Here is a 57671-nt window from a genome sequence, read left to right on the forward strand (position 1 = left end):
GTGCTGCAGAGCTACGTGGACACCCTGATCGCAGGAGTACGCCAGGCCCTGCGCTCGACCACGGACAATCGGCAGCGCGTTCGTGCTGCGGTGCTGGCGTTCTACGACTTCGTCGACACCGACACTCAGGGATTCCGCCTGGTCTTCGAGTCCGATCTGATGGGCGACCCGCAGGTCAACTCTCGCGTCGAGCAGGCAACCGAAGCGTGTGTCGACGCCGTCTTCGACCTGGTTGCCCACGACTCCGGACTCGATCCCTACCGGGCCCGCGTGCTGGCCGTCGGTCTGGTCGGTGCAAGCCAGTTCACCGCTCGGTACTGGCTCGAGGCCGACCGGCCGATTTCCAAGGAAGACGCCGTCGACACCACGGTGTCACTGGCCTGGGGCGGTCTGTCACACGTGCCCCTGCAGTCACCGTAGATACCGACCCACGAACGCAACACGCCCCTCACTCGATTCGAGTGAGGGGCGTGTCGTGCGTACCGAGCAGTCTCAGGCGGTCGCGAATCCGACCTTCCGAGCATCGGACGGACCGATCTCGACGTACGACACCTTGGAAGCCTGGATCAAGAACTTGCGTCCCTTCTCGTCCTCCAACGACAGCACTCCGTCCTTACCGGCGAAGGCGGTCGATACGAGCGCTTCGACCTCGGCCGGGGACTGCGTGCTGTTCACGACGAGCTCACGGGAACTCTCCGAAACACCGATCTTGACCTCCACGGTCAACCTCCGAACTCTCGACAACTCTGCTCACGCCAGGCTAGTGCAGCGGCGTCGAACCAGACGCCCGACGCCCTGTGCTGTCAGCGAACACCGCCCTGTGCTGCCGGCGAACACCGGCCACAGCGGTCAGTCCAGTCCGAGTGAGGACATCCGTTCCGCGTGCTGTTCCTGCATGCGGTCGAACAGTGCGACGACACCGTTGAGGTCTCCCGACGCGGTGATGACGAGATCGGTCAGTGACTCGCGGCGCGCGAGCACGAACTGCGCCTGGGTGATGGCCTCGCCGAGCAGACGACGACCCCACAGCATCAGGCGCGCCTTCTCCTGCGAGCTCGCGCGAACCCGGTCTGACACCTCGTGCACCACGAACTCCGAGTGCCCGGTCTCGGCAAGCACGTCGCGAACGATCTCGGCCACGTCGGGGTCGAGACTGTGCGCGATCTGCCGGTAGAAATCGGCCGCGATGCCGTCTCCCACGTATGCCTTGACCAGTGACTCCAACCACGTCGACGGAGTCGTCGACTCGTGGTACTCGTCCAGGGCGCGAACGAACGGATCCATCGAGGCGTAGACGTCGAGACCGCGGTCCGACAAGGCCTTCTGCAAGGTCTCGAAGTGGCTCATCTCTGCAGCCGCCATGCTCGCGAGCGCGACACGCCCCTCCATGGACGGAGCCATCCGAGCGTCGTCCGCCAGGCGATAGAACGCAGATATCTCGCCGTATGCGAGCACCGCGAACAGATCCGGGATACCGGGGTGATCGTGCGCGATCGCCGGCTCGACTCGGTCCGACTCGATGAGCGTGGTGGGTGAAACAGAGGACGACGGCTCCGACGAATGGGCTCCCATGCGGCAATCGTAGTCCCGTGCCCGACGCCTCGTCTCGGCGCGCGCCGGACCCGCCGTGACCTGCCGACAATGGAGAAATCCGTTCGGCAAGCTACCATGGTGCTCGATCGTCGCTCGCGGACCGATGAAACGGACCGAAGAATCACGCGACGGTCATCGATAATGTGTGCGCACCTGATCCGGGTCGCCTCGACAGCTTCGCCGCAGCGGACATCGCAGTTCGCGGCCGCGCTGAGGCTGACGGCGACATCACATCGGATCGAGGGCATCGACTTCGGCCGGCAATAGGCCTATGCCCTTCCTCGTGCGCACGTTCGACCACGAGGAAGGCCAGTCCCCTGAGCAAGATAGTCATCGACCAAGAGTCCGACACCGGCGACACCACGCTGTCGGCGCAGCTGGACGACACGCACGTACCCCCCACTTTCGCCGAGCTGAACGTGGATCCCTCCATCGTTCGCGCGCTCTCCGAGATGGGAATCGAGCGCACGTTCGCCATCCAGGAGTTGACGCTGCCACTCGCCATCGCGGGCGACGACCTCATCGGTCAGGCACGCACCGGAATGGGCAAGACGTTCGGCTTCGGTGTTCCCCTGCTGCACCGACTCGCCACGGACAACTCCGGCACCTCCCCGCTCGACGGCACCCCCCGCGCCCTGGTGATCGTGCCGACCCGTGAACTGTGCGTTCAGGTCAGCTCCGACCTCGAGAACGCGTCCAAGTACCTCAGCGGCGCGAACGGCCCCGTCAAGGTGCTCTCCATCTACGGTGGCCGTCCGTACGAGGCGCAGATCAGCGCGCTGCAGAACGGCGTCGACGTCGTCGTCGGTACCCCGGGCCGTCTGCTCGACCTCGCCAAGCAGAACCACCTGATCCTCGGCAAGGTCGGGGTCCTGGTTCTCGACGAGGCCGACGAGATGCTCGACCTCGGGTTCCTCCCCGACATCGAACGCATCCTCGGCATGGTGCCCGACAAGCGTCAGACGATGCTCTTCTCGGCCACGATGCCGGGTCCGATCATCACCCTCGCCCGGACGTTCCTGACGCAGCCGACGCACATCCGCGCCGAAGAGGCCGAGTCCTCGGCCGTCCACGACCGCACCGCCCAGCACGTCTACCGGGCCCACGCCCTGGACAAGGTCGAGATGGTCGCCAAGGTCCTCAAGGCCGAGGGTCGCGGCGCGACGATGGTGTTCACCCGCACCAAGCGCACCGCCCAGAAGGTCGCCGACGAATTGGCCGAGCGCGGATATTCGGTCGGTGCCGTGCACGGTGACCTCGGCCAGGTCCAGCGTGAGAAAGCCCTCAAGTCGTTCCGAACGGGCAAGATCGACGTTCTGGTGGCGACCGACGTCGCAGCACGCGGTATCGACATCGACGACGTCACCCACGTCATCAACTACCAGTGCCCCGAGGACGAGAAGACCTACGTGCACCGCATCGGCCGCACCGGCCGTGCAGGACGCACCGGCATCGCGGTCACTCTGGTCGACTGGGACGACATCCCCCGTTGGCAGCTGATCGACAAGGCTCTCGATCTCGGCATGCCGGATCCTGTCGAGACCTACTCGAGCTCACCGCATCTGTTCACCGACCTCGGTATCGCCACCGACGCCACCGGCACCGTACGCAAGGCACCCTCGCGCGCCCCGGAGAAGACGGACGAAGACGGCGAGGCGACAGCAGCGCCTGCGGCCGACGCGTCGACGGCGACCAAGCCGCGCCGCTCGCGCAGTCGCCGTCGCACCCGCGCAGGTCAGGACGGCGACAACGCAGCCGCCACCTCCGTCGCATCGGCCGATTCCGCACCAGCCGCGAATTCGGTTGCCGAGCAATCGGATACGTCGGATGCGGGGTCCACAGGCACGGTGACGAAGACTGCTCCGCGCCGCCGCAGGCGTCGTCGCCCCAGTGGATCGTCCGCCGATGCCGGACCGTCGACTGCGAGCGCATCGGAGTAATCTCCCGCCGTGCTGGCTCCAGAACGTCGGACGAGAACCGACCTCGTCGTCGCCGCCGTCATCGCAGTGGTCGTGGTGGTTGCCGCGAGCATCGCGTGGTTCACCGGTGATGCTCGCGGAACTACATCGATGCCGGCCGACGAGCCACTGCCTCAGGCCGAACCCGCAGCCGCGGTGCCTACGGCGTTCACCGAATTGTGGCGCGCGCCGAGCGCAGCAACGGATTCGACGCGAACCCCGCTTCCTGTCGTCACCGGATCCACGGTGGTGACTGCGGACGGGGGCTCCGTCCTCGGCCGCGATCCACGGTCCGGTGAGCAATCCTGGTCGTACACACGCGATCTCCCGCTCTGCTCGGTGGTCGCGTCGTGGAACACCGCAGTCGCGGTCTACCGCGACGACCGCGGCTGCTCTCAGGTGACCGAACTCGACGGAGCAACCGGAGAACGCAAGGCACAACGCACATCCGACGCCGACGATGCGATCCGACTGTCCTCCGATGGCACGTACGTGACGTCGAGGGGCGACACCCGCATGGAGCTGTGGCGGTCGGACATGGTTCGCACCCTCGAATACGGTCGCGTCGATGCCCCGGTCAATCCGGGCAGTCAGCCCAGAACCGGGTGCACGCTGCTGTCCTCGGCGTCCACGAACGCACGGACGGCCGTACTGGAACAGTGCCCGGGAGAGACTGCTGCCCGATTGTCACTGATCAATCCAGCACCCAAGGACGCGAGCGAACCCGAGGAGTACGGGTCGACGGTGGTACCGGAACTCGTTCCCGGACCCGACGCGCCGACTGCCGGGCGGATCATCGCGATCACGGGCAACATCGTCGCGCTGTACATCCCAGCGGAGAACGGCGCGCCCGACCGGGTGGGACTCTACGACGACACGGCCGCGAAGATATCCGAATTCATTCTCCCGGTCGTCTCCTCCCCTACCCGAGACTCTCCGAATGTGCCTGCGACGAAGGCAGGTTCGGTGCTCACCTGGTTCACCGGTGCCGGGGTCCAGGCGTTCGATGCCAACGGTCTCGGTCCTCTGTGGACCGTCCCCGGAGCGCTCGGAAGTGGAGCGGTCATGGCCGGCCGACTCCTCGTACCCGTGCCCGACGGCATCTCGGTGGTCGATCTCGCCACCGGCGCCTCGACGGCCCACATTCCGGTCGACCGAGGCGACTACGACGGACCGATACAGATGTCGGTGATCGGTGATGTGGTCGTCGAGCAACGCGGTTCCGACGTGGTCGCTCTCGGCTGACACGCCGGCACGGGCCTCGGTCTACTCCGCCGGATCGTAGGTCTTGAGATCGGCTCCGCCGTCCCAGTACGCCAACAGATTCTCGGCGAGTTCTCGATAGGCCTGCGCGCCCTTGTTCTTTCGGCCCGAGAGTACCGTCGCGCCCGATGCACTGGCCTCGGCGAAGCGTACGGTTCGCGGAATCGACGGCGCGAGAACCGGCATCGAATAGCGGTCCGAGACATCGCCGAGCACATCCCTGCTGTGCGTGGTGCGGGCGTCGAACAGTGTGGGAAGGGCACCGAGCAACGCCAGATCGGGGTTGGTGATCTGTTGTACCTCGGACACCGTTCGCAACAGCTGCCCGACCCCGCGATGCGCGAGAGTCTCGCATTGCAGAGGCACGAGCACCGACTGTGCGGCGGTGAGGCCGTTGAGGGTCAGCACTCCCAGCGACGGCGGACAATCGATGACGACGACATCGAAATCCTCGAGGATCGGTGCGAGCGCCCGCTTGAGTGCGAATTCGCGACCCGCACGCATCAGCAGCAACGCTTCCGCGCCGGCGAGATCGATCGTCGCCGGCAGCAGCACGATTCCTTCCGCGGTCTCGATCAGTACGTCCTCGACCTTGGCATCCCCGGTCAGCACTTCGTGGACCGAGGAATCGAGCTTGTCCGGGTTGTGTCCGAGCGAGAACGTCAGACAGCCCTGCGGATCGAGGTCGACCACCAGGACTCGTCGATCGAGAGCATGCAGCGCAGCCGCGAGCGAAGCCACCGTGGTGGTCTTGGCGACGCCGCCCTTCTGATTCGCTACCGCGAGAATTGTCGTCACGGCCCTGATCCTTGCCTACATCGAGCCGATGAGCGAGGGTTCGGCATCTCTCGGGCGCGTCAGTGCAGCGCGATCGGTGCCGCGGACCGCTCGGTCACGTGCTTCGTTCGGGGCAGGAAGAAGGCGGGAACGAACGTGAGGACGATCAGAACCAACGCAACCATGAAGGTGGTGCCGAAGGCCCTCGCCGAGATGTCGAAGGCCTCGACCTGGCTGGTCGCGGTCAGTGCGGGCTTTTGCTGAGCGGTCAGCACCACCGACATCAGCGCAGTACCGATCGACCCGGCTGCTTGCTGGACGATGTTCATCAACGTCGAGCCGCGTGCAACCGTCTCGTCGGTCAACGTCTGCAGAGCAGCCGTCATGATGGGCATCATCGTCGAACCGAGGCCCAGTCCCATGACGAACAGTGCGCCGATGAGCAGTGAGTAGGAGGTGTCGGTGCCGACCTGCGTGAACACCGCCATTCCTGCGGTGATGAACACCATGCCCACCAGCACGATCCTGCCGGGACCGAACTTGTCGGCGATCACTCCGGCGATCGGCATCGCGATCATCGCGCCGATGCCCTGTGGTGCGAGCAGCAGCCCGGCGGTCAACGTCGTTTCGCCGCGAAGCAGGAAATAGCTCGGGAACAGCAGACCCGCGCCCATGAAGGCGACCATGAAGAGCGTCGTGGTGATCACGGCCACGGTGAGCGATCTGTTCCCGAACAGCCGTAGATCGATCAGGGGATGCTGCACGCGCAGGGCATGGAATACGAACAGGACGATCAGCACGAGCCCGACGATGACCGGGACCAGCACCTTGACCGCGAGAACGGTTTCGGTTTCGACGACCGAGGACGCGCCGTAGAGGAACAGCGCCAGGCCTGGCGAGAGCATCAGCATGCCGCGAAAATCGAAGGACTCGGACGGAGTCGGGTTGTCCTTGGGGAAGATCATCACGGCCGCGATCAGGGCGAGGATGCCGATCGGCAGGTTGATGAGGAAGATCCAGTGCCAGCTCGCTGCCTCGATCAGCCAGCCGCCCAGGATGGGCCCTGCGATCGGCCCGATGAGCATCGGTACACCCAGCACGGCCATCACGCGCCCGATCCGCTCCGGGCCGGCGGCGCGCGTCATGATCGTCATGCCCAGTGGCATCAACATGCCACCGCCGAGTCCCTGCAGCACTCGGAAGACGATGAGCGACGTGATGTCCCAGGCGAAGCTGCACAGCACCGAACCGAGAACGAACAGCACCAACGCAGTGATGTAGAGGCGCTTGGTTCCGAACCGATCGGCAGCCCACCCGGTCAGCGGTATGACGGTGGCCAGGGCGAGCGTGTAGCCCGTCATCGTCCATGCGGCGTTGGCGTAGGTGGTGTCGAAGACGTCGGTGAACGTTCGGAGCGCGACGCTGACGACGGTCACGTCGAGTATGGACATGATGGCCCCGAGCACAACCACCCCGGCGATCTTCAACAATGCGCCGTCGAGCTTCTCCGGTGCATCGGACGACGCGGGCTTCTGCAGGTCGGTCATGGTTCTCCAGGTCGATGAGAAGGAGCTGTGAGGTAGGCCGGGGCGCACGACGGGCAGTGCTGCGTCGCCCGAGAGGGGGAAGATTCGAGACGAATGTAACCGGCCGGTAGGTCTGTACTCAATCGACAAATCGGACACATCCGCAGACCACCTATGACAAGGGCCACATCCGTACGGCAGGCATGATCGTTGGATGACCACACACGGCGGCGTCGAGGCAGGCAGAGTCGTTCTACTCCGACACGGCGAGACCGAATGGGCGCTGGCCGGTAAGCACACCGGCAACACCGACGTTCCTCTCACGAGTACCGGCGAGCAACAGGCCGTCGAGGCCGGATCGCTCCTCCGACTACTGAACCTGCGCGATCCCTTGGTGATCACCAGTCCGCGCGAGCGCGCCCGTCGAACAGCCGAGCTCGCGGGCCTGCAGGTCGATCGAACGTGGGATTCGTTGTCGGAGTGGGACTACGGCGACTACGAGGGCATCACGTCGACGCAGATCCACGAGACGGTGCCGCATTGGACCGTCTGGACTCATCCGTGTCCGGGTGGTGAGTCCATCGGCGACATCGCCGTGCGCGTCGAACTGGTGCTCTCGGTCGTCCTGCCGTTGTTGAGCGGCCGCGACGTCGTACTGGTCGGCCACGGCCACTTCTCGCGTGCACTGATCGCCGGCTGGACCGAGGCCCCCATCACCGAGGGCAAGCGCTTCGCCCTCTCGCCCGCCGCGTACTCGTTGCTGGGATTCGAGCATTCGTTTCGCCAGCTCGTCGCGCACAACGTGCACCCTTCGATTCTCACCGCTGCCACGGCACCGAAAGGAAATCCACGATGATTCGCCGCGCCACCGAGGCCGATGTTCCCGCCATCACCGCTCTCGTGCACGAGCTCGCCGCCTACGAGAAGTCGTCCTCGCTGTGCACCGTCCGAGACGAGCAGCTTCGCTCTGCGCTGTTCGGAGCTCAGCCGTCCGTGTTCGCGCACGTCGCCGAGCACGAGAGGACGGTGGTGGGGTGCGCGCTGTGGTTCTTGAACTTCTCCACGTGGGACGGAGTCAACGGAATCTATCTGGAGGATCTCTACGTGCAGCCCGCTGCGCGAGGAGGAGGCTTCGGAACCGCCCTGCTCGCCGCGTTGGCCGCCGAGTGCGTCGATCGGGGGTACACGCGGTTGGCCTGGTCGGTTCTGGACTGGAACACTCCGTCGATCGGCTTCTACCGATCGCTCGGGGCAGAGCCACAGGACGAGTGGACCACGTTCCGCCTGACCGAGGATGCATTGGCCGACCTGGCGATTCAGGCGCGTTGAACGACTACGTCACCGGAGGTCGTCGTCGACGTCGCTGTACTCGGCGGCCATCCACCGGGAGGACGGCGGACTGAACAGCAACACGAGCACGCCGACGACCACGACTCCGAGGGCGACGCCGTAGACGGTCTGATGCGATCCGGTCAACAGCGACCACACGACGGGCAGCAGCAGGAGCTGTACGACGGTGGCGATGGATCGTCCCCAGCGTTTTCCGAGGAAGAGGGCCACGCCTGCCGCCCCGACTCCGATGCCCAGGACGCCGAACCACCCCGCGGTGCCGTACCCGTTGGCCACGGCGTTGTCCCCTTCTCCGGAGAACGCTCGGACGAGCAGGACGATCGCGGCCACCAACGACGCCGCGCCCTGCGCTGCGACGAGCGCCCCGGCGGATCGAAACGTGGCCGGCGGGGTGAGGTTCTCGGGTGAGGTGGACACGCGACCAGCCTAGGCAACCGGGAGTGAAGCCCGCGGAACGACCCTGGGCCGGGAGTGAAGCCTGCGGAACGACCCAGGTGACCGGAGTGGAGCCTGCGGAACGACCCGGTTAGTGTCAGTCCTCGTGCGTGCGCTGCTGATCGTCAATCCCAATGCGACTTCTACGACGGCTGCGGCTCGGGATCTGTTGGCTCATGCGTTGTCGAGCCGGGTGCGGGTGACCGTTGCGCAGACGACCCATCGTGATCATGCGTCGGAGCTTGCTCGGGGTGCCCGTGAGGACGGGATGGGCCTGGTGATCGTTCACGGTGGTGACGGGACGGTCAACGAGGTGATCAACGGTTTGCTCGGGGTGCCGTTGCCGACCTCGATGCAGGCTGTGACGATCGGTGCGATTCCGCCGATCGCGGTCGTTCCCGGCGGTAGTGCGAATGTGTTCGCTCGTTCGCTCGGTATCGAGGCGGATCCGGTGGCGGCGACGAATCAGTTGATCGGGCTGCTCGATGCGCGGGCGCGACGGACGATCGGGTTGGGGCACTGCGACAATCGTTGGTTCACGTTCAATGCGGGCATGGGTCTGGATGCCGACGTGTGTCGGGCGATCGATGCCAGTCGTAAGGATGGCAAGCCGGTGTCCGCGACGCGCTATCTGCGGTCGGCGGTGCAGGAGTTCTTCAAACACAAGCGGCGGCCGGCTCGGTTGACGGTAGAGGTTCCGGGTCAGGATCCGTTCGAGGGTGTGCATTATGCGTTCGTGTCGAATTCGAGTCCGTGGACGTATTTGAACGCCAGGCCGGTGCACACCAATCCGGGTACCGGTTTCGATTCGGGTCTGGGAGTGTTCGGCATGCGCTCGACTGCGTTGTTCCCTACCTTGCGGGTGTCTCGCCAGTTGCTTGCGAAGGGTGCAGAACCGAAGTCTCGCAAGCTGATTCGAATCGACGATGTGCCGAGTGTCAGAATCTCCTCGACAGAGCCGGTCGGCCTGCAGATGGACGGGGACTACTTGGGCGAACGCACCGAGGCCGAGTTCTTCTCCACTCCCGACGCTCTGGAAGTGGTTGCGCCGAGCATGTGAGGGTGGCAGACATAGAGCCCCTACTGCGACGCAGAGCGCACTTTCTGTGAAATCACGAGCGAAATCTGCTCACTCGGGGTACAAAGGAGCGCAGAAGGCTAAAGCGAGCCTAACAGAGTGAGCTTGACCACGGTCACGCGCGTACCCCTTGACTTCACCTGAGTTCGTGAAAGCATTCACAAGCAACAGTGCGGAAACATTGGTTACCCACTCGTGAACAGAAGAGAAACGAAACGGCGCTTCGGCGCCCGGTAAGGAGCAGAGGATGGACTGGCGCCACAAGGCTATTTGTCGCGATGAAGATCCGGAACTATTTTTCCCGGTGGGAAACAGTGGTCCGGCGCTCGCGCAGATCGCCGATGCCAAAGTCGTCTGTACTCGGTGCCCCGTCACCGCTGAATGCCTGTCCTGGGCACTCGAATCCGGCCAGGATGCAGGAGTATGGGGCGCAATGAGTGAAGACGAGCGCCGTGCACTCAAGCGACGCAACGCACGTACGCGCGCACGCAGCTCCGTCTAGGACGCTTACGCAGCAATCAGCAGGGCCCGGTATCCACCAGCGGATACCGGGCCTTCTGCGTTCCTCGGACCTTCTACGTTCCGCGGGCCGTCGCCGAGCGCGTTACGCACTGTTCACAGAACGTGCATCAAGGCCTCGGCACACGCCGTCCCAGAGGAACCCTCAACATCGCGTCGGTTCCACCACCCGCCGACGGATGCAGACCGAGCGATCCGTTCAGTTCCACCGACACGAGCGTGCGCACGATCTGCAGCCCGAGACCCTCCGAGCGTTCCAAGGAGAACCCTGGGGGCAACCCACGCCCGTCGTCGTGGATGACCACGTCCAGCCACTTCGCGGACCGGTCGGCTCCGATTCGGACGACACCGGCCGACCCGGCGTCGAATCCATGCTCCATCGCGTTCTGCACCAGCTCGGTGAGGACCATCACCAAGGGCGTCGCCCGTTCGGCCGAGAACACTCCGAGTTTGCCCTCGCGCACCACTCGAACCCGCGGATTGACCGTCGCTACGTCCAACATGATCGGCACCAGACGATCGACGATCTCGTCGAGGTCCACTTCCTCGTCCACCGACATCGACAGCATTTCGTGCACGAGTGCAATGGACGTCACCCGACGGACCGACTCGGACAACGCCGTCCGCGCTTCCTCGTTCTCGAGTCGCCGCGACTGCAAGCGCAACAATGCCGCCACCGTCTGCAGGTTGTTCTTCACTCGATGATGGATCTCCCGGATCGTCGCATCCTTGCTGAGCAGAGCACGATCGCGTCGCTTCACCTCGGTGACATCGCGGATCAGCACTGCCGCACCGGCCGACCTCCCCCGGGGCTGCAGAGCCAGCGTGCGCACCAGAACGGTGGCACCACGTGCGTCGACCTCCATCCGGTGGCCCACGTTGCCGCTGAGCGACGACCTGATGTGGTCGGACACCTCCTGTGAGTCGAAAGGGTCCGTGACCAGAGACCGGGTGACCGAGGCCAGATCTCGACCGGACAACTCCGTCGTCAACCCCATCCGGTGGTACGCCGAGAGCGCATTGGGACTGGCGTAGTCCACCCGGCCCTCGGTGTCGACGCGGATGAATCCGTCGCCTGCCCGCGGGGACGAGTTCACATCGGTGCGCTCCTCCGGGGTGGGAAAGGTCCCCTCACTGATCATCAGACACAGGTCGTCGGCACATTCTCGATACGCCACCTCGAGCGCGCTCGGCGGTCGCAGCTGGGCGGGATTGGTGTCGCGGGTCAGCACCGCGATGACGTGCTCTCCGCAGCGCACCGGAATGCTCTCGGTCCGCGTCACCACTCCTCCGTGCACGATTTCCCGCTGCTGCAGCGCGACCATCACGTCGGGGTGCTCGGATTCGGAGATCGTCGTTCCCACGATGTCGTGAGTGAAGACCGTGGGCGCGGTGGTCGGCCGGCACTGGGCCACACACAGCACATCCGCGGTTCCACTGGACACGTCGTCGGTGCCGACCCACAGCAGCACGTCGGCGAACGACAGGTCGGCCAGCAGCTGCCACTCGCCTACGACCCGTTGAAGGTGGTCTACCGCGACGCCGGGGAGGTCCGTGTGTTCGGCCAGAAGGTCACTGAGGGTCGACACGAGATCTCACGTGACCGTTGCTCAGGAGACGACGGCGATGAGGTCGCCCTGCTGAATGACGTCGCCGACAGCGACGTCCACCGACGTGACCGTCCCGGAGGTCTCGGCCAGCACGGGAATTTCCATCTTCATCGATTCCAGGATCACGAGGGTGTCACCGACTTCGACGGCGTCGCCTCGGGCCACGACCACCTGAAACACCGTCGACACCATCTCCGCGCGAACGTCCTCGGACATCGGCGAACCCCTCTCTCACGTCACCACGAACTGCGCTGGACACCCATCGGAGACCAGGCCCGTCACAGTAAGCCAATCACACGTGGGAGACTGTAGTGAACAAACGAGAGGAGCCCATCATGGGAAAGCGTGGACGTAAGAAGCGTGCTCGTAAGGGCAACAAGGCCAACCACGGCAAACGTCCGAACAGCTGACGGTTTGCCACAAGCCGCGAGGGGCCGAGAAGCAACTGCTTCTCGGCCCCTCGTCGTTGTACGACCTGTAACTACTCGGAGTCGGTCTGGCGAATCAACACGGTCCGTCGAATCTCGACGCTGAGTCGTTCGCGCAGCCCGGCGGGTGCCTGGTCTCCCCCGCACTTGCGCGAGATCAGCCGCTTGACCTTCTCTTCGATTCCGTAGGCCTCGAAGCAGGATCCGCATTCGTCGATGTGCTTCTGCAGACGGGACCGGCTCGCCTCGTCACATTCGTTGTCGAGCATCACCCATACGTCCGCGATCACTGCCGAGCAGTCGAGGCGCTCGAACTGTGCGTCGCCGTCGGCTCCGCCGTCGATCTTTCCGGTGCCCGTCACTGGACTACCTCCTGCTCGTGCCGGTCGACTGCGCCGTCCCGGTTGAAACCTCGCTCACGCGCGACCCCAGCCAGCAGGCCCCGCAGTTGCTTGCGTCCGCGGTGCAGACGCGACATCACCGTGCCGATGGGAGTGCCCATGATCTCGGCGATCTCCTTGTACGGGAACCCCTCGACGTCGGCGTAGTACACGGCCATCCGAAACTCTTCGGGAAGGGACTGCAACGCTGCTTTGATGTCGTCGTCCGGCAGCGCGTCCAGGGCCTCGACCTCGGCGGAACGCAGGCCCGTCGACGTGTGTTCGGCGGTGGCGGCGAGCTGCCAGTCACTGATCTCGTCGGTCGGGTACTGAGCGGGCTGACGCTGCTTCTTGCGGTAGGAGTTGATGTAGGTGTTGGTGAGAATTCGGTACAGCCACGCCTTGAGGTTCGTGCCCTCACGGAACGATCGGAACGCCGAGTAGGCCTTCACGAACGTCTCCTGAACCAGGTCCTCGGCGTCGGCCGGGTTACGCGTCATTCGTAGAGCTGCGCCGTAGAGCTGGTCGAGCATCGGCAACGCGTCGCGCTCGAAGCGCTCGGTCAACTCTGCCTCGGTCTCGGCAGCTCTGCGCTCCGCGATCGCCTTCTCGTCGTCCACGTCAGCGACGGGATTGCTGGCTTCTGTCACGCTGATCCCTTCGATAGCTTCCACCGCCCAGGCTACCGCGCCCGAAGTCGACTTCTGCGAAGAGATCACCCCCTTCAACGCGAGGGGCCGTCCCGCGGTCAGCACTGCCATTCGTCATTCCTTCCGCCTGCATGCGTATCTGTTGTTGCACAACACGGCGTCGCGCCGCCGTGTTCCCGACGGGTCGCTAGAGTCCCGTGAATGGCTGCGTCCACACCCGCTCTCGCGCTGCTCACCGCACGAAAGGTGGCCCACACCGTGCATTCGTACGATCACGATGCACGGGCGCAGTCCTACGGCGAGGAGGCGGCACAGATCCTCGTCGACAGGCTCGGCGTTCGTCCCGAACAGGTCTTCAAGACTCTCGTCGTCGAACGAGCGGATCGCACGCTGGCGGTGGCCATCGTCCCGGTGACCGCGATGCTTTCGCTCAAGGCCGCGGCCGCCGCTCTGTCCACCCGAAAGATCACCATGGCCGACAGGGCTGCCGCCGAGCGCTCCTCCGGGTACGTCTTCGGCGGCATCTCACCTCTCGGCCAACGCAAATCCCTGCCGACCGCGATCGACGTCTCGGCCCTCGATTTCGAGACGATTCTGTGCAGTGGAGGTCGACGCGGGCTGGAGATCGAACTCGCACCAGCCGATCTGGTCCGACTCACACGCGCTACATCAGCGCCCATCGCCGCGCGCTGATCCCGAATGAGAGAAGATGGACGGGTGAGCAATTGGACAGCCCCCGCCGCCGTCGCACCCGTCGACGCGACAGTCACTCTGCCCGGATCGAAATCGATCACCAATCGCGCACTGATCATCGCCTCGCTCGCCACCGGTTCCTCGACGATCACCGGTGCCCTGCGCAGCCGTGACACCGATCTCATGATCGACGCCCTGGCAACCTTGGGTATCGAGATCGTCGCCGCGGACGACGACAGGACGGCGTTGCGTGTGACTCCGGCACCGCTGCACGGAGGAGCCGTGGAGTGCGGACTGGCGGGCACCGTCATGCGCTTCGTGCCGCCCCTGGCTGCGCTCGCCGCAGGCGAGGTGTCGTTCGACGGCGACGAGCAGGCACGTATCCGTCCGCTCGACACGATCCTCGACGCTCTTCGCGCGGTGGGGGCCGAGATCGACGGCAGCGCGCTGCCGTTCACGATGCGCGGGACCGGCTCGCTGCGCGGCGGACCCGTCGACATCGACGCCTCCGGCTCCTCGCAGTTCGTCTCCGGTCTGATGCTCTCCGCGGCGGCATTCGACGAGGGAATCGAAATCCACCACATCGGCAAGCCCGTTCCGTCCATGCCGCACATCGACATGACCGTGGACATGTTGCGGCGGGCCGGGGTGCGCGTGGACACCCCCGAGACCGGTGGAGACGCGAACACCTGGCGGGTTCACCCGGGTCCGGTCGCACCCATCGAGTGGAGCATCGAGCCGGACCTGTCCAACGCCACCCCCTTCCTCGCTGCAGCGGTGGTGACGAAAGGCCGAGTGCGCGTACCGAATTGGCCCGAATCGACCACTCAGCCCGGCGACGTCTTCCGCGAGATACTCGCGCTGATGGGAGCTCGGGTCGACCTCACAGCAGGAATTCTGACTGTCGAGGGCCCGGATACGTTGCACGGCATCGACTTCGATCTCCACGATGTCGGCGAGCTGACGCCGACGGTCGCGGCACTGGCCGCACTGGCCGAAGGGCCGTCGATTCTGCGCGGCATCGCCCACCTGCGCGGCCACGAGACCGACCGACTCGCTGCACTGACAACCGAGATCGTTCGACTGGGTGGGAGCGCGGTCGAAACCGACGACGGCATCCGAATCGATCCGGTGCCGCTGCACGGAGGAGTCTGGCACTCCTACGCCGACCACCGCATGGCCACCGCAGGCGCGATCATCGGACTGCGTGTACCCGGCGTGGAAGTGGACGACATCGGCACCACCGCCAAGACCCTCCCCGGCTTCGAGATGCTGTGGGACGCAATGTTGTCCGCATCCACACCCAGTGGGGTCGGCTCCTGACCGCGCGCCGGTACGACGAGTCGGACGTTCGTATCCGACCGGGCAAGAGTTCGCGTCCACGCACCAAGACTCGACCCGAACACAACGACGCCGAAGCAGGCATGGTGGTCTCGGTCGACCGCGGCAGATGGGGCTGCGTCCTCGGCGGCGACCCGTCTCGTCCGGTTGTGACCATGCGCGCCCGTGAGCTCGGTCGAACTCCGATCGTGGTGGGAGACGAGGTCGGTATCGTCGGAGATCTGTCGGGCAAGGTCGACACTCTGGCCCGAATAGTGCGCGTGGCCGAGCGGCGCACGGTGTTGCGGCGCACCGCCGACGACACCGACCCGTTCGAGCGCGTGGTGGTGGCCAACGCGGACCGACTGCTCATCGTCGCGGCGCTCGCGGACCCACCGCCTCGCACCGGCTTCGTCGAGCGCGCACTCGTGGCCGCGTACGTCGGTGGACTCGAACCCGTTCTGTGCCTGACCAAGAGCGATCTGGCCGACCCCGAGGAATTCACCGCGGCCTTCGCCGATCTCGACGTACCGGTGGTGCTGGCGGGTCAGTCCGAGGACCTCACGGAGCTGACCGCCATGCTCACCGACAACGTGACCGCTCTCATCGGGCATTCGGGCGTCGGAAAGTCCACGCTCGTCAACAGATTGGTGCCCGACGCCTATCGCGCCACCGGAGTGGTCTCGGGCGTCGGGAAGGGTCGTCACACCTCGACGCAGTCGGTGGCGCTACCGCTGCCCGGCGGCGGTTGGGTGGTCGACACTCCCGGCATCCGGTCGTTCGGCCTGGCGCACATCTCCCCAGAGAACGTCGTCGCAGCGTTCTCCGATCTGGCCGATACGATCGAGAACTGTCCGCGAGGATGCACACATCTCGGCCCACCGGCAGATCCCGAATGCGCCCTCGACTCACTCACCGGAGATCCGGCCCGTCGCGTCGCGGCCGTGCGCCTGCTCCTCGAGGCCGTTCGAACGAACGAAGCCTGGTAGCAACGAATTCCGTTCCGGAACAAGTTGCCACCAGGCTCGAACTCGGCGGAGGGCTTACGCGGCCCTACCGACCAGCCGACGAATTCCCTTGCGCTTCTTCGTTTCTGCGATGGCGGTGCGCAGACCACGACGCTTGCCGGTCTCGGGATCGACGGTGAACAGGCCGGCGGGAGCATCGGCCCACTTGCGCTCCGACGCGGTCTCGGGGGCGTCGTCGCTCGTTGCCTTCAAGTACTTGTTGGGCAGCGACAGCTTCGCGATGGTGCGCCACGACAGGAAGTACTGGTGCACGATCGAACCGGTCGTGTACGGCAGGTCGTACTTCTCTGCCAGTTCGAGCACTCGAACCTTGATCTCCCGCAGGCGGTTGCTGGGGAGGTCAGGGAACAGGTGGTGCTCGATCTGGTAGCACAGGTTGCCGCTCATGAACTCCATGACGGGACCGGCATTGAAGTTCGCGCTGCCGAGCATCTGACGCAGGTACCACTGGCCCTGAGTCTCGCCCTCCATGTCGGACTTGGTGAACTTCTCGGCACCGTCCGGGAAGTGTCCACAGAAGATGACGGTGTTGGTCCACACGTTGCGCATCATGTTGGCGACGATGTTCGCGGTCAACGTGCTCTTCCAGGCGGGACCGGTCAGCAACGGATGGAGGATGTAATCCTTGCCGATCTGCTTTCCGACCTTCTCGAGCACCTCGCGCCGCTTCTGCTCGAATTCCTCGCGCGGCACCCGGCCCTTGGCCACCTTGCCCAGTTCGAGGTGCTGAAGCGCCACTCCGTACTCGAAGAACAACTGCAGCAGCAGGTTGTAGACGGGGTTGCCGATGTTGAAGGGCTTCCACCGCTGATCGCGGGTGACGCGGAGCAGACCGTAGCCGACGTCGTCGTCCATGCCCAGCACGTTTGTGTACTTGTGGTGGATGTAGTTGTGCGTCTGCTTCCAGTGAGCCGACGGCCCCGTGTTGTCCCACTCCCACGAGGTGGAATGGATCTCCGGGTCGTTCATCCAGTCCCACTGGCCGTGCATGACGTTGTGGCCGAGCTCCATGTTCTCGATGATCTTCGCAACCCCGAGCATGGCGGTGCCGACGAGCCACGCGGGACGCCTGCGACTGGCGAAGAGCACGGCCCGGCCACCGATGTCGAGGGATCGCTGCAAGCGGATGGTGTTCTTGACGTACCGGGCGTCGCGTTCACCGCGGGACGCTTCGATGTCACGCCGGATGGAGTCGAGCTCGTGGCCCAACGCCTCGATGTCGGCATCGGTCAGATGCGCGTATTCTTTGACGTCCGTAATCGCCATGGGAAACAACCTCCTGGCAGTCGTGAACACACAGCTCGCGTATCAGGCCATGTGCAATTCCGTCACCTACCGTATCGTAACTTACGGTTCCGTAGGTTACGGGCGGAAATCTGTGTGACGATTCACAACGGAACGCGGTCGCCCGAACGTCGGAGAGCTTTGGCCTGACGCTTGGCTTCCTTCTTCGCGTTGCGCAAGCTCACGCGCGCCTCCTGCATTGCCGAACGCAGGCCTCGACGCTGCCCGGTGAGCGGATCGATCCGGAGCGCATGGACGGCGGGCGAATCGCCGACCCGCCATCGCCGCTCGGACGACGTCTCGGGAGCGTTGTCGGACGTGGCGCGCAACCACGAGTCGGGCAGCGACAACTTGTGGATGGTCCGCAGCGCCAGCAGGTACTGCTTGCCGAGCGACCCCGTGGTGTAAGGCAAGTCGTACTTCTCGCACAGAGCGTGCACCTTCTCGGCGATCTCCGAGTACCTGTTGCTCGGCAGGTCCGGGAACATGTGGTGCTCGATCTGGTAGCAGAGGTTACCGCTCATGAACGCCATGACGGGACCGGCCTCGAAGTTCGCGCTGCCCAGCATCTGACGCAGGTACCACTCGGGCCGTGTCTCGGTCTCGAACTGGCCGATCGTGAACTTCTCTGCTCCGTCGGGGAAGTGACCGCAGAAGATCACCGCGTACGCCCACAGATTCCGGACCAGGTTGGCGGTGGCGTTGGCGGTCAACGTGGATTTCCACGCCGGGCCGGACAATGCCGGGAACAGGACGAAGTCCTTACCGACCTGCTTGGCGATCTTGCGGGCGAAGGCGCGGCTCGCCGGAGACTTCAGCAGACCCTTCTCGTCCTCGCCGTCCAGCTGCTTCTGCGCGTCGTAATCGTGCAGTGCAATGCCCCACTCGAAGGTGGTGGCCAGCACGATGTTGGCGAGCGGCTGCACGAGGTTGATCGGCTTCCACGGCTCGTCGCGGGTCATGCGCAGGATGCCGAAGCCGATGTCGTCGTCCATGCCGACGATGTTGGTGTACGTGTGGTGCGAGTAGTTGTGAGCGCGTTTCCACTGCTCCGACGGTCCGGTCTGATCCCACTCCCACGAGGTGGAGTGAATTTCCGGATCGTTCATCCAGTCCCACTGCCCGTGCATCACATTGTGGCCGAGCTCCATGTTCTCGATGATCTTGGCGACACTGAGCATCGCCGTGCCCGCGATCCAGGCCGGCCGATACTTGCTGCCGAGCAGCACCGCGCGGCCACCGAGCTCGAGCAGCCGCTGCAGCCTGATGGTCCGACGGATGTATGCGGCATCGCGCTCGCCGCGGCTGTCTTCGACGTCTCGACGAATCGCATCCAGTTCACGACCGAACGCTTCCATGTCCGCTTCGCTGAGATGAGCGAACTCTTTGATGTCGGTGATGGCCACCGGGTCCTCCAACAGTTGAGTGCAGTGCCCGAAATTCGGGTTTCGACGTGGGCAACCTACGTAAGCGTAACCGAACAGCCTGAGAAGGCTGTGTGCGAAAAACAGACCTACAGTTCCAATGTGCAGTCGCCCGCAGCTGCAGAAATGCACGTCTGGACGCGATCGCCTTCGCTGTGTTCCTTGCCGGATCGCAGGTCGATCACATGCCCTGCCGTCAACGGCACCACACACGTCTGGCAGATACCCATCCGGCAACCGAACGGCATCTGAACTCCGACGTTCTCGCCGGCTTCGAGCAGACTGGTCGCACCGTCGACGGTGGTCTTCTTGTCCGACTTGGAGAACGTGACAGTCCCGCCTGCACCCGAGGTGTCGGCTCGCGAGATCTCGAACCGCTCCAGATGAAGCCGGTCCTCGATACCCTCACGCTTCCAGGTCTTCTCGATCTCCTCGAGCAGTGCTGCCGGGCCGCACGCCCAGGTGTCGCGCGTGCGCCAGTCGGGATAGAGCTCGTCGAGCGAGGCGAGCGCGAACTTGCCGTCCGATCGAGTCAGCTGCACATGCGAGGTGAAGTTGGGATGAGACTTCTCCAGCGCGGCGATCTCGGCGGCGAACATGACCTCGTCCTCGGTGGGTGCCGAGTGGATGTGCACGGTGTCGGGCATGTCGCCGTGCCGATCCAATGCCCGCAGCATCGAGATGATCGGGGTGATGCCGCTGCCTGCGGTGACGAACAAGATCTTGTTCGGCGGCGGCACGGGCAGCGCGAAATTGCCCTTCGGGGCGGCCAGCCGAACGATGGTTCCCTGTGGCACACCGCCGACGAGGTGCGAGGAGAGGAAGCCTTCCGGCATCGCCTTGACGGTGATGGAGATCAGCTTGTCTTCCCAGTTCGGTGGGGAGGTCAACGAGTAGGACCGCCAGTGCCATCGCCCGCCGAGGTGCAACCCGATCCCGATGTACTGGCCGGGCCGGTAGTCGAAATTGAAGCCCCAACCCGGCTGGATCACCAGGGTCACCGCCGTGGCGGTTTCCTTCTCCACTCGCACGATGCGACCGCGGAGTTCGCGTGCCGACCAAAGAGGATTCGCCAGATGCAGGTAGTCGTCGGGCAACAAGGGAGTGGTGATGCGGGTGAACGCACCACGCACCATGTTCAACCTCGGACGCCTGGGGGCCGATACACCGGCCGCCGGAGCCTCCAGCCACTTCTTCAGATCCATCGGGTGTTCCATCCCCTCGATCGAGATACTGAACCGCTTGCGGTCATCGAGGTTACGCTACCGTAGGTTCGGGTCCGGGAACACCTGTGCCGGTGTGAATCGTGGGCGAACGAACACGGCGGAGTCACAGCAGTTCGAGCAGAAACGACAACTCTTGCGGGGCGTACCAGGCGAGGGTGTGATCCTCGGCGTCTCCGAGCACGAACTCCGCGTCCGCGTCACCCATGTCCGCGGCATCGACCGCAGCGACGGCCTTGGCGACCGCCGATTCGGCCCCTTCGAGATCGACATGGACCGACGCGACCTGATCCATCCGCAACGGTTCCTTCAGCCGGACGACGGCATCGTCCAAGTCGGGGCGCAGAGTGGGATCGTCGACATCGGCCGCGATCACCGCCCGCCGGTACACCACCCCATCGGCGACCGTCCCGGTGTCGTTCTCGTCGTCGACTGCCGCGGCGATCAGTCGCAGAGAGGCCCGAGCGGCCTCCCCCATCGCCACCTCGGAGAGCTCCTCGTCGTCGCCGGACGAGTACGCCTCACGCAGCGTCGGTGTCACCGCGAAGGCCGTGCGCGAGACCGGGCTGAACTCACCCTCCGCCGACAGCACTTTCAAGAACTCCAGCGTCGCCGGAACGTAGACACGCATTGCAGAAGACCTCACACTCTCGATTCGTTACTGGCGTCGACCAACTCTTCCAGCGCCTCGTGCAGAAGCGCCGTGACGACATCCACATCGGGCATGGCACCACGGTCTGCATTGAGCCCGAAGAACACGTAACCGTCGTAGGACGTCAACCCGATGCTCATCGCCTGGTTCTCGAACAGCGGCGACACCGGATACATCTCGAGCATGCGCGCACCGCCCACGTACAGCGGGAACTGGGGTCCGGGGGCGTTGGTGACGATCAGATTGAACACCCGCTGAGACAGCCGACTGCCCGCTCGCGCGCCCATCGCGTGCAGGCTCGCAGGCGCGAATCCGGAGATCCGCATCAGTGTCTGTGCGGTGACGCCTCGACTCTGCTTGGCGTGCGCCTCGGTGGCGTGCGCGATGTGCGAGAGCCGCACCACGGCATTCGATTCACCGACGGGTAGGTCGACGAGAAACGACGAGACCTCGCTGCGATCTTCCTCGGCAGGCTCGACCGGCCCGGCCGCCTCTCCGAAACCGACCCGATCAGCCGAGACGTACACCGACATCGGCACCATGGCCCGCACCGTCGAGGACGCCGTGACGGGCTCGCCCCGCGAGAGCAACCAATTGCGCAGTGCCCCGGTGACGACAGCGAGCACCACGTCGTTGATCGAGCAGTCGAACCTGTTGTGGATTCTGCGGTAGTCGGCGAGCTCGGTCTTGGCCACCGCGAATCTGCGGTTTCGCGAGATCGGGGCGTTCAGTGGACTCGACGGTGCGCTCTGCGTCGCGGTGCGCAGCACCGCCGCGACCTTCGCTGCCGCCCGCAAGGCTTCACCCGCTACACCGGCAGCGCCGTGGACCGCGCCGCGCAGGGCCTCGACGCTCTCCCCCGGACGTACCACCAACTCGGTCAACGCATCGATGACCAACGCCGAATCCTTGGGCTCGCGCGCAGGCATCCAGAGTTCCTCGGCCATCGGCGGCGGATTCTTGCTCGCATCCAGAATGACCTGACCGATGTCGAGAGCGTGTTCGCCGTCGACCAGCGCCGAGTGGGACTTGGTGAAGACGGCGAAGCGATTCTTCGACAACCCCTCGACCAGGTACATCTCCCACAGCGGCCGAGTGCGATCGAGTGGGCGCGAGGTCAACCGCGCGATCAGATCGTGCAACTGATCGTCCGAACCCGGCTTCGGTAGTGCCGAACGACGGATGTGGTAGGTGATGTCGAAATCCGCGTCGTCGACCCACACCGGCCTGGCCAGACCGAAGGCGACCTCACGCACCTTCTGCCGGTACCGAGGAACCAATGCCAATCGTTGCTCGACCAACGACAGCAGACGGTCGTAGCTGAAACCACTGCGCGGAGTCCGGAAGATGGCGAGCGACCCGAGGTGCATGGGGCTACTACTGGCCTCGAGAAAATAGAACGACGCATCCTGCGCTGTCAGCCTGGTCGCCATCGCGTCTTCCAGTCCCCGTCCTCGCGTGAAGTACGCGCCGATTCCTGTGGCCGAGCGCGCGGTGTGCTCGAACCTAGAGTACGTGGCGGAAGATTGCCGGTCTCGGGGTCGGTCGAGGACCGTGTCGCGTGATGTTCCCGGGTTCCGACGGGAACCGAACGCGCTCTCGGACCGTCAATGTCGGTGTGAGCGTCATCGAATCGAACGAGCCGCCGGACATCGCGGACACGTCGGCCCCGGGCTCGAGACCCCGCGCCGAACATCACAGCTTTCTCTCGCGTGCCGCACCGTTCGAGCCACCGCTCTGCTCCGGCGCCGTGCACACGTGGGATCCAGCGGCACCCGCCGAACAGCCGCAGGCCCGCCACCGACCAACAGTGCGCAGCAACCGTTCTCGACGACGCATCGAGCCACCCGATCGGCCACCGGTGCCCGCCGATGCACGCTCGAGTGCCGACCGCGCGATGCGCATGATGATCGAGGTGATCGACCGACGACGCAGCGCAGACCAGTTGTCGGCGTTGTTCACCGCCTCGATGATCGACCTGGTGCGCACCATAGTGCGGAACCCACCGCCGGGCCGACGACTCGGCTTCGCTGCCGTACACCGAGTACATGTGGCGTACCAGTCGGATGTCTCCGCGGAGATCTTCGGCTCCTACACCCGCGGCCCGCGGATGTTCGCCTTCGCCGGCCGAATCGAGCTGGCCATCGACCCACGCCGCCCCGGGTGGACGGTTACATCGTTGCGAGTGGGGTGAGGGTCGCGTCGCCCGGTGGCGACGCGACCCTCGTGCACTACTTCTTGCGCTTGGAGCGCGCTGCCTTCTTGGGTGCCTTGCTCTGAGTCCTCGCCGCTTCGCGACGCTCGCGGCGAGTGCCCTCGGCCGCGGACTCGCTGCCGGACGTGGACGGCCCGGCTCGGCGCACGGCAGTGCCACCGCCCTCGGCCGGGCCGGAGAAGGTCAGTCTCTGCTCTTCCTGCTCGTCGAGACCCTTGGCCCGCAGAGCCGAGGGCACCGCGGGAGCCGTAGGTGCGGGAGCAGAGGGGGCCGGAGCAGAGGGGGCCGGAGCAGTGGGGGCCGGAGCCGTCGGCGCGGGTGCAGCGGCGGGTGTCGCGGCCGGGCGGCCGGAGCCCACTGGAGAGGACAGTCCAGGAGCCACGGCGAGACCTGCCGACGCCGCAGGGCCGGTCGGAGCCGGTGTCGCCTCGACCTGCAGGTTGAACAGGAATCCGACCGACTCCTCCTTCAAGCCGTCGAGCATGCCCTGGAACATGTCGTAGCCCTCACGCTGGTATTCGACCAGCGGGTCGCGCTGCGCCATCGCGCGCAGGCCGATGCCTTCCTTGAGGTAGTCCATCTCGTAGAGGTGCTCGCGCCACTTGCGGTCGAGGACCGACAGCAGTACACGACGCTCGAGTTCGCGCATTCCGTTCTCGCCGGCGATACCGTCGATCTCGGCCTCGCGAGTGGCGTACGCAGATCGTGCGTCCTCGAGCAATGCCTCACGCAACTCGTCGCGGCTCAGATCGCCCTTCTCGCCGTCCTCGTTCTCGCCGGCGAGCACCTTGTGGTCGATTCCCACCGGGTAGAGAGTCTTCAGCGCGGTCCAGAGCTGCTCCAGATCCCAGTCCTCGACGTAGCCCTCACCGGTGGCACCGTCGACGTAGGCGGTGATCACGTCGGTGATCATGCCCTCGACCTGGCCCTCCATGTCGGCACCTTCGAGGATGCGGCGGCGCTCCTCGTAGATGACGGTGCGCTGCTGGTTCATCACCTCGTCGTACTTGAGAACGTTCTTGCGGATCTCGAAGTTCTGCTGCTCGACCTGCGTCTGAGCGCTCTTGATGGCCTTGGACACCATCTTGGCTTCGATCGGGACGTCGTCGGGCAGGTTGAGCCTGGTCATGATCGACTCGAGTGCGCCACCGTTGAATCGACGCATCAACTCGTCGCCGAGCGAGAGGTAGAAACGCGATTCGCCCGGATCACCCTGACGACCGGAGCGACCTCGGAGCTGGTTGTCGATACGGCGCGAATCGTGTCGCTCGGTACCGAGGACGTAGAGACCGCCGGCCTCGCGCACGGTATCGGCGTCGGCCTTGACCTGCGCCTTGACCTCTTCGAGCGCAGGCTCCCAGGCAGCCTCGTACTCCTCTGGGGTCTCGACCGGGTCCAAGCCCTGCTTCCGGAGCTGCAGATCGGCCAGGATGTCCGGGTTGCCGCCGAGCACCACGTCGGTGCCTCGACCGGCCATGTTGGTCGCCACCGTCACCGCGCCCTGCCGGCCCGCCTCGGCGATGATCGTCGCTTCCTGCTCGTGGAACTTCGCGTTCAACACGTTGTGTGCGACACCGCGCTTGGTGAACTGCTTCGACAGGTACTCCGAGCGCTCGACGCTCGTCGTGCCGATGAGGACCGGCTGGCCCTTCTCGTGCCGCTCGACGACGTCGTCCACGACGGCGTCGAACTTGGCCTCTTCCGTCTTGTAGATCAGGTCACCGTTGTCCACGCGGACCATCGGACGGTTGGTCGGAATCGGAATGACACCGAGGCCGTAGATCTGATGGAGCTCGGCGGCCTCGGTCTCGGCGGTACCCGTCATGCCCGAGAGCTTGTCGTAGAGGCGGAAATAGTTCTGCAGGGTGATCGTCGCCAGAGTTTGATTCTCGGCCTTGATCTCCACCTTTTCCTTGGCCTCGATCGCCTGGTGCATGCCCTCGTTGTAGCGACGTCCCACCAGGATGCGGCCGGTGAACTCGTCGACGATGATGACCTCACCGTCGCGGACGATGTAGTCCTTGTCCTTGGTGTAGAGCTCTTTGGCCTTGATCGCGTTGTTGAGGTAGTTCACCAGCGGTGAGTTGGCGGCCTCGTAGAGATTGTCGATGCCGAGCTGATCCTCGACCAGTTCGACGCCTGCCTCGTGTACACCGATGGTCCGCTTGCGGATGTCGACCTCGTAATGGGTGTCGATCTTCAACATCGGCGCGATACGGGCGAACTCTCCGTACCACTTGCTCGACGCGTCGGCCGGTCCCGAGATGATCAGCGGCGTACGGGCCTCGTCGATGAGGATGGAGTCGACCTCGTCGACGACGGCGAAGTTGTGGCCACGCTGCACGAGATCGTCGAGCGAGTGCGTCATGTTGTCGCGCAGGTAGTCGAACCCGAACTCGTTGTTGGTGCCGTAGGTGATGTCCGCGGCATAGGCGGCGCGACGTTCCACCGGGGTCATGCCGGAAAGGATCACGTCGACCGAGAGACCGAGGAAACGGTGCACGCGGCCCATCCACTCCGAGTCGCGCTTGGCGAGGTAGTCGTTGACCGTCACCACGTGCACACCCTCGCTGGAGATGGCATTGAGGTACGCGGGCAGAACACACGTCAGTGTCTTGCCCTCACCGGTCTTCATCTCGGCGATGTTGCCGAAGTGCAGGGCGGCACCGCCCATGACCTGAACGTCGAAGTGTCGCTGCGACAGCACTCGCCAGGACGCCTCACGGGCCACGGCGAATGCCTCGGGCAGGAGCTGATCCAGGGTCTCGCCGGCGGAGTACCTCTCCCTGAACTCCGCGGTCTTGCCGCGCAGTTCGTCGTCGGAGAGGCTCTCGACGTCCGGAGACAGGGTCGAGACGTGGTCGGCGATGCTCTTGAGCCGCTTGACCATGCGACCTTCACCGACACGGAGCAGCTTGGAAAACGACAGCGACGGCACGGGCTTTCTCGTCCTCGATCCTCGGTTCATGGGTACTGGTACGAACAACACTGCATACTGCACGAGCTCACGGGTTCGTCACCACGACATCTGCGCGGCGGGTAACCCGAACGCGTCCATGGTAGGCGGTGTCGCTGTGAACCCGGCAGCCCGACTATCGGTCGTCGGAGATAGCCGGTCGACCATTCGGACAACACCGACACAGCACTGCAGGCTCGACGTGGGGATCGAGTCTCCGGCGTCGAGCCTGCAGCGGTGAAAAGATTTCACGGACGGCGAACGTGTCGAGCCGTCCCGCGCGGTCCGATCAGGTCAGCCTGATCAAGCCGTAATCGAAGGCGTGCCGTCGGTACACGACCGAGGGGCGATCGCTTGCGCTGTCGTGGAACAGGAAGAAATCGTGGCCGACGAGTTCCATTTCGTACAGTGCGTCGTCGACGCTCATCGGTGCGGCCGAGTGAATCTTCGTTCGCACGATGTGCCCCGGGCCGCTCTGGTCGTCCTCGAACGAGTCGAGTTTCGTCTCGGGGTCGAGTGCCAGCGTGTCGTCCTCGGCGAGTTCGGCAGTGGCCTCGGCGACGGAAACGGGCCTCTTCTCGCCGTAGTGAACCTTGCGACGGTCCTTGGTGCGCCGGAGTCTGCTCTCGAGTTTCGACGTCACCGCTTCGAGTGCGGCATAGAAACTGTCGGCGCACGCTTCGGCTCGAACGACCGGCCCCTTGCCCTTCGCGGTGATCTCCACGCGTTGACATGCCTTGGCCTGGCGGCGATTTCGTTCGTGCTGCAGTTCGACGTCGAACAGGTAGATGGAGGGATCGAAGCGCTCGAGGCGAGCCAGTTTCTCGGAGACATATATCCGGAAATGATCCGGTATCTCGACGTTGCGGCCCTTGACCACAACGTCCGCATTGCTCTTGGGGGGTTCTTCGGAGGGCTTCTCGTCGAAGAAAACCGAGGCTTGTGAAGGGGTCGTCACGCGTACCTCCAGATATCGGCCACGCCCACTGTTGGACGTGGCAAGTGTGCATGCCGAATGGGGAACCTTCCGGCATCAAAGTCCGGGGCATCACCTCACATCTGGTCCAGTTGGGGCGTGTCCGCGACGTTAGTCGGTCATCGACTCGTGTGCCACCGTTCACCCCGAATTGGTTGTCGGCGTGTCCCCCTACATCACATTCACGCACTCGCCACCACCAGCGCGCCGGACACCGGCACTCCCAATTCGGTTAGCACTCTTACCGATTCGGCCAACGTCGCGCCGGTGGTCACGACGTCGTCGATCAGCAGAACGGTGAAGTCGGCCGATCGCGTCACACGTGCGTCGCCTCGCGGACGTGCCACCCCGACGGCCTCGATCCGGCCTGCCACATTGTGCTGACGTTGCCCCGCCGACAGTCCGACCGAATCACGGACTCCGCCGCTCATGCGGAGCAACTCGGGAACGAGCACTCGTTCCGGTGCCAACCGTTCGGCAGCGATTCGAGCGCATCGCAGAACGGGATCGCCCCCGCGAGCCCGTGCCGCACGAGCCCGAGAGGGCGCGCAGATCAGAATCAGCGAACTCAGCTCGGGTGGATCGATCTCACCTGCATCGCGTAGGTGTCCGACGGCCTCGGCGAGAGCTCGCCCGAAAGGCCGGGCCACCGACCGCCGACCTCGCTCCTTCAGAGCGATCACACCACTGCGACGCGGCCCGCTGTACGTACCGAGGGACCAGCACGGCACACCGGGATCGACTCGTGGCCGAACGGCGATGGGCGGGACGAACAGGGCCAGAGAACACACAGTGCACCAGTGCTCCCCCGGCACACCGCACCCGGCGCACTCGAGGGGCAGAACCAGATCGAGGAGCGTCCGCATGAACGCGGAGTCTGCCCGGGCCCACCGACAGACAGCTGCGGCCGACGTCAGCCGGGCAGAATGGGCACTGCTTTCACTCCGGCCAATCCGGTGACCTCACGCCAGTACCGATCGCCGACCGGATCGGCATTGTTGAGGGCGAACACGGCGCGTGCATCGGCCACGTACTCCGTCTCCGGCGAGGCATCGACCGCCAACACCGGAGTGGTCAGGTTGCGTGAGGGCAGCGGATCCATCCGGGATCCGTCGACGGTCACCTGGACCACCGGTGCGTCGGTGGCGACCCGCGCGATCACGATGGTGTCGCCGGTACTCCAGTCCAAACTCGTGGCGTCGCTACCGAGTCCGATGGCCACGGCCCTCGGCTCGGTGAGGGAGTACACACCCGAGGGCTCGCGGACCACCGTCGCCACGTACACGACGCCGTCGACGATGAGCGCCGCTCGCACTCCGTCTCGGGCCAGTCGCAGTTCGGTGATCCGGTTACCGAGTGTCGTGACGGCGGTGGCCTCGACCGGTATCACCGATACCTGTCCGGTCGAGGGATCGCGGGCGGCTCGGATGACGTTGGTGCCGTCGATCACCGCCCACGCCGCGTTGTCGTCGGCCCCCCACGTGGGCCGCGTGATCGACTGTCCCTCGGCCACCGGGAACGCGCCGCCGTCGTAGCTGCCGACCATGAGCGTGCTCGACGGCGCGGGGGCAGGCCGTCCGGTGTCGGCGACGCCTGCCACGAGCGTGCCGTCGTTGGACAGTGCCACCGAGCGCAGGTTGCGGGCCTGTCCGAAGTACCCGGGAGCGGGGGTCGTCTCCGCCTCGTCGACGCGCAGCAAGGTGCCGGACGCGAGTGCGTGCAGCCCGACACTGTCGTCGGTGCTGCCCAGCGGATCGAATGAGTCGACGCCTGCGGTGGTCCACCCGTCGGGCTTGGTCGTGTCGATGGGTTGGCCGTCGGCGAGCAACACGTACGGCCCTGCCACCTCGGCCGAGGCGAGCGTCCAGATCACTTGAGCGGCAAGCAGTTCACGGTCGCGGTCACCCTTGTTCTGCAGGCCACCGAAGTCGATCTTGATGCCACCGAGCCCCACCCCCACCTGTGCGGTCTGACCGTCGGCCTTGGTGATCGGCCCGCGAATACTCACGTCGTCGGACAGTTCGTTGCTCACCGCAGCCGACAACGCCGACTTGGGACCGTCGATGAGCAGCTGTACGAGTTGGTTGGCGAGCTGGTCCTGCGATCCACTGGTCCAGCGCACATCGGGCACGAGCACGCCACCGAGCGGATCGACGAAGTACAGCGATCGCTGCTGATAGGTGTTCAGAAACGCGGATCGATCGATGACGACGCCGGGCGGCAGTTTCGAGATTCGCCACTGCCCGTCCACGCGTTCCATCTCGATCGCGGCGTCGAAGGTGTCCGAGCCGGCCTGGTACTCACCGCCGGACGCCAGCATCCCGGCCGTCGTCGAGCGGATCGTGAACTGCGCGGTATCAGCGGTTCGTGGACCGGACAGGGTGTCGATCCGGTCCGCGACGACCGTACGTGCGCCGTCGTCCCAGGTTCCCGACGCCTCCTCGGTGAGAAACTGCCGGGCGGCCTGGTGCCTGTTGGCCGAGACGGCGCTGGCCTCGAAGAAGTCGTCCAGCAAGCGATCGGGCTCGCGTCCCGGCTCGGGAGCCGGAGCACTGGTGGGCACGGCCCCGGCGGTCAAGGTGCCGATGGCCTGAGGGCTGGACGACTCGGGAAGGCTGGCGCATCCGCCCACGAGGGCGACGACGAGCGCGCACATCGCCAGCACTCGGGTGCTGCGACGACACGGGAAGATCACGTCGCGGGCTCCGACGCGGATGTCTTCGATGCGGTGATCGCGGGAATCGGTTGTCCTTGAGCGAATTTCTTGGTGCTGGGTTTGAGGGGCAGTGGGGATCCGATCACCTTGTGCCCGCGCACGAGCGGCAGGGTGAGTCGGAAACATGCGCCTTCGCCTACTGCTCCCCACGCTTCGAGCTTACCGTCGTGCAGGCGGGCGTCCTCGACGCTGATCGCCAGCCCAAGGCCGGTACCGCCGGATCGTCGAACACGGGAGGGATCCGAGCGCCAGAACCGGTTGAACACCAGCTTCTCTTCACCCGGTCGCAGACCGACTCCCTGATCTCGCACGACGAATGCTGCCGCGTCGGCGTCCGAGCGCAGCCGCAGCAGGACCGGCTTGCCTTCACCGTGGTCGAGTGCGTTGGCCAGTAGATTGCGCAGAATTCGTTCCACCCGGCGGGGGTCGACCTCGGCGACGACTGCGGTCTCGGGCATGTCGACGATCACTTCGGTACCGGTCTCGCGCGCCAGGTGCCGCACGGTCGACACTGCCGCTCGGGCGCACATGCGCAGGTCGAGCTGTTCGGCGGCCAGTTCGGCGACGCCCGCGTCGTGGCGGCTGATCTCCAGCAGGTCGCCGAGCAGGGTCTCGAACCGATCGAGCTCGTTGACCAACAGCTCCGAGGATCTCTTGAGAGCAGGCTCGAGGTCGTCGCTGGCGTCGTGGATGAGGTCTGCCGCCATCCGAACGGTGGTGAGCGGGGTGCGCAGTTCGTGGCTGACGTCGGAGGTGAATCGGCGCTGCAGGTTTCCGAATTCTTCGAGCTGGGTGATCTGTTTGGACAGACTCTCGGCCATCTCGTTGAACGACATCGCGAGTCTGGCCATGTCGTCCTCGCCGCGGACGGGCATGCGCTCCTTGAGCCTGCCGTCGGCGAACCGCACCGCGATCCTCGACGCCGAACGAATGGGCAGGACCACCTGACGTGCGACGAGCATCGCAATCGCCGCGAGCAATACCAGCAGCACCACTGCGCCGATGAACAACGTGCCGCGCACGAGAGAGAGCGTGCGATCCTCGCTGGCCAACGGGAAGATGAGATAGAGCTGCAGGGCCGAGATGTCGGATCCGGTGGGAGATCCCATGATCAGCGCAGAGCCGGAATAGCCGCCGTCACTGTCGGTGACCGTCGCATACTGCGAACTGATCAGGCCCTTCTTGACGAAGTCGCGCAGGCTGTTCGGGATCTGATCGACCGGACCGACCGAGGCCTCTGCGCGGGTGGCGTCGCCTTCCACGATCAGGACCGGATCGAACGATCCCGCCGACCCGGTGGTCGACGCGGCGTCGAGGTCCTGGTTCGTCAGCGCCGCCCTGGCTCGTTCGAGGCGCGTCGCGAGCCCGCTCGAATCGTCGGCTCCGGCGAGGTTGCCCTCCACGGTGGTCCGCGAACGGTCGAGTTCCTCGGTGGCGGCGGACAGCTTCGCCTCGAGCAGTCGATCGGTGATCTGACTGGTCAACACCACCCCGAGGATGAGGATGACCACCAGGGACAGAGTCAGCGTCGACACGACGACGCGCAGCTGTAGTGATCGTCGCCAGGCATGGCCCAGCGACGTACTCAGCGAACGAAACCAACGCAGTACGGGAGAGAACTTGCCGTTGATTCGCCGCCGAGAATGGGAGAAACGGATCACGGCGGTCCGGCCTTGTAGCCGACCCCCCTCACGGTCAACACCACCTCGGGGTTCTCCGGATCCTTCTCGACCTTGGCGCGCAGCCGCTGCACGTGCACGTTGACCAGTCGGGTGTCGGCCGCGTGGCGGTAGCCCCAGACCTGTTCGAGCAACACCTCTCGGGTGAACACCTGACGCGGCTTGCGCGCCAATGCGACGAGCAGATCGAACTCGAGTGGAGTGAGGGAGACGAGTTCGTCGCCGCGACTGACCTTGTGAGCCGGCACGTCGATGACGATGTCCGCGATGGACAGCAGTTCGGCGGGTTCGTCCTCGGTCCTGCGCAAGCGCGCGCGAACCCGGGCGACCAGTTCCTTCGGCTTGAACGGCTTCATGATGTAGTCGTCCGCACCGGACTCGAGACCCAGGACGACATCGACGGTGTCGGTCTTGGCCGTCAGCATGACGATCGGCACGCCCGAATCGGCGCGCAGGACTCGGCACACGTCGATGCCGTTCATGCCGGGAAGCATCAGATCCAGCAGCACCAGGTCCGGCCGGTTCTCGCGCACCGCCGCCAGTGCTTGAGTACCGTCGCCGACCACGAAGGGCTCGAATCCCTCACCGCGCAACACGATGGTGAGCATCTCCGCCAGAGCCGAATCGTCGTCCACAACCAGAATCCGAGGCTTCATGGTCCTATGGTGTCACTTTCCGAACGCCTGATGGCTGATTGAACATGTCGGCGGCGAGTCGATCGGGATCGACGTCGGCGGTGACGACGTGCCACGGCGATACCCAGTGCGAGGCGGCGAGCCTGCCGTACGCAGCCGAGGTTCGGCTCTGCAGTGAGCGGTCGCGCTCGTAGACATCCCGGGTGCGGGCGGCGTCCGCACTCTCACGGGCCGCAGCACGCTCGGCGGCGAGCGCCACCGGGACGTCGAGGAGAATCTGGACATCGGGAACGGGCACAGCGAATCGGTCGAATTCGAGCGACCTGATCCATTCGACGGCCTCGCCGTCGGCGGACTGCTCGAGCCGAGCGGCGGTGTAGGCGGCATTGGATGCCACGTACCGATCGAGAAGAACGATCTCGTTGTCCGAGAGCAGCTTTCGGATCTCATCGCCCGCGTCCCGGCGATCGAGCGCGAACAACAGGGCCATCGCATGCACGCTGCTCGCGGTGTCACCGTGTTCGCCGTGCAACGCCTCCGCGGCCAGATCGGCGTGAACCGACCGGCCGTACCGGGGAAACCCGATCCGCTCGACCGACAGGCCGTCACGCTCCCACGCCGAAACGAGCCGACGGGCGAGCGTGTTCTTGCCCGCTCCGTCGACTCCTTCGATGACGAACAGTTTTCCCACTACCGGACCGGTCCGTCGGTCAGTAGCGGTAGTGCTCGGGCTTGTACGGGCCCTCGACGTCGACGCCGATGTACTCGGCCTGCTCCTTGGTGAGCTTGGTGATCGAGCCGCCGAGCGCTTCGACGTGGATGCGTGCGACCTTCTCGTCGAGGTGCTTGGGCAGGCGGTAGACCTCGTTGTCGTACTCGTCCGGCTTGGTCCACAGTTCGATCTGAGCGATGACCTGGTTGGAGAAACTGTTGCTCATGACGAACGACGGGTGACCCGTGGCGTTGCCGAGATTGAGCAGACGGCCCTCGGACAGCACGATGATCGAGTGCCCGTCCTTGAACTGGTACTCGTCGACCTGCGGCTTGATGTTGATCCGTGTGACATCGGGGGCCTTCTCCAGACCGGCCATGTCGATCTCGTTGTCGAAGTGGCCGATGTTGCCCAGGATTGCCTGGTGCTTCATCTTGCGCATGTGCTCGAACGTGATGATCGACAGGTTGCCCGTCGAGGTGATCACGATGTCGGCCTGCTCGATGAATTCCTCGACCGTGCGCACGTCGAAGCCGTCCATGAGCGCCTGCAGCGCGTTGATCGGATCGGCCTCGGTGACGGTCACACGTGCACCCTGGCCCTTGAGCGCCTCGGCGCAGCCCTTGCCCACGTCGCCGTAGCCACAGACCAGAACGGCCTTGCCGCCGATGAGAACGTCGGTGCCGCGGTTGATGCCGTCGATCAGCGAGTGGCGGGTGCCGTACTTGTTGTCGAACTTGCTCTTGGTCACCGAGTCGTTGACGTTGATGGCGGGGAACGTGAGCTCGCCCGCAGCCGCGAACTGGTACAGCCGCAGCACGCCGGTGGTGGTCTCTTCGGTGACGCCCTGTACGGACTCGGCAACCTCGGTCCACTTGGACTTCGACGCCTCCAGCGAACGACGCAGCAGGCCGAGGAAGACCTTGTACTCGTCCGAATCGTGATCGTCGTCGGTCGGCGGGACGACGCCTGCCTTCTCGAACTGCGCGCCGCGCAGCACCAGCATCGTGGCGTCGCCACCGTCGTCGAGAATCATGTTGGCGGGCTGATCGGGCCAGGTGAGCATCTGCTCCGCCGCCCACCAGTACTCTTCGAGGCTTTCGCCCTTCCAGGCGAACACCGGGACGCCCTTGGGCTCCTCGACGGTGCCGTACGGACCGACGACGACGGCAGCCGCTGCGTGGTCCTGGGTGGAGAAGATGTTGCAGGACGCCCACCGGACCTCGGCTCCGAGTGCAACCAGCGTCTCGATCAGCACTGCGGTCTGCACGGTCATGTGCAGCGATCCCGAAACTCGCGCTCCCTTGAGCGGCTGTACGTCGGCGTATTCGCGACGCAGCGCGATCAAGCCGGGCATCTCGTGCTCGGCGAGCCGGATTTCCTTGCGGCCGAATTCTGCGAGCGACAGGTCTGCGACCTTGAAGTCGATTCCACCGCGGTGATCCACGGTGAGTGCCGATCCTGACGTAACTGAGGTCGTCATCTTGCCTCTCCTGTTGACTGAGTGTCTGCCGTCCAGGCTATCGGGTCCGCGCGCTCCTGGTTCCGGCTGCCCGGAGGTCCAGCAGCGGAGCATGCGCAACGACCCGATTGTCGAGAACCCGCTCTATCCGTTTCGTCCGGCTCGCGCCAGGATTCGAGCCCGTTTGCGAGGCAGGATGTTCGCGCGGGTGATATCTCCCTGGTAGTGCGCCAGTACCCGCCGGTCCATCACTCGACGCCACAGCGGCGGAATTGCGGCGAGCATCACCATCGAGGCGTAGCCGGCGGGGAGCTGAGGAGCCTCGTCGCACGAGAGCAGGGTCTGATAGCGCTTGCCTGGATTGGCGTGATGGTCGCTGTGTCGCTGCAGGTGGTACAGGAAAATATTGGTACAGATCCTGTCGCTGTTCCAGCTGTGGCGGGGCGAGCACCGAACGTACTTCCCGCGATCGTTCTTCTCGCGGAGCAGGGCGTAGTGCTCCACGTAGTTCACCATCTCGAGCAGAACGAATCCGACGACGGCCTGCAACAGAAGGTACGGCGCGATGGACCAGCCGAACACGATCAGCAGCGAGCCGAACAGCACGACGCTGAGCAGCCACGTGTGCAGCAGCGCATTGGTCGGGCTCGCGACCGAGCGGCCCTTGCGCCGAAGCCGCTGCGACTCGAGCTTCCATGCGGAGGTCAGGCCGAGGATCGTGCTGCGCGGCACGAAGCTCCACACGCTCTCGCCGAGCCGTGCGCTCGCGGGGTCGTCCGGGGTTGCCACTCGAACGTGATGCCCTCGGTTGTGCTCGACGTAGAAGTGACCGTAGAGCGTCTGCGAGAGGGCGATCTTGGCCAACCAGCGCTCGTGCTGCTCGATCCGATGTCCCAGTTCGTGAGCGGCATTGATACCGGTTCCGGCCACCAGGCCCACCGTCACGGCGAGCCCGATCTTGTCCACCACGGTCAGCTCGCCGTACGCCCACATCCAACACGCGACGATCAGCCCGACGAACTGAATAGGAAGGAAAAGGTAGGTACACCAGCGGTAGTAGCGATCGTTCTGCAGTTTCTCGCTCGCCGACTCGTCCGGGTTGTGCCCGTCCTCACCGGCGATCAGGTCGATCACCGGAATGATCACGAAGAACACCAGCACGCCGCTCCACCAGAACAGCGATATGCCTGTCCAGTAGACCAACTGCGACGGCAGCAATGCCGACGCCGGGGCCAACAGCCCCAGCATCCATAGATAACGTTTGTTGTCCTGCCAGCGAACCGACCGTTCACTGGCCTTCGAATCCCGCCCCCCGAAAGCGACACCCGAACCCTCCAACGAAGGAATTCGGCCGTCCACACTCACTGTTTCAACACCCTCTCATCGAACTTTTTGAGTCCTCCAAGTCTGTTTTCGAGGGTATAACATTCCAGCGGTTTGATGTGACGCTATCTAAATTCAGGCGAGAATCGCTGGTCAGGACATCGATCGGCGCGTAAGCCCGGTCAGTGCTCCGACTTCTCGATGCGAGATTTCTCGGCTTCGCGCTGTCCCATCACCGAGTGCCGCCTGCTGTACACGACGTAGATGACGACACCGGCGGCCATCCAGACCAGGAAACGCAGCCATGTTTCGACCGACAGGTTCAGCATCAACCACAGGCAGGCCAGGACCGCGAGGATCGGCACCAGGGGAACCCAGGGAACGCGGAAACCACGCTCCAGGTCGGGGCGAGTTCTGCGCAGGACGAGAACCCCGGCCGAAACCAGCACGAACGCGAACAGCGTGCCGATGTTCACCATTTCCTCGAGCGTGCCGAGCGGAACGAACGCAGCGAGCAGGCCGACGATGACACCGACCAGAATCGTGGTCCGGACCGGCGTGCCCTTCTTTCCGGTGTGTGCCAGTGCCCGCGGAACCAGTCCGTCTCGCGACATCGCGAAGAGCACCCGGGTCTGCCCGAGCATCAAGACCATCACCACGGTCGTCAGACCGGCGAGTGCACCGAAGGAGATGACGTTCTTGGCCCACGTCAGCCCGTTCAGCTCGAATGCCGTCGCCAGCGTGGAACTGTCACCGGCCAGGTCGGTGTACTTGACCATTCCGGTCAGAACCAGGGTGACGGCCACGTAGAGCACGGTGACGATCGCGAGCGATCCGAGGATTCCACGCGGGAGTGCCTTCTGCGGTTCCTTGGTTTCCTCGGCGGTCGTTGCCACCACATCGAATCCGATGAAGGCGAAGAACACGAGGGACGCCGCGGCCAGCAGTCCGTAAGCACCGAACGTGCTGCCGCCTGCTCCCGTGACGAACGAGAAAAGAGACTGATGCAGTCCCTCGCCCGTGGAGCCCGGTTGCGACGGCGGAATGTAGGGGTCGTAGTTGGCGACCTTGATGTAGAAGGCCCCGAGCACGACCACGAACAGAACGACGATCACCTTCACCGCCGTGATGACCAGCGACACCCGTGAGGACAACTTGGTGCCCGACGCGATGAGCACCGTCAGGACCACCACGATCAGCAGTGCACCCCAATCGAAGTTCAGTGAGCCGATCTCGAGCACCGGAGCGGCCGTACCGAGCAGATCGCCCAGATAGAGCGACCACGCCTTCGCCACCACGGCGGCTGCGAGGCCGAACTCGAGGATGAGATCCCATCCGATGATCCATGCGATGAACTCACCGAACGCCGCATACGAGAACGTGTACGCACTTCCGGCCACCGGCACCGTGGATGCGAACTCCGCGTAACACAGCGCCGCGAGGCCACATGCGATCGCCGCGAGCACGAAGGCCAACGACACTGCCGGTCCCGCAACGTTTCCGGCCGTCCGCGCGGTCAGGGTGAAGATGCCGGCACCGACAGCGACGGCGACGCCGAACACGGTCAGATCCCAGGATCCGAGTTCTTTCCGGAGTTTCGTGTCCGGCTCGTCGGTGTCCTGGATCGACTGCTCGATCGATTTGGTCCGGAACCAACCCGTCGTACGTGGGGTCTTCGCGGGCCGGTCTGCTCTGGTCATCGGTTCTCCGTATCGCCACTTCACCTCGGTGACGGATCACCGAGCTCATCCGTCACTTCTTCACTGTGGCATCAGACTATTGCCTCGCGGCACGCCATTTGCACAATCGCGCGGTTCGAAGCGACAGATGCCGGCGACACGAGATCTACAGGCGGCCGACGGAGGCCACGAACACCTCGGCCTCGCCCGAATCGGCGGTCACGGTGATGGATTCGTCTGCAGCGGGTATCCAGGCCGAGCTGCCCTGCGGCACCGTCAGCTCGAACTGTCGGCCTGCGGTACCGGCCACGACAGTGCCACTCGTGCACAGCAGAATTCTCGGGCCGGAGCCGGGAACGGAGACCGTCTCCCCCGCAGCAACCGCAGTTCGGCTCAACGCGAATTCGGGTGCAGGCGTCGGATACAGGTAGGTCGGCCGATCGCCGACACCCGGGGTGATGGGCGAGATGTCGGCAGGCTCGAAATCCAGCACGCGCAACAGTTCCGGGACGTCGACGTGTTTGGGAGTCAGTCCGCCGCGCAACACGTTGTCGGAGTTCGCCATGATCTCCACACCGGTACCGCGCAAGTACGCGTGCAGGTTTCCGGCGTCGAGGTACAGCCCCTGGCCGGGAGTCAGTGTCACCCGATTGAGCAGCAGCGCCGCGAGCACTCCGGCGTCACCGGGGTACGACTCCCCGAGCTCGAGCAGAGTTCTGGCCTCGGCGGCGAATCGTCCACCGTCGGTGCGAGCAGGACCGGAGAGATAGTCGATGCATCCCTGGGCGACGGCGGGCAGGATGTCGTCCAATGCCTGCCCGGGCAGCGTGATCCACGAGGTGAACACGGTGCGCAGCCCGGAGGCATCGGGCTGGGCGGCCAGCAGGGTGCGATACCCGGCCAGCGCGGGGACGGCCAACGCGTCGAGCAGTTCGACGGTGTCGGTGGGACGCCGGAAGCCCGCCAACGCCTCGAACTCGGTGAGCGCGACGATGAGCTCGGGCTTGTGATTCGGATCGCGGTAGTTGCGTACCGGAGAATCGATGGGGACACCCGCGGCGTTCTCGCGTGCAAAACCTTCACGGGCCTGAGCACTGCTGGGATGCGCCTGCAAGGACAACGGCTCTTCTGCGGCAAGCAATTTCAGCAGGTACGGCAGACGCGAGTCGTAGTGCTGCGCAGAACCACCCAGGTGGGTGGCCGGATCGCCGTCGATCAGCGTGAGCAGTGGCGTACTGCCACCCTCGTGCACCACGTGCGCGGAGTCGGCCGGGTGAGCTCCGAGCCAGATCTCTGCCTCGGGATGATCGGACGGGACCGGGCGGCCCTGAATCCGAGCCAGTGCGGTTCGCGAACCCCATGCGTAGGACCGAACCGCGCCTCGCAAGAGCTGCACTAGCTACCGCCCATCAACAGCAGATACGCGGCAGTGGTGTCCAACCGCGTCGCCAACACGGACATCGTGTCGAGCACCGAGAGTCTAGCCGGATCCGGTGCCGCTGCGGGGTTGTCGAATTCCGATCTCGCGCGCTCGCCGCCGAACAGAGCCTCACTCGAATCGGCGAGCAACAATTCCGACTCCGGGACACCGGCGATTCGTCGTTCGGTCATCGCGCGATCGGCGTCCGAGGCCACCACGATCACGCGCATCGGCAGCGCCGGCGGTGGCCCGTCGAGCTGCTCGTCGTGAAATAACGAGTCGAATGTCTGTGGCGTGCGGGACGATTCGACGACGGACGCCCGGATGGACGCGGCAATGACATCGCCCAACTCCCCCGCACCGACGACGACACCCGCCACGCGCAGCAGCACCTCGCTGCCGTGCCGAGCCACCTCGACCGCGGCGGGACTGCCCCCGGTCAACACCACCCGCCGTCCGTTCAACCCACTGGCGAGGGCCTTGGCCGGATTGTGGAACATCTCGTTGGACGGGCTGTTTCGTACCGCCTCCGCGTCGAGCAGGTCGGCAAGACGAGAAAGATTGGGCAGCAACGTCTTCCACGAGCCGCCGGCAACCGCCCCGAGTACCGCGACGAACGCAGCGAGGTAGCGCATCAGAGCATTGTGGTCACGGACTGCGATTCGAGGTGGCAGCCACATGACTCTGGCTCCACGGACGGCACGCAGCGGCCCCTCCTCGGGAGCGACCACCACGACTTCGGCGCCACGCCGGGCTGCAGCGTCCACCGACTCGGCCAAACGTGGATCTCCGGCGTCGTCGCCTGCCACCACCACCACGTCGAGTGGGCCGATCCACGGCGGAGTGCCGGTGCTGCGTACCAGAGGGACCCCGAGGCGATCACCGAGCGCGGCGACGAGCAGTGACGCCGCCCGACTGCTCCGCCCGTCGCCGGTGACGATCACCACGCTCCGGGGACGCAGATCGGCCAACCGGGCGAGGACCGACTCGTCCACTGCGGTCGCGACAGCACGCACCTGTGCGCCCGCCAGCGCTGCGCTGCGCAAGGAGCCCTCGCGATCGGCTGCGATGAGAGCATCCGAATCGTCGAGATCGACCAGAGACGACACTGCCCTCATGGCTGCGACACCTCCCCTTACGTCACCCGCTCGAAACGCCTGCATACCCACTCACGAACCCTCGGTAACCACTATTCCAGTCCGGCGCGAACGATGCTCAATATCTCCGTCGAAAGCGCATCGACATCGGCTCCGGTACGTGCTTCGACGTTGAGCCGCAGGAGCGGTTCGGTATTCGAGGCCCGCAGGTTGAACCAGGCACCGTCGGCCAGATCGACCGTCACTCCGTCGAGTCGGTCGATGCCCGCGGTCCGATCGGCGAATGCCGCCAGGACCGCCTCGGTGCGTTCTGCGGCATCGTCGACGGTCGAGTTGATCTCGCCCGATGCACTGTAGGTCTCGTAGCTGGCCATCATTTCCGACAGCGGACGATCCTGTGCCCCGAGTGCGGCGAGAACGTGCAGCGCGGCGAGCATGCCGGAGTCCGCACCCCAGAAATCACGGAAGTAGTAGTGAGCGGAATGTTCGCCGCCGAAGATCGCTCCGGTGTCGGCCATCTGCTGCTTGATGAACGAGTGCCCCACCCGGGTGCGAACCGGTGTGCCTCCGAGCTCGGTGACCAGTTCCGGTACCGCGCGCGAGGTGATCAGATTGTGGATGATCACCGCGCCCGGCTCCTTGGCCAGTTCCCGCTCGGCCACCAGGCAGGTGACTGCGGAGGGCGAGACGGGGTCGCCCTTCTCGTCGACGACGAAGCACCGATCCGCGTCGCCGTCGAAGGCGAGTCCGATATCGGCACCGGTCTCGACGACGAAACGCTGCAGATCCACCAGGTTCGCCGGATCGAGCGGATTGGCCTCGTGATTGGGAAAGCTACCGTCGAGCTCGAAGAAGAGCGGCTCGATCGTCACCGGCAGTGGCCCGAACACCGCGGGCACCGTGTGTCCGCCCATTCCGTTCCCGGCGTCGACGGCGATCTTCATGGACCCGATTCCCGACAGATCGACCAGGTCTCGGACGAACTGTGCGTATTCGTCGAGCACATCTCGGGATGTCGCAGTTCCGGACGGCCCGTCGAACTCCGGTACCCCGTCCACCAATTCGGCTTTGACCGTGGCCAATCCGGTGTCCTGGCCCACCGGCTTTGCACCGGCGCGGCAGAGCTTGATCCCGTTGTACTTCGCCGGATTGTGACTGGCGGTGAACATGGCTCCCGGGCATTCGAGCATGCCGGAGGCGAAGTAGAGCTGATCGGTCGACGCCAGCCCGATGTGGACCACGTCGAGGCCCTGTGCGGTGACGCCGTCGGCGAACGCCCGAGACAGCGCGGGCGAGGAATCACGCATGTCGTGGCCGATGACCACCGAGCGCGCGGCCCCTGCCTCGTCGCGAACCAATCGTGCGAACGATGCACCGACGTCACGCACGAACGCCTCGTCGATCTGCTCACCTACGACGCCACGGACGTCGTAGGCCTTGATGACGGCGTTGACGGACTCTGCGGTTCGGGCCACGAAGATTCTCCTGGTGATCGTTGTCGACGACGCCGCTCATCGGCGTCGGATATCGAGCGTCGGTAGCGGTGCGATCCACACCAAGTATCGGCAGACCGTCGCGATCCGTTTCGGTCCTGCTCCTCGAACCTTGCCAGACTCAGGACGGACCGGCCAGTCGGACCGATGCACACCACACTCGGTGTGCTCGGGCGGCTCAGGACGTGGGGTCGGGAAGAACTCGAAGGTGCCCGCGCCTGCCCGTTCGGACGGCCGGAGCGGATCTGCGTTCGGTCTCGGACGGGCGTGAGGCCGAGCGGTCGGCGCTGTCACGGTCCTCGGAGCGGATGCGATCGCCGCGACCGGCCTCGCGTACGGCCTCCGCGAGGGCCGTCAGATCGTCCTCGTCGGGGCTCGACGTCGAGTAGCCACCTTCGTAACGCACCAGTTCCCAGCCCTTGGGCGCGGTGGTGGTCGATGCGTGCACCTCGCACAGATCCCAGGAATGCGGTTCGTCGACTGTCGCGAGCGGTCCGACGACCGCAGTGGAGTCGGAGTAGACGTATGTGAGCGTCGCAACGGCAGAACGGTTGCAACCAGGCCTGCAGCAGCCACGCAGTGATCTCACGAGTGCAGAGTATCCGGTGGGTGCAACCGACCGAACGACCGACACACCGGACGAGCGCGATAACCTCCCCCTATGCCTCGATTCTCATCCGCGCGCAGGATCACTTCTCGGTCCGTGGCTCGGCACGGCCGCGGCGTCCGCGGACCGGTTCTGCCCGAGGACATCCCGGCCAGGCGCTCACGAGCCGAGAAGTTCGACCGACTGGTGCTCGAGGCGTTCGCGCGGATCGATCATCGCTGGCACGAGAAGCTCTCGAAGCTCGACATCGCCGTGGACGAGGTACCGAAGATCAGGGCGTTGGATCCGGAATCGGTGACGTGGCCACCGGAGGTGGTGGCGGAAGGTCCGGTACCGCTCTCGCGATTGGTACCCGCAGGCATAGACAAGCGCGGGGAGACGACACGCGCCAGGGTGGTGCTGTTCCGTCGACCGCTGGAACGGCGCGCGAAGCACCCGGAGGACCTGGAAGATCTGTTGTTCGAAGTTCTGGTCGAGCAAGTGGCCACGTATCTCGGCATCGACCCCGACGAGGTCGATCCGGCCGGGGAGTGAGCGAACCCTAGGGACCCGTCGGAACCGAGCTTCTCAGCCGATTCCGCGCTTGAGCCTGCGACGCTCCCTCTCGGACAACCCGCCCCAGATACCGAACCGCTCGTCGTTGGCGAGCGCGTATTCGAGGCACTCGTCCTTGACCTCACAGCCGAGGCAGATGCGCTTCGCCTCGCGGGTGGAGCCGCCCTTCTCCGGGAAGAAGGCCTCGGGGTCGGTCTGCGCGCACAGGGCGCGCTCCTGCCACTGGTCCTCGATCTCCTCGAACATCTCGTCGAAACCCGCGACGAGACTGAGGAACGGCTTGGCCGGTGGAACCGACTCGGCGACGAACGGCATCGAGTCGGCGTCGGAATCCGACTCGAGTTCGACATCCGCGTCGATGACGTCGACGTCGTTGTCGGTCTCGTCCGTTCGCTCGACGTACGCAGAACCCGCGTCGATCGAGACGCTCGAATCTGCGCCGATGCCGGACTCGGTTTGCGGCGCGTCGTCGACAGCGCTGAGGTGTGCAGTGGGTCCGCCCCGCTGATCACGTGTCACGTGCTGGTCATACATCGCTTCCGCCTCCTCACCTGTGGTAGCGCAGATACTTTCGGTCCTCGTGTTCTCGAATACCTTGCCCCACGCCGGTATTCGATCGAGCTGGTCCAACGTGCCGGTCCGACTCTCGACCTCTACTCGACGTCCAGTCAGGGACGAAGAGGAAGGGAACGAGTGTTCGAAACCAGGTTCGCTGCAATCGAACTCGTGCTGCGAACACTGAATGACATACCTGTGATTAGACACGTCCAGGTGTGTCGCGGTCAAGCCGATCGCAAAAATCCAATACCATCACATGCCCGAAATCGGCGCTCTCCCCGGATCGAAGCCCGTCCCGTGCGTGTCGCATCGGTTCTCGCCGTCGCAAACGGTCCACGCGGACGTTGCGGCCCCGGGTGGGCGCTCACCCCACACCACCGCAACCCCAGTAGGCTCGGGTGTTGTGAAAGTTACTGTTCTGGTCGGTGGCGTCGGTGGCGCTCGGTTTCTGCAGGGCCTGAAAACGTTGTTCGGCGACGAACCCGATCACGAGATCACCGCAGTGGTCAACGTCGGCGACGACGTGTGGATGCACGGGCTCCGCATCTGCCCGGATCTCGACACGTGCATGTACACACTCGGCGGAGGAATCGACACCGATCGCGGCTGGGGTCGCATCGCGGAAACCTGGAACGCCCGGGACGAGTTGGCGGCCTACGGTGCCGATCCCGACTGGTTCGGACTCGGCGACCGCGACATTGCCACACACCTGATCCGCAGTCGTATGTTGCGCACCGGCTTTCCGCTGTCCGCCGTCACCGAAGCCCTGTGCAACCGTTGGCAACCCGGAGTCCGGCTCCTGCCCGTCACCGACGATCGCTCCGAGACCCACGTCGTCGTCACCGATCCGGACGACCCGAGCGGTGAGCAGCAGCGCGCAATTCATTTCCAGGAGTGGTGGGTTCGGTACCGGGCACAGATTCCCACCCACAGCTTCGCCAACATCGGGGCCGAACAGGCAACTCCGGCACCGGGAGTCGTCGAGGCGATCGCCGAGGCCGACGCCGTCGTCCTCGCTCCGTCCAATCCGGTGGTGAGCGTCGGTGCGATCCTCGCGGTGCCGGGTATCCGCGGGGCCCTTCGCACGACGGCCGCCAAGGTGGTCGGCCTCTCCCCCGTCGTCGACGGTAAGCCGTTGCGCGGCATGGCCGACGAGTGCCTGTCCGTCATCGGAGTCGAGACCACGGCGCAGGCGGTGGGCCGTCACTACGGAAGCCGAAGCGGCACCGGCATTCTCGACGCATGGCTGGTGCACACCACCGATACGGCGGTCGTCGACGGTGTGGACGTGCAGTCGGTTCCGTTGCTGATGACCGACCCCGAGACCACTGCGGCGATGGCCCGCACCGCTCTGCGCGCAGCCGGACTCGACCTGTGACCGACACTCACGATCCCGATTCGATCCGGTCGACACCCGAGGATCACGCTCCCGGCGGCTCGATCGAGATACTGCCGGTGACCGGGCTCCCCGAGTTTCGGCCGGGCGACGATCTGGCTGCGACCGTTGCGGACCGAGCGCCGTGGTTGCGTGACGGCGACATCCTGATCGTCACCAGCAAGATCATCTCCAAGGTCGAGGGCCGTCTGGTGCAGGCACCTCGTGATGCGGACGAGCGAGATGCCGCCCGCAGAGTCCTCGTGGAACAGGAAGCCGTGCGCATCGTCGCACGCAAGGGCCGAACCCTCATCACCGAGAATCGACTCGGCATAGTGCAGGCCGCGTCGGGAATCGACGGCTCCAACGTCGACGGTGGCGAACTGGCGCTGCTGCCCGAGAACCCCGACGCCAGTGCCGCAGCGCTGCGCACTGCACTCGGTTCGCTGCTGGGGGTGACGGTCGCCGTGGTCGTCACCGACACCATGGGGCGCGCATGGCGGATCGGCCAGACCGACGCCGCCATCGGTGCCGCGGGCCTGGGCGTCGTACACGCGTACGCCGGAGCCGAGGACGGTCAGGGCAACGAGCTCGTCGTCACCGAGGTCGCGATCGCCGACGAGCTCGCTGCCGCGGGCGATCTGGTGAAGGGCAAACTCGGTGGGGTTCCGATTGCCGTCGTACGCGGACTGACTCCCGTCGACGACGGTTCGACCGCTGCGACGCTGCTGCGCGGCGGTGAGGACGATCTGTTCTGGCTCGGTACCGCCGAGGCACTCGATCGTGGTCGACGCGAGGCGCTGCTGCGCCGACGGTCGGTGCGCTCGTTCACCGACGAACCGGTCGACCCCGACTCCGTTCGTGCGGCCGTTGCCGATGCGCTCACCGCTCCGGCCCCGCACCACACCCGTCCGGTTCGGTTCGTCTGGGTCAGGACCCCCGCTGTCCGGCGTCGGCTGCTCGAGACGATGCGTGAGCAATGGCGAGCCGATCTGGCCGGCGACGGGCTGAGCGAGGAGCGGATCACCGCCAGACTCGGCCGCGGCGACATCCTGTTCGACGCCCCCGAGATCGTGATCCCGTTCTGCGTGCCCGACGGCGCGCACTCGTATCCCGACGAGAGGCGTCGAACCGCGGAGGACACGATGTTCACCGTCGCAGTCGGTGCGGCCGTGCAAGGACTGCTCGTCGCCCTCGCGGTGCGTGATCTGGGCAGCTGTTGGATCGGTTCGACGATTTTCGCAGCCGATACCGTGCGCGCCGAACTCGGCCTGCGTGCAGATTGGAAAGCGATGGGAGCCATCGCAATCGGGCACCCCAGCGAATCCCTGACCGTTCGGGATCCGGTGGTTCCCGGGTCGTCACTGTTGGAGCTCTGACGTGTCGGCGTCGACGCCGCCTCACTCGACTCTGTGGAGTTCGGTCGGGGCATCGCTCGATCGATGGGCACCGTCCGATTCGAACGACGAATCGCTCCGGCACACGATGCTGGCGTTTCTGCACAGCAATCCGGATGCTTGCCTGCGCGCCAACGAGGCCGGCCATTTCACCGCGTCCTCGCTGGTGCTCGACACGTCGGGAACACATGTGCTGCTGACGCTTCATCCGAAGGTCGGTCGGTGGATTCAACTCGGCGGCCACTGCGAACCGACGGACGAGACGGTCGTCGACGCGGCGCTACGGGAGGCCACCGAAGAATCCGGCATCGATGATCTGACAATCGATCCGATGCTGCTCTCCGCCCACACCCACCCGATCACCTGCTCGCTCGGTAAGCCGACGCGGCACCTCGACCTGAGGTTTCTGGTCCGGGCACCGGACGGCGCACGGGCAGTACGCAGCGAGGAATCGACGGATCTGCGCTGGTGGCCGGTCGATGCCCTGCCCGACGACGCCGAGCGCGAGACGATCGACCACCTCGTCTCACTCGCCGCGCGTCGCCGGTAAGGGCCGCCCCTGGGCGTCAGACGTCGGTGGAGAAGCGGACTCCGCCGTCGGGCAACTTGACCCCGGGCCACACGCGTGCGCCGCGGAGCAACTCGCAGCGGGCACCGATGTCGGCACCGTCGCCGATGACCGCGTCGCGCACCAGGGCGCGGGGTCCGATACGGGCACCGAAGCCGAGAATGGATCGCTCGACGACGGCCCCTGCCTCGACGACGGCACCGTCGAACACGACGGCTCCGTCGAGACGGGCACCCGCTCCGATCTCGGCACCGCGTCCGACGACCGTTCCGCCGATCAGCAGTGCACCCGGTGCCACCCCCGCGCTCGGGTGAACCAAGGACTCGCCGCGGTCTCCGTGCAGCGCCGGTGACGGCGCGATACCGCGGACCAGATCGGCCGAGCCCTTGACGAAGTCCTCCGGTGTTCCCATGTCGCGCCAGTAGGCACTGTCGACGTGTCCGTAGACCTTCTTGTCCTCGGCGAGCAAGGCGGGGAACACTTCTCGCTCCACCGACACCGGACGGCCGGCCGGAATGGACTCGATGATCTCGCGCTTGAAGACGTAGCAACCGGCGTTGATCTGATCGGTCGGCGGATCCTGCGTCTTTTCGAGAAACGCTGTCACTCGGCCGGATTCGTCGGTCGGCACACAGCCGAACGCGCGCGGGTCGCCGACACGAACCAGATGCAACGTGACGTCGGCATCGGTGTTCCGGTGCGTATCGAGAACTGCCGTCAGATCGGTGCCGCCCAAGACGTCCCCGTTGAAGACCATGACGTTCTCCGCGCGCAGTCGCGGCAGAACGTTCCTGATGCCGCCACCGGTACCCAGCGGCTCGGTCTCGAAGACGTACTCGAGTTCGATACCCATCGAGGATCCGTCCCCGAAATGCTGCTCGAACACGTCGGCTTTGAACGACGTGCCGAGGACGACGTGCTCGATCCCTGCGGCCTTGATACGCGCCAACAGATGGGTCAGAAAGGGCAGTCCTGCGGTGGGCAGCATCGGTTTGGGTGCCGACAGCGTCAGCGGCCGCAGCCGAGTTCCCTTGCCGCCGACCAGAATGACTGCATCGGTACGTGCGGCGACCGATGGGGAACTATCCGACATGTCCAGCCTCTGTTCTCTCGTCCGTGAGTCGTCCATCACCTGCGCGGGCCCGAAGCGCCGAATTCACAACGATCTTCGAGCGAAGACCGAGACCTGCGCGCAGCGCCAATCGTAAGGGAGCCTGCCACGTCCGGGCGTGTCTGTCGGCCTGAAAGCGGTATGCACTGGTGTGATGTGCCGGCAACATCACTTCCGGATGCCGTCCTGCCGCATGCCCTTTCGAGTGGGTGACCTCGACATCGGGAACGTAGACGTTGTGCCAACCCGCTCTGCCGAGCCGGTCACCGAGATCCACGTCCTCCATGTACATGAAGTATCTGGAGTCGAATCCGCCGATCGAATCGAACGCCGAACGCCGCAGCAACAGGCACGATCCCGACAGCCATCCCACCGGCCGCTCACTGACCGTCTCGTTCTCCTGGCGATATCGCCGAGTCCACGGATTCTTCGGCCAGATCTTGCCGAGTACGGCGTGGCCGGCTCCGGACGTGAGATCGGGCACCGACCGCGCCGACGGGTACCGCGAGCCGTCGGGCTCGCGAATGAGCGGTCCGAGAGCACCGGCCCGCGGCCACCGCGCCGCCGCGTCGAGCAGGCCGTCGAGCGATCCCGGATGCCACCGCACGTCGGGATTGGCCACGACGACGAACTCGATGTCGGGGTCGATCTCGGCCACCGCACGATTGACGGCTGCGCCGTAGCCGATGTTCGCGCCGGTGCGCAGCAACTCCGCCTCTTCGAACGCGATCTCGGCTGCCTCGGGTGTGCCGTCGACCGAACCGTTGTCCGCCATGATCACCCGAAGGGGCCGCGTCGTCGCCTCACGTAGAGACGTCAGGAACTGGTCAAGGTATTCGCCGGGTGAATAGGTCACGGTCACCACGGCCAGCTCGGAACTCACGCGGGCAAGACTAGCCCGATCTCGCCTCGAACCCTCATGTCGACTGCGCCAAGGCTGCTGTCAACGCGTCCGACCACGGCCGCGCCGGGGTCAGACCGGCATCGACCCACGCGGTCGGTGAGAGCACCGAATATGCGGGCCGAGGTGCCGGAACGACGTATTCGGCGCTCGAACACGGCGTCACACGCTCGGGATCGGCACCGATTCCCGCGAACACCGCGCGTGCGAGGTCGAACCAGCTGGCCTGCCCCGCATTGGTGTAGTGCAGCGTTCGTGCGCGCACAGCAGGGTCGGCTTCGATCTCGAGCAGGCCCGACGCCAGATCGAGGGCGAACGTGGGCGAACCGATCTGATCGTTCACCACCGAGATCGTCTCGCGCTCGCCTTCGAGTCGGCGCATCGTGGTCACGAAATTCTTGCCCGTGTTGTCGTACACCCAGGCGGTTCGCACGACCACGGCCTCGGGAAGCTCCTCGTGCACTGCGAGCTCGCCGGCGAGCTTGGTGCGTCCGTACGCCGACTGCGGCGCGGTCTTCGCATCGACCTCGTACGGTTCGATCGCTGTGCCGTCGAACACATAATCGGTGGAGACGTGGATCAACCGGGCTCCGACACGCCCGCAGGCGCGCGCGAGATTTCGAGGGCCGTCCGCGTTGACCGCCCACGCCCTGGCCTCGTCGGTCTCGGCGGCATCGACGGCGGTGTACGCAGCACAGTTGATCACCGTCGACCCTGCGCTCACCGCGGCAGCGACGGCGTCGGGGTCGGTGATGTCCAGGTCGGCGGACGAATATCCGCACACCTCGGCACCGTCACCTCGTTCGGCGGCGAGAGACATCACTCGGCGGCCCAACTGGCCGTGTGCACCGGTCACCACGATCGCATTCACGGTTGCCAAGTGTGGCACGCCGCGTTCGCTTCGGCGAGGCAGCGACCGGCGACAAGTAACCTTCGAACGGCGGGGGGAGAACAACGAAGTAGGCAGGTTTCAGGCCGGCCGGAAACGAGAGAGGGTCGTCACGGTGCCACGAGATCCAGGCACGCCCGGAGGTGAGCGCACTCCCCCGCCGAGGCGGAGCGCTACCCGGCGAACCGACGGTCCCCGAGCGCGCACCACGGGCCGCCCCGACGATCACAGCGGCGCTGCCCACCGTTACCGCGACGACGAACGCCGTGGAGAACGCCGCACCGGAGAACGCAGACAGGTCGCACCCGGCGAACGCACAGGTAGATCGCGCCGGCCGGATCGACGCAGCCCTCGCGGTGGCGTCGAGCGACCCGAGTCCGACGGCAGGTCGCCTCGCGCCGGTGGTACCCGATGGCCCGCGACCCACGTCGCGGTCGCAGTGCTCTCGATCCTCGTCCTGCTGGTGACCGGTTTCGCGTGGCGCAGTGTCGACAGCCTGCGCTCGAATATCGCCACCGCGGGTGGTCTCGGTCTCGGCGGTGCCGCCGACGGTGCCGTCGACATCTTGATGGTCGGCACGGACAGTCGAACCGATGCCCACGGCAACGCGTTGTCCCCCGCGGAACTCGCCTCTCTCAACGCAGGTGAAGAGGTGGCGTCAAACACCGACACGATCGTGCTGATCCGCGTCCCGAACGACGGTTCGTCGGCCACCGCGATCTCCATCCCGCGAGACTCGTACGTCGAGGTACCCGGCATCGGCATGTCGAAGATCAATGCTGCGTACGGCGCGACCAAGGAGAACAAGCGGCTCGAATTGGTGGAGCAAGGGGTCACGGACGCCGATGCCGAATCCCAGGCAACCGAAGCCGGTCGTGAGGCCCTCATCGATTCGGTCGCCAACCTCACCGGCATCACCGTCGATCACTATGCCGAGGTGGGGCTGCTCGGCTTCGTGCTGCTGACCGATGCCGTCGGCGGTGTCGAGGTGTGCCTGAACAACCCTGTGCAGGAACCACTGTCGGGTGCGAACTTCCCGGCGGGCGAGCAGAACCTCTCCGGTTCGCAGGCCCTGAGTTTCGTCCGACAGCGACACGATCTTCCCCGCGGAGATCTGGACCGCATCGTGCGCCAGCAGGTGTTCATGGCCTCGCTCGTGCGGAGTGTGCTCAGCGCCAAGACACTGAGCAACCCCGGCAAACTGGGCCAACTCAGCACCGCGGTGCAGCGATCGGTGACACTCGATTCCGACTGGGACATTCTGCAGTTCGCCACTCGCCTGCAGGATCTCGCCGGCGGCAAGGTCAAGTTCGAGACGATCCCCGCCGTCGACATCAATGCGACGACCGACTACGGCGAGTCGATCGTGCAGGTCGATCCCGCTGCGGTGAAGAAGTACGTCGAAGGACTGCTCGCCGACGGTAATTCGGCGGAGACCAACGCCGAGAATGCGGACGCCCCCGATGTCGATCCGTCGACCGTGACCGTCGACGTCGCGAACGACAGCGGTATCGACGGCCTGGCCAACGGCGTCGCCGGTTCGTTGACGGCGTTGGGGTACGTCGACGGCACCATCGGCAACTACGAGGGCACGTCGATCTCGGCGAGCCGCATCCAGGCTGCCGATGTGGACAGCGATGCTGCGCGCGCCGTCTCGGCAGCGCTCGGCGGACTGCAGATCACCGCCGACGACACCTTGTCGGCAGACACCGTTCGGGTGGTACTCGCGAACGACTATGCGGGACCCGGCTCGGGCCAGGCCGCAACTGCGGAAACCATTGCTCCCGAATCGGGTACGGCGGTTCCCGAGGCACCCGCTGCTCCGATCGACGCCGGCTCCACCGGTCCGATGTGCGTCAACTGATCGGTGCCGCTCACAGTGTGTGAATCGGTGTCGTCGGGCGTCATCTAGGGTCGTGGGGTGGCTTCGAATCTGACTCAGACCCTGCTCGACCCGATTCTCGCCGCCGATCCGGCCGGTCCGCGCGTCACGTTCTACGACGATGCGACCGGTGAGCGAGTCGAGGTGTCCGCGGTGACCCTGGCGAACTGGGCGGCCAAGACCGCCAATCTGTTGCGCGACGAGTTCGCCTTCGAGGTGGGTGGCAGGGTGAGTGTGCTGTTGCCCGCGCACTGGCAGACGGCTGCCGCGCTGCTGGGAGTCTGGTGGGCAGGCGGCGAGGTGGTCATCGGGGCCGACGACTCCGTGGACGTGGCGATGGTGTCGGGCGATCGGCTCGACGAGTCTCCCGAGGCGGACGAGGTGCTGGCGTTCTCGCTCGACGCATTCGGCAAGGCAGTCCCCGATCTGCCGATCGGCATGACCGACTACGCGACGTCGGTGCGGGTGCACGGCGATCAGTTCAGGGTCGCGGGCTCCGGGAGCGCAGGCGCGGCGCTGGACGGGCGTTCGGTGGACGAGGTACTCGCTGCCGCTCGTGAGCGGGCAGACGCACGTGACTGGACGGCCGCGGACCGGGTCATGTCCAGCGCGTCCTGGACCACGGCCGACGAGCTGATCGACGGTCTGCTCTCGGTACTCGTCGTGGGTGCGTCACTGGTTCAGGTGGCCCATCCGGACGAGGCGAAGGCGCAGCGGCGCGCCGAGACCGAGAAGGTCACCGCCACTGTTGCTCAGCCGGTCTGACGGTAACCGCCGTCGGCGAGTCCGGCCTCGATCTCGTACTTGTTGGCCGGGCCCCGATGTCGCGCTTCTTCGGCGAGGTAGCGGAACGGGAAGGTGAGCCCGAAGTTCGCCCATTGGTCTGCATGTACGGCCTCGTGCCGCAGTACCCGACGGGCGGTGTTGCCCTTCGTCAGATAGGCACCGCCGAATGTCGTTCCGCCGCGCCCGAATCCACCGCGCAGCCCGGTGCACACGAACAGGGAGAATTCGTCGTCGAAGCGCGCCGTGCCGCGCCAGAGACGGGCATAGAGCAACGCCAGCCGCGTCACGAACATGGACTGCCGACTACCGCGACCCGCGCGCCGGATCTGCTCGCTCCGTGACACGATTCCGCTCACCCGAGCAGAGTGGTGCGCAGCGCTTTGTCCTTCTCCAGCACCATGGCCTCCAGTGAGGCCTGGAACGCGGACATCCGTTCTTGCAGAGCCGGATCGGATGCACCGAGAATTCGGACCGCAAGCAACCCTGCGTTGCGCGCACCACCGATCGAGACCGTGGCCACGGGAACACCGGCGGGCATCTGAACGATCGAGAGCAGCGAATCCATGCCGTCGAGGTACTTCAGGGGCACCGGCACACCGATGACCGGCAGCGGCGTCGCCGACGCGACCATGCCGGGCAGGTGAGCCGCTCCCCCGGCCCCGGCGATGATCACCTTGATGCCGCGGCCTGCGGCATCGCGGGCGTAGTCGAGCATGCGCTGCGGGGTTCGGTGCGCCGACACCACGCCGACCTCGAAGCGAATACCGAACTCGGCCAACGCTTCTGCAGCAGCTTCCATCGTGGGCCAGTCGGAATCGCTGCCCATGATCAGGCCGACGGCAGGAGTGGAGCCTGCGGAACGACCATCGGGGGCAGGAGTGTTGTCAGTCATTGTGCGGGTCCCATCCGTCGGTCCATTCGGCGTGTGACATCCAGTGCGCTGCGCGTTCGGCTCGCTCGCGCACCGAGGCCACGTAGGCGGGGTCGGCGAGCGAACCCGACTGCGCGCCCAGGATGTTCACGTGGCCGATCTTGCGATCCTTGCGCTCGCCCTTGCCGTACAGATGCACCTTCGCATCGGGCATCCGGGCGAACAGGTGATGCAGCCGCTCGTCCATCGTCATCTCGGGGGCCTCGGGCGCGCCCAGAATGTTGGCCATCACCGTCAGCGGAGCGAGTGGGTCGGTGTCGCCGAGCGGGTAGTCGAGTACCGCGCGTAGGTGCTGCTCGAACTGCGAGGTCCGACACCCGTCCATGGTCCAGTGACCGGAGTTGTGCGGTCGCATGGCGAGTTCGTTCACCAGGAGCTTGCCCGAGGTGGTCTCGAACAGTTCGACCGCGAGGTCTCCGACCACACCGAGCGCACCGGCGATGTCGAGAGCCAGCCTGCCTGCGAACGTGGCGACGTCCTCGTCGAGGTCGGGAGCCGGCGCCAGCACCACGGCGCACTGACCGTTGCGCTGCACCGTCTGCACGACGGGCCACGCAGCTCCCTGGCCGAACGGTGATCGTGCAACCATGGCCGACAGCTCGCGGCGCATGGCGACCTTCTCCTCGACCATGAGCGGTACACCCAGGTCGAGTTGAGCGGTGACGATCGCCTCTGCTTCCTCGGCGTCAGCGGGCATCCACACTCCACGCCCGTCGTAGCCGCCTCGTACGGCCTTGAGCACCACCGGCCACCCGTGCTCGTCTCCGAACGCAATCGCGTCCTGCGCCCACGACACCTCCGCGTAGGCGGGGCCGGGCGCACCGAGTTCGGCGAGCTTGCGACGCATGCGCAGTTTGTCCTGGGCGAATATCAACGCGCTCGGCGGCGGTTGCACGTTGACGCCTTCTGCCACGAGAGTCTCGAGGTGCTCGGTGGGCACCTGCTCGTGGTCGAAGGTGAGCGCATTGGAACCGGTCGCGGCCGTGCGCAACGCATCGAGATCGTCGTGGTGCCCGAAGACGACGTCGGGGCTGACCTGAGCTGCCGGCTCGTCGGCACCCGCGGCGAGGACGCGAAGAGTCTGTCCGAGCTCGATCGCGGACTGGTGAGTCATTCGGGCGAGCTGACCGCCGCCGATCATCGTCACCACGGGCATTCCGGTCGACGACGGGCGCGCAGCAGTGGGGCGCGGTTCGGTACCTGTCACGGCTCACCATGGTGTCATGTCGCACGCATTCGGTCCGACCCGGCGTCTCGCACCGGAGTCCGCATGCTGGGCGAGGACCTGTGGAAACCCTGATGATCGGAGCCTCGGTTCGGCGAACCCGGGGTGTGTTTCGTAGACTTCACCGTTGTGCCGACGATCGCAAGCGTGCTCCAACGCTTACCCACGCCCATTCGGGACCTCGCGATTCGGCACAGTGAGCTGATCAAGTTCGCCATCGTCGGTGGCACGACGATGGTCTTCGACCTCGTCATCTTCTATTCGCTGAGCCTGACGGTGCTCGAGCAGAAGCCGGTGATCGCCAAGATCATCTCGGGTGTTCTCGCAACCCTGCTCAGCTACTTCCTCAACCGCGAATGGGCCTTCAAGCATCGTGGCGGACGCGAGCGGCACCACGAGGCACTGCTCTTCTTCGCGATCAGCGGCATCGGCGTGCTCATCGCAGCCGGTCCCCTGTGGATCGCGAACAACGTCTTCGACATTCGCGACGCCAGCGAATCCCTGACGACGCTGGTCATCATCGACTTCGTCCTCAACTACATCATCGGCAACCTGCTGCAGATGGCATTTCGGTTCTGGGCATTGCGCCGCTTCGCGTTTCCCGAGGACAACGCGCGGACGATCCTGGAAGTCGACGCCGAACGCAACGAGGACCCGACCGACGCGGCGGACGTACTCGACCAACCCTGAGATGCTCAGCGTGGTTCGCGGCGAGGCACGGCACGCGACGGTTCACGCCACGCAGGCAGGAACACCGAGAAGAGCGCGGGACGACGTCGCTGCAATTCCAGCCTGCCGCCGTCCGCCTCGATGAGAGCCCTGGCCAGAGCGAGGCCGACACCGGTGGAACCGGCTCCGGAAAATCCACGGTCGAAGATGTGCGGAGCAAGTTCGTTGCTCACCCCGGGCCCCTCGTCCGAGACCTCGACGCAGACCAGTCGTTCACGGCGTCGCTCGGTGCTCTCGACGGCCGAGACGGCCCGAACCGCCACCGTGCAGGCCCCGCCGCCGTGCACCAGAGAATTGTCGACCAGCACCGAGACCGCTTCACGCAACCGCGATCCGGTCACCGAGGCCTTCAGATCCACGTCACCCTTGATCACCAGGGTCCGGCCGACGTCCTCGAAATTTCGCTGCCATTCGACGACGGTGCCGATCAGTTCCTCGACCACCGAGACCTCGTGCGCGTCGGCCGCGCCGTCACTACGAGAGGATCGAACGAGCTCGTCGATGGCAAGGGTCAGTCGGTCCACCTGATCCATCGCCTCGTTGGCCTCGTCGACCACCGCCGGATCCGGGTGCGTGGATATTTCGTCCAGGCGAAGGCGGACTGCGGTCAGGCGGCTGCGAAGTTGATGCGAGACATCGGCGACCAACGTGTGTTCGCGCTGCAGCCGTCCGGCGATCTCGACGGTGGCCGAGTCGAGAACCTCCGAGACCCGATCGAGTTCTGCGATGCCGTGCCGTCGTGGGTCCGGCCTGAAATCACCCTCGGCGAGGCGAGCAGCTCGCCGCGCCACATCCTGCAGCGGATCGGCCAGCCGCTTGGCTGTCAGGACGGCCACGACGGTGCCTGCCATCGCTGATGCGAGGACGACGAGAGTCACCGCTCCGAGCGCCTGGCGCTGCAGGGAACGCATGTCGTCGGACGGCACTTCGAGGCGAAGCGAACCCGAGGTGCCCATCGACAGCGACTCCACGAGCGGTCGAGGCACGGACGACTGCCCGATGTCCGCGCGCGATGCGGCATCCTCGGGGGTGGGGTAGATGACCACGAGCCGGCCACCCTGCGGGATGGCCAACCGGAGCGAGCCGATGTCGAGCTGGCCCTCGATCAGACCCGCCGACCCTTCCTGCGAGATGATCTCCGCCGCCATTCGATCCAGGCGTGCCTGCAGGTCGTTGCGGGTGAAATCCTCCACCCACAACCAGGCGGTGTACATCAGGGGCAAACCGAGCAGCAACGCCGTCATGACGACGACAGCGAGAATCGAGACCAGAATTCGGCGCCGCATCGACCGCTAGTCGCTGTTGATGCGGAAGCCGACGCCGCGCACCGTCGCGATGCGACGCTCGGCCACGGGTCCTTCGTCGCCGATCTTGCGACGCAGCCAGGACATGTGCATGTCGAGGGTCTTCGATCCGCGCAGCTCTGCGTCGCCCCAGACCTCACGCAGGATCACTTCACGAGAGACGACTTGGCCCGCATGGTCGAGCAAGACCTTGAGCAGCTCGTATTCCTTGTTGGCGAGAGATATCTCGGTGCCACCGACCAGGACGCGTCGGGCAGCGGGTTCGAGGCGGATGGCACCGACCTCGATCGGGGAATCCTCCCCGGCACCACGGCGGCGGAGCAACGCACGTACGCGGGCCATGAGCTCGGCGAGCCGGAAGGGCTTGCCCACGTAGTCGTCGGCACCGGCGTCGAGACCCACCACGAAGTCGACCTCGTCGGTTCGTGCGGTGAGCATGAGCACGGCAACCTCGGATCGGTTGGCACGCACCTGCCGACACACTTCGAGGCCGTCCATCCCCGGCAGGCCGAGGTCGAGTATCAACAGGTCGAATTTTCCGTCCAGCGCGCGCTGAAGGGTGGCGGGGCCGGTCTGTTCGACGGTCACCGTGTAGCCCTCGCGCCCGAGAGCTCGGGACAGGGGCGCAGCGATGGCTTCGTCGTCTTCGGCAAGCAGCACGTCGGTCACATCGGTCACCCTACGGTTCGAAGGTGAGAACAGCCTGTGTTACCTGCGTTTCCCAGCTCGCCAACCGGGCTTGGAGTCGCCTGCCGAATCCTCCGGCATCGGCTCGAATGCCGCCTCCCGGCCGTGCACGGATTCGCGACGGTACTCCATCGAGTCGAATACCTGCTGGTAGAGCAGGGAATGCACGCGTTGCACATGCGGAATGTCGTCGAACTCGAGTGGATCGTCCGATGCCGAGGCGATGATGAGCGTGCCGGTGCGCAACATCCGGTCCATCAGTCCGTGTCGAAATTGGACGTTGCTGATTCGGCTCATCGGAATGTCGATGCCGGAGTGGGTGAGCACGCCCTGCCTGATCAGCACTCGCCGATCGGTGACGATGAAATGCGTGCACTTCCAGCTGATCAACGGCACCAGGCACCGCCATACGACGACCGCCGCCCAGAGCACCGCCGTGGCGATCATCGCGACGTTCGCGGCTGTCGATTCGAGCCGTGCACTCGCGGCTCCGAGGCCGACGCCTGCCAGGCCCGTGACGAGGACGAAGGTGACCGACGGTAGGACGAGCATCTTCCAGTGAGGGTGATGATGAAGCAGGAGCTCTTCCTCGTCGGCCAACGCGTCCTGTGG

Annotated in this window: 57 protein-coding genes (2 of these 57 cut by a window edge); 19 read left to right on the forward strand and 38 right to left on the reverse strand. The window is 65.4% G+C overall.

Annotation, left to right across the window (positions count from 1 at the left end):
* Nucleotides 1-420: the 3' portion of a TetR/AcrR family transcriptional regulator gene (locus tag ABZ677_RS20515; RefSeq protein ID WP_037190243.1), read on the forward strand. Its footprint begins 234 nt before the window's first position; the window shows 420 of its 654 coding nt (coding positions 235-654); the start codon falls outside the window, past its left edge; it ends in the stop codon at nucleotides 418-420.
* 72 nt (nucleotides 421-492) lie between these two features.
* On the opposite strand, the gene ABZ677_RS20520 is transcribed toward ABZ677_RS20515, so the two are convergent.
* Together ABZ677_RS20520 and ABZ677_RS20525 are read right to left on the reverse strand one after the other, a co-directional pair.
* Complete coding sequence (locus tag ABZ677_RS20520) at nucleotides 493-720, reverse strand: DUF3107 domain-containing protein (protein WP_032397679.1); 228 nt, start codon at nucleotides 718-720, stop codon at nucleotides 493-495.
* 129 nt (nucleotides 721-849) lie between these two features.
* On the reverse strand, nucleotides 850-1572 hold the full coding sequence (locus ABZ677_RS20525) for a ferritin-like fold-containing protein (protein WP_037189874.1): 723 nt from the start codon (nucleotides 1570-1572) through the stop codon (nucleotides 850-852).
* 440 nt (nucleotides 1573-2012) lie between these two features.
* Between ABZ677_RS20525 and ABZ677_RS20530 the strand changes: the two genes are divergently transcribed.
* Nucleotides 2013-3533, forward strand: coding sequence for a DEAD/DEAH box helicase (locus tag ABZ677_RS20530; protein WP_230596229.1), 1521 nt, complete (start codon nucleotides 2013-2015; stop codon nucleotides 3531-3533).
* A gap of 9 nt (nucleotides 3534-3542) precedes the next feature.
* Nucleotides 3543-4796 carry a hypothetical protein gene (locus tag ABZ677_RS20535; protein WP_358372694.1) on the forward strand — a complete coding sequence of 418 codons (1254 nt, stop codon included), beginning with the start codon at nucleotides 3543-3545 and terminating at the stop codon, nucleotides 4794-4796.
* Nucleotides 4797-4817: 21 nt separating this feature from the next.
* Here ABZ677_RS20535 and ABZ677_RS20540 read toward each other — a convergent pair whose 3' ends face one another.
* Complete coding sequence (locus ABZ677_RS20540) at nucleotides 4818-5612, reverse strand: AAA family ATPase (RefSeq protein ID WP_358372696.1); 795 nt, start codon at nucleotides 5610-5612, stop codon at nucleotides 4818-4820.
* A gap of 59 nt (nucleotides 5613-5671) precedes the next feature.
* Nucleotides 5672-7138, reverse strand: a complete 1467-nt coding sequence (locus tag ABZ677_RS20545; protein WP_037189879.1) for a DHA2 family efflux MFS transporter permease subunit — start codon at nucleotides 7136-7138, stop codon at nucleotides 5672-5674.
* Nucleotides 7139-7331: 193 nt separating this feature from the next.
* On the opposite strand from ABZ677_RS20545, the gene ABZ677_RS20550 reads away from it, so the two are divergent.
* Complete coding sequence (locus tag ABZ677_RS20550; RefSeq protein ID WP_052047540.1) at nucleotides 7332-7973, forward strand: acid phosphatase; 642 nt, start codon at nucleotides 7332-7334, stop codon at nucleotides 7971-7973.
* Entirely contained in the window at nucleotides 7970-8446 is a 477-nt protein-coding gene (locus ABZ677_RS20555) for a GNAT family N-acetyltransferase (protein WP_358372700.1), read from the forward strand. Before ABZ677_RS20550 ends, ABZ677_RS20555 begins: the two co-directional genes overlap by 4 nt.
* Nucleotides 8447-8455: 9 nt before the next feature.
* On the opposite strand, the gene ABZ677_RS20560 is transcribed toward ABZ677_RS20555, so the two are convergent.
* Nucleotides 8456-8884: a hypothetical protein gene (locus ABZ677_RS20560; protein ID WP_037189885.1), complete on the reverse strand. Its 429-nt coding sequence runs from the start codon at nucleotides 8882-8884 to the stop codon at nucleotides 8456-8458.
* Between the two features lie 124 nt (nucleotides 8885-9008).
* Between ABZ677_RS20560 and ABZ677_RS20565 the strand changes: the two genes are divergently transcribed.
* Together ABZ677_RS20565 and ABZ677_RS20570 are read left to right on the forward strand one after the other, a co-directional pair.
* Complete coding sequence (locus ABZ677_RS20565; protein ID WP_094634141.1) at nucleotides 9009-9962, forward strand: diacylglycerol kinase family protein; 954 nt, start codon at nucleotides 9009-9011, stop codon at nucleotides 9960-9962.
* A 265-nt stretch (nucleotides 9963-10227) separates the two neighbouring features.
* On the forward strand, nucleotides 10228-10482 hold the full coding sequence (locus ABZ677_RS20570) for a WhiB family transcriptional regulator (RefSeq protein ID WP_032366305.1): 255 nt from the start codon (nucleotides 10228-10230) through the stop codon (nucleotides 10480-10482).
* Nucleotides 10483-10609: 127 nt separating this feature from the next.
* Here the strand turns inward: ABZ677_RS20570 and ABZ677_RS20575 are convergent, their stop codons facing one another.
* From ABZ677_RS20575 to ABZ677_RS20590, 4 genes are all read right to left on the reverse strand, one after another.
* Complete coding sequence (locus tag ABZ677_RS20575; RefSeq protein WP_037189891.1) at nucleotides 10610-12088, reverse strand: PAS domain-containing sensor histidine kinase; 1479 nt, start codon at nucleotides 12086-12088, stop codon at nucleotides 10610-10612.
* A 21-nt stretch (nucleotides 12089-12109) separates the two neighbouring features.
* A complete protein-coding gene (locus ABZ677_RS20580; RefSeq protein WP_037189892.1) occupies nucleotides 12110-12325 on the reverse strand; it encodes a biotin/lipoyl-binding carrier protein in 216 nt (71 codons plus the stop codon).
* A 265-nt stretch (nucleotides 12326-12590) separates the two neighbouring features.
* On the reverse strand, nucleotides 12591-12899 hold the full coding sequence (rsrA, locus tag ABZ677_RS20585; protein WP_255137416.1) for a mycothiol system anti-sigma-R factor: 309 nt from the start codon (nucleotides 12897-12899) through the stop codon (nucleotides 12591-12593).
* Entirely contained in the window at nucleotides 12896-13678 is a 783-nt protein-coding gene (locus tag ABZ677_RS20590; RefSeq protein WP_094634140.1) for a sigma-70 family RNA polymerase sigma factor, read from the reverse strand. Before ABZ677_RS20590 ends, rsrA begins: the two co-directional genes overlap by 4 nt.
* Nucleotides 13679-13768: 90 nt before the next feature.
* Here ABZ677_RS20590 and ybaK point away from each other — a divergent pair, with 90 nt between their 5' ends.
* From ybaK to rsgA, 3 genes are read left to right on the forward strand one after another with little or no spacing between them, the layout of a single operon-like run.
* Nucleotides 13769-14260 carry a Cys-tRNA(Pro) deacylase gene (gene ybaK / locus ABZ677_RS20595; protein WP_037189898.1) on the forward strand — a complete coding sequence of 164 codons (492 nt, stop codon included), beginning with the start codon at nucleotides 13769-13771 and terminating at the stop codon, nucleotides 14258-14260.
* A 6-nt stretch (nucleotides 14261-14266) separates the two neighbouring features.
* A complete protein-coding gene (aroA, locus tag ABZ677_RS20600) occupies nucleotides 14267-15583 on the forward strand; it encodes a 3-phosphoshikimate 1-carboxyvinyltransferase (RefSeq protein WP_358372707.1) in 1317 nt (438 codons plus the stop codon).
* Nucleotides 15535-16569 (forward strand): ribosome small subunit-dependent GTPase A, encoded by a 1035-nt coding sequence (gene rsgA / locus ABZ677_RS20605; protein WP_170946052.1) that lies wholly within the window; start codon nucleotides 15535-15537, stop codon nucleotides 16567-16569. Before aroA ends, rsgA begins: the two co-directional genes overlap by 49 nt.
* Nucleotides 16570-16623: 54 nt before the next feature.
* Here the strand turns inward: rsgA and ABZ677_RS20610 are convergent, their stop codons facing one another.
* The 5 genes from ABZ677_RS20610 to ABZ677_RS20630 form a co-directional block, all read right to left on the reverse strand.
* On the reverse strand, nucleotides 16624-17874 hold the full coding sequence (locus ABZ677_RS20610; RefSeq protein WP_037189901.1) for a fatty acid desaturase: 1251 nt from the start codon (nucleotides 17872-17874) through the stop codon (nucleotides 16624-16626).
* A 122-nt stretch (nucleotides 17875-17996) separates the two neighbouring features.
* Nucleotides 17997-19298: a fatty acid desaturase gene (locus ABZ677_RS20615; RefSeq protein ID WP_037190253.1), complete on the reverse strand. Its 1302-nt coding sequence runs from the start codon at nucleotides 19296-19298 to the stop codon at nucleotides 17997-17999.
* Between the two features lie 107 nt (nucleotides 19299-19405).
* Nucleotides 19406-20521 (reverse strand): ferredoxin reductase, encoded by a 1116-nt coding sequence (locus ABZ677_RS20620; RefSeq protein WP_037190255.1) that lies wholly within the window; start codon nucleotides 20519-20521, stop codon nucleotides 19406-19408.
* 124 nt (nucleotides 20522-20645) lie between these two features.
* A complete protein-coding gene (locus ABZ677_RS20625) occupies nucleotides 20646-21170 on the reverse strand; it encodes a hypothetical protein (RefSeq protein WP_094634138.1) in 525 nt (174 codons plus the stop codon).
* An 11-nt stretch (nucleotides 21171-21181) separates the two neighbouring features.
* Entirely contained in the window at nucleotides 21182-22624 is a 1443-nt protein-coding gene (locus tag ABZ677_RS20630; RefSeq protein WP_037189903.1) for a wax ester/triacylglycerol synthase family O-acyltransferase, read from the reverse strand.
* Nucleotides 22625-22809: 185 nt separating this feature from the next.
* Here ABZ677_RS20630 and ABZ677_RS20635 point away from each other — a divergent pair, with 185 nt between their 5' ends.
* Nucleotides 22810-23385 (forward strand): Rv3235 family protein, encoded by a 576-nt coding sequence (locus ABZ677_RS20635; RefSeq protein WP_358372713.1) that lies wholly within the window; start codon nucleotides 22810-22812, stop codon nucleotides 23383-23385.
* A 37-nt stretch (nucleotides 23386-23422) separates the two neighbouring features.
* Here ABZ677_RS20635 and secA read toward each other — a convergent pair whose 3' ends face one another.
* The 14 genes from secA to ABZ677_RS20705 all read right to left on the reverse strand — a co-directional run bounded on the left by secA (nucleotide 23423) and on the right by ABZ677_RS20705 (nucleotide 42143).
* Nucleotides 23423-26344 (reverse strand): preprotein translocase subunit SecA, encoded by a 2922-nt coding sequence (gene secA / locus ABZ677_RS20640; protein ID WP_358372715.1) that lies wholly within the window; start codon nucleotides 26342-26344, stop codon nucleotides 23423-23425.
* A gap of 307 nt (nucleotides 26345-26651) precedes the next feature.
* Nucleotides 26652-27320: a ribosome-associated translation inhibitor RaiA gene (gene raiA, locus ABZ677_RS20645; RefSeq protein ID WP_037189906.1), complete on the reverse strand. Its 669-nt coding sequence runs from the start codon at nucleotides 27318-27320 to the stop codon at nucleotides 26652-26654.
* A gap of 200 nt (nucleotides 27321-27520) precedes the next feature.
* Nucleotides 27521-28204 (reverse strand): ComF family protein, encoded by a 684-nt coding sequence (locus tag ABZ677_RS20650; RefSeq protein WP_358372718.1) that lies wholly within the window; start codon nucleotides 28202-28204, stop codon nucleotides 27521-27523.
* 47 nt (nucleotides 28205-28251) lie between these two features.
* The gene (gene lpqB, locus ABZ677_RS20655) at nucleotides 28252-29994 is read right to left on the reverse strand and encodes an MtrAB system accessory lipoprotein LpqB (protein WP_052047595.1); all 1743 of its coding nucleotides are present in this window, start codon (nucleotides 29992-29994) and stop codon (nucleotides 28252-28254) included.
* Nucleotides 29995-30029: 35 nt separating this feature from the next.
* Nucleotides 30030-31715: an MtrAB system histidine kinase MtrB gene (mtrB, locus tag ABZ677_RS20660; protein WP_037189910.1), complete on the reverse strand. Its 1686-nt coding sequence runs from the start codon at nucleotides 31713-31715 to the stop codon at nucleotides 30030-30032.
* A complete protein-coding gene (gene mtrA, locus ABZ677_RS20665; protein WP_027496508.1) occupies nucleotides 31712-32389 on the reverse strand; it encodes an MtrAB system response regulator MtrA in 678 nt (225 codons plus the stop codon). The genes mtrB and mtrA overlap by 4 nt, the downstream gene beginning before the upstream one ends.
* A gap of 4 nt (nucleotides 32390-32393) precedes the next feature.
* Entirely contained in the window at nucleotides 32394-33059 is a 666-nt protein-coding gene (locus ABZ677_RS20670; protein WP_358372722.1) for a dTMP kinase, read from the reverse strand.
* Between the two features lie 19 nt (nucleotides 33060-33078).
* A complete protein-coding gene (gene ahcY / locus ABZ677_RS20675; protein WP_037189914.1) occupies nucleotides 33079-34563 on the reverse strand; it encodes an adenosylhomocysteinase in 1485 nt (494 codons plus the stop codon).
* 123 nt (nucleotides 34564-34686) lie between these two features.
* A complete protein-coding gene (locus ABZ677_RS20680; protein ID WP_230596230.1) occupies nucleotides 34687-35790 on the reverse strand; it encodes an alkane 1-monooxygenase in 1104 nt (367 codons plus the stop codon).
* 257 nt (nucleotides 35791-36047) lie between these two features.
* The gene (locus tag ABZ677_RS20685) at nucleotides 36048-37565 is read right to left on the reverse strand and encodes an amino acid permease (RefSeq protein ID WP_358372725.1); all 1518 of its coding nucleotides are present in this window, start codon (nucleotides 37563-37565) and stop codon (nucleotides 36048-36050) included.
* Nucleotides 37566-37710: 145 nt separating this feature from the next.
* Nucleotides 37711-38940 carry a mannose-6-phosphate isomerase, class I gene (gene manA / locus ABZ677_RS20690; protein WP_037189917.1) on the reverse strand — a complete coding sequence of 410 codons (1230 nt, stop codon included), beginning with the start codon at nucleotides 38938-38940 and terminating at the stop codon, nucleotides 37711-37713.
* On the reverse strand, nucleotides 38940-40082 hold the full coding sequence (locus ABZ677_RS20695; RefSeq protein WP_358372729.1) for a tobH protein: 1143 nt from the start codon (nucleotides 40080-40082) through the stop codon (nucleotides 38940-38942). Before ABZ677_RS20695 ends, manA begins: the two co-directional genes overlap by 1 nt.
* A gap of 71 nt (nucleotides 40083-40153) precedes the next feature.
* Nucleotides 40154-41536, reverse strand: coding sequence for a phosphomannomutase/phosphoglucomutase (locus tag ABZ677_RS20700; RefSeq protein WP_037189919.1), 1383 nt, complete (start codon nucleotides 41534-41536; stop codon nucleotides 40154-40156).
* A 196-nt stretch (nucleotides 41537-41732) separates the two neighbouring features.
* On the reverse strand, nucleotides 41733-42143 hold the full coding sequence (locus ABZ677_RS20705) for a DUF3499 domain-containing protein (protein WP_170946053.1): 411 nt from the start codon (nucleotides 42141-42143) through the stop codon (nucleotides 41733-41735).
* Nucleotides 42144-42215: 72 nt separating this feature from the next.
* Here ABZ677_RS20705 and ABZ677_RS20710 point away from each other — a divergent pair, with 72 nt between their 5' ends.
* Nucleotides 42216-42695, forward strand: a complete 480-nt coding sequence (locus tag ABZ677_RS20710) for a metallopeptidase family protein (RefSeq protein ID WP_037189920.1) — start codon at nucleotides 42216-42218, stop codon at nucleotides 42693-42695.
* Nucleotides 42696-42728: 33 nt separating this feature from the next.
* On the opposite strand, the gene ABZ677_RS20715 is transcribed toward ABZ677_RS20710, so the two are convergent.
* Nucleotides 42729-42962 (reverse strand): WhiB family transcriptional regulator, encoded by a 234-nt coding sequence (locus ABZ677_RS20715; RefSeq protein ID WP_027496498.1) that lies wholly within the window; start codon nucleotides 42960-42962, stop codon nucleotides 42729-42731.
* 715 nt (nucleotides 42963-43677) lie between these two features.
* On the opposite strand from ABZ677_RS20715, the gene cofD reads away from it, so the two are divergent.
* From cofD to ABZ677_RS20730, 3 genes are all read left to right on the forward strand, one after another.
* Nucleotides 43678-44652 (forward strand): 2-phospho-L-lactate transferase, encoded by a 975-nt coding sequence (cofD, locus tag ABZ677_RS20720; RefSeq protein ID WP_358372734.1) that lies wholly within the window; start codon nucleotides 43678-43680, stop codon nucleotides 44650-44652.
* A complete protein-coding gene (locus tag ABZ677_RS20725) occupies nucleotides 44649-46028 on the forward strand; it encodes a coenzyme F420-0:L-glutamate ligase (protein ID WP_052047542.1) in 1380 nt (459 codons plus the stop codon). Before cofD ends, ABZ677_RS20725 begins: the two co-directional genes overlap by 4 nt.
* Nucleotides 46029-46134: 106 nt before the next feature.
* Entirely contained in the window at nucleotides 46135-46596 is a 462-nt protein-coding gene (locus tag ABZ677_RS20730) for an NUDIX domain-containing protein (protein ID WP_082323630.1), read from the forward strand.
* 16 nt (nucleotides 46597-46612) lie between these two features.
* On the opposite strand, the gene ABZ677_RS20735 is transcribed toward ABZ677_RS20730, so the two are convergent.
* Genes ABZ677_RS20735 through rfbD form a run of 3 tightly spaced genes read right to left on the reverse strand, consistent with a single transcriptional unit; the run spans nucleotide 46613 to nucleotide 49497 of the window.
* Entirely contained in the window at nucleotides 46613-47707 is a 1095-nt protein-coding gene (locus tag ABZ677_RS20735; RefSeq protein ID WP_037189923.1) for an NDP-sugar synthase, read from the reverse strand.
* Nucleotides 47697-48608, reverse strand: coding sequence for a glycosyltransferase family 2 protein (locus ABZ677_RS20740; protein ID WP_037189924.1), 912 nt, complete (start codon nucleotides 48606-48608; stop codon nucleotides 47697-47699). The genes ABZ677_RS20735 and ABZ677_RS20740 overlap by 11 nt, the downstream gene beginning before the upstream one ends.
* Before the next feature lie 34 nt (nucleotides 48609-48642).
* Nucleotides 48643-49497: a dTDP-4-dehydrorhamnose reductase gene (gene rfbD / locus ABZ677_RS20745; protein ID WP_358372738.1), complete on the reverse strand. Its 855-nt coding sequence runs from the start codon at nucleotides 49495-49497 to the stop codon at nucleotides 48643-48645.
* A 161-nt stretch (nucleotides 49498-49658) separates the two neighbouring features.
* Here rfbD and ABZ677_RS20750 point away from each other — a divergent pair, with 161 nt between their 5' ends.
* From ABZ677_RS20750 to ABZ677_RS20760, 3 genes are read left to right on the forward strand one after another with little or no spacing between them, the layout of a single operon-like run.
* Nucleotides 49659-49982: a hypothetical protein gene (locus ABZ677_RS20750; RefSeq protein ID WP_358372741.1), complete on the forward strand. Its 324-nt coding sequence runs from the start codon at nucleotides 49659-49661 to the stop codon at nucleotides 49980-49982.
* Nucleotides 49955-51379, forward strand: coding sequence for an LCP family protein (locus ABZ677_RS20755; protein ID WP_094634128.1), 1425 nt, complete (start codon nucleotides 49955-49957; stop codon nucleotides 51377-51379). Before ABZ677_RS20750 ends, ABZ677_RS20755 begins: the two co-directional genes overlap by 28 nt.
* 57 nt (nucleotides 51380-51436) lie before the next feature.
* A complete protein-coding gene (locus ABZ677_RS20760; RefSeq protein ID WP_358372744.1) occupies nucleotides 51437-52162 on the forward strand; it encodes a TIGR03089 family protein in 726 nt (241 codons plus the stop codon).
* On the opposite strand, the gene ABZ677_RS20765 is transcribed toward ABZ677_RS20760, so the two are convergent.
* From ABZ677_RS20765 to ABZ677_RS20775, 3 genes are read right to left on the reverse strand one after another with little or no spacing between them, the layout of a single operon-like run.
* Nucleotides 52150-52476: a hypothetical protein gene (locus tag ABZ677_RS20765; RefSeq protein WP_358372759.1), complete on the reverse strand. Its 327-nt coding sequence runs from the start codon at nucleotides 52474-52476 to the stop codon at nucleotides 52150-52152. The two genes, ABZ677_RS20760 and ABZ677_RS20765, sit on opposite strands and share 13 nt — an antisense overlap.
* A 59-nt stretch (nucleotides 52477-52535) precedes the next feature.
* A complete protein-coding gene (gene purE, locus ABZ677_RS20770; protein ID WP_052047543.1) occupies nucleotides 52536-53075 on the reverse strand; it encodes a 5-(carboxyamino)imidazole ribonucleotide mutase in 540 nt (179 codons plus the stop codon).
* Nucleotides 53068-54321, reverse strand: coding sequence for a 5-(carboxyamino)imidazole ribonucleotide synthase (locus ABZ677_RS20775; RefSeq protein WP_037189928.1), 1254 nt, complete (start codon nucleotides 54319-54321; stop codon nucleotides 53068-53070). The genes purE and ABZ677_RS20775 overlap by 8 nt, the downstream gene beginning before the upstream one ends.
* Before the next feature lie 147 nt (nucleotides 54322-54468).
* Here ABZ677_RS20775 and ABZ677_RS20780 point away from each other — a divergent pair, with 147 nt between their 5' ends.
* Nucleotides 54469-55029 carry a GtrA family protein gene (locus tag ABZ677_RS20780; protein ID WP_052047544.1) on the forward strand — a complete coding sequence of 187 codons (561 nt, stop codon included), beginning with the start codon at nucleotides 54469-54471 and terminating at the stop codon, nucleotides 55027-55029.
* Between the two features lie 5 nt (nucleotides 55030-55034).
* On the opposite strand, the gene ABZ677_RS20785 is transcribed toward ABZ677_RS20780, so the two are convergent.
* The 3 genes in view from ABZ677_RS20785 to ABZ677_RS20795 are tightly spaced (at most 39 nt apart) and all read right to left on the reverse strand, a layout consistent with a single transcriptional unit that may run on beyond the window.
* A complete protein-coding gene (locus ABZ677_RS20785; RefSeq protein ID WP_037189933.1) occupies nucleotides 55035-56354 on the reverse strand; it encodes a HAMP domain-containing sensor histidine kinase in 1320 nt (439 codons plus the stop codon).
* 6 nt (nucleotides 56355-56360) lie between these two features.
* Complete coding sequence (locus ABZ677_RS20790) at nucleotides 56361-57041, reverse strand: response regulator transcription factor (RefSeq protein ID WP_037190266.1); 681 nt, start codon at nucleotides 57039-57041, stop codon at nucleotides 56361-56363.
* 39 nt (nucleotides 57042-57080) lie between these two features.
* Nucleotides 57081-57671: the 3' portion of a PH domain-containing protein gene (locus ABZ677_RS20795; protein WP_358372750.1), read on the reverse strand. It continues 9 nt past the right edge of the window; only the last 591 of its 600 coding nucleotides appear in the window; its start codon lies off the right edge, out of view — the gene reads right to left on this strand; the stop codon is at nucleotides 57081-57083.

The organism is Rhodococcus sp. NPDC006774 (assembly GCF_040636045.1).
Lineage (GTDB): Bacteria > Actinomycetota > Actinomycetes > Mycobacteriales > Mycobacteriaceae > Rhodococcoides.

Bases quoted from the DNA above. Each gene is read 5' to 3' on its own strand.
- ABZ677_RS20735 (WP_037189923.1), bottom strand. From the start codon at position 47,707: ATGTCGGATAGTTCCCCATCGGTCGCCGCACGTACCGATGCAGTCATT.
- ABZ677_RS20545 (WP_037189879.1), bottom strand. From the start codon at position 7,138: ATGACCGACCTGCAGAAGCCCGCGTCGTCCGATGCACCGGAGAAGCTC.
- ahcY (WP_037189914.1), bottom strand. From the start codon at position 34,563: ATGACGACCTCAGTTACGTCAGGATCGGCACTCACCGTGGATCACCGC.
- purE (WP_052047543.1), bottom strand. From the start codon at position 53,075: ATGACTGACAACACTCCTGCCCCCGATGGTCGTTCCGCAGGCTCCACT.
- mtrA (WP_027496508.1), bottom strand. From the start codon at position 32,389: ATGAAGCCTCGGATTCTGGTTGTGGACGACGATTCGGCTCTGGCGGAG.
- ABZ677_RS20555 (WP_358372700.1), top strand. From the start codon at position 7,970: ATGATTCGCCGCGCCACCGAGGCCGATGTTCCCGCCATCACCGCTCTC.
- ABZ677_RS20630 (WP_037189903.1), bottom strand. From the start codon at position 22,624: ATGGCGACCAGGCTGACAGCGCAGGATGCGTCGTTCTATTTTCTCGAG.
- ABZ677_RS20710 (WP_037189920.1), top strand. From the start codon at position 42,216: ATGCCTCGATTCTCATCCGCGCGCAGGATCACTTCTCGGTCCGTGGCT.
- lpqB (WP_052047595.1), bottom strand. From the start codon at position 29,994: ATGTGCGCGCTCGTCGTCGCCCTCGTGGGCGGATGCGCCAGCCTTCCC.
- ybaK (WP_037189898.1), top strand. From the start codon at position 13,769: ATGGCTGCGTCCACACCCGCTCTCGCGCTGCTCACCGCACGAAAGGTG.
- ABZ677_RS20650 (WP_358372718.1), bottom strand. From the start codon at position 28,204: ATGCGGACGCTCCTCGATCTGGTTCTGCCCCTCGAGTGCGCCGGGTGC.
- ABZ677_RS20695 (WP_358372729.1), bottom strand. From the start codon at position 40,082: ATGAGGGCAGTGTCGTCTCTGGTCGATCTCGACGATTCGGATGCTCTC.
- aroA (WP_358372707.1), top strand. From the start codon at position 14,267: ATGAGAGAAGATGGACGGGTGAGCAATTGGACAGCCCCCGCCGCCGTC.
- ABZ677_RS20525 (WP_037189874.1), bottom strand. From the start codon at position 1,572: ATGGGAGCCCATTCGTCGGAGCCGTCGTCCTCTGTTTCACCCACCACG.
- ABZ677_RS20550 (WP_052047540.1), top strand. From the start codon at position 7,332: ATGACCACACACGGCGGCGTCGAGGCAGGCAGAGTCGTTCTACTCCGA.
- ABZ677_RS20785 (WP_037189933.1), bottom strand. From the start codon at position 56,354: ATGCGGCGCCGAATTCTGGTCTCGATTCTCGCTGTCGTCGTCATGACG.
- ABZ677_RS20580 (WP_037189892.1), bottom strand. From the start codon at position 12,325: ATGTCCGAGGACGTTCGCGCGGAGATGGTGTCGACGGTGTTTCAGGTG.
- ABZ677_RS20570 (WP_032366305.1), top strand. From the start codon at position 10,228: ATGGACTGGCGCCACAAGGCTATTTGTCGCGATGAAGATCCGGAACTA.
- ABZ677_RS20680 (WP_230596230.1), bottom strand. From the start codon at position 35,790: ATGCTGGGGCTGTTGGCCCCGGCGTCGGCATTGCTGCCGTCGCAGTTG.
- ABZ677_RS20625 (WP_094634138.1), bottom strand. From the start codon at position 21,170: ATGCGTGTCTACGTTCCGGCGACGCTGGAGTTCTTGAAAGTGCTGTCG.
- ABZ677_RS20765 (WP_358372759.1), bottom strand. From the start codon at position 52,476: ATGTTCGTGACGCGGCTGGCGTTGCTCTATGCCCGTCTCTGGCGCGGC.
- ABZ677_RS20590 (WP_094634140.1), bottom strand. From the start codon at position 13,678: ATGGCAGTGCTGACCGCGGGACGGCCCCTCGCGTTGAAGGGGGTGATC.
- ABZ677_RS20620 (WP_037190255.1), bottom strand. From the start codon at position 20,521: ATGGATCTGAAGAAGTGGCTGGAGGCTCCGGCGGCCGGTGTATCGGCC.
- ABZ677_RS20685 (WP_358372725.1), bottom strand. From the start codon at position 37,565: ATGACCAGAGCAGACCGGCCCGCGAAGACCCCACGTACGACGGGTTGG.
- ABZ677_RS20715 (WP_027496498.1), bottom strand. From the start codon at position 42,962: ATGTTCGAGGAGATCGAGGACCAGTGGCAGGAGCGCGCCCTGTGCGCG.
- ABZ677_RS20730 (WP_082323630.1), top strand. From the start codon at position 46,135: ATGCTGGCGTTTCTGCACAGCAATCCGGATGCTTGCCTGCGCGCCAAC.
- ABZ677_RS20610 (WP_037189901.1), bottom strand. From the start codon at position 17,874: ATGGCGATTACGGACGTCAAAGAATACGCGCATCTGACCGATGCCGAC.